51 protein-coding genes and 1 tRNA gene (1 of these 52 running past the window's edge) are annotated in these 56,035 nt (G+C 67.3%); 26 read left to right on the top strand and 26 right to left on the bottom strand.

From position 1 onward, the window contains the following. Window positions 1-373, top strand: the 3' portion of a protein-coding gene (locus GY40_RS18370; RefSeq protein WP_051988254.1) for a DUF3592 domain-containing protein. 89 nt of this gene lie to the left of the window's left edge; only the last 373 of its 462 coding nucleotides appear in the window; the start codon falls outside the window, past its left edge; it ends in the stop codon at window positions 371-373. A gap of 6 nt (window positions 374-379) precedes the next feature. Here GY40_RS18370 and hemA read toward each other — a convergent pair whose 3' ends face one another. The 3 genes from hemA to GY40_RS18355 form a co-directional block, all read right to left on the bottom strand. Further along, window positions 380-1,591 carry a 5-aminolevulinate synthase gene (hemA, locus tag GY40_RS18365; protein ID WP_038365075.1) on the bottom strand — a complete coding sequence of 404 codons (1,212 nt, stop codon included), beginning with the start codon at window positions 1,589-1,591 and terminating at the stop codon, window positions 380-382. Between the two features lie 81 nt (window positions 1,592-1,672). Beyond that, the gene (locus tag GY40_RS18360; RefSeq protein WP_038365072.1) at window positions 1,673-2,932 is read right to left on the bottom strand and encodes an allantoate amidohydrolase; all 1,260 of its coding nucleotides are present in this window, start codon (window positions 2,930-2,932) and stop codon (window positions 1,673-1,675) included. A 230-nt stretch (window positions 2,933-3,162) separates the two neighbouring features. Continuing rightward, complete coding sequence (locus GY40_RS18355; RefSeq protein ID WP_038365070.1) at window positions 3,163-3,909, bottom strand: SDR family NAD(P)-dependent oxidoreductase; 747 nt, start codon at window positions 3,907-3,909, stop codon at window positions 3,163-3,165. A gap of 442 nt (window positions 3,910-4,351) precedes the next feature. Here GY40_RS18355 and GY40_RS18350 point away from each other — a divergent pair, with 442 nt between their 5' ends. Continuing rightward, window positions 4,352-5,140 carry a WecB/TagA/CpsF family glycosyltransferase gene (locus GY40_RS18350; RefSeq protein ID WP_051988253.1) on the top strand — a complete coding sequence of 263 codons (789 nt, stop codon included), beginning with the start codon at window positions 4,352-4,354 and terminating at the stop codon, window positions 5,138-5,140. A 5-nt stretch (window positions 5,141-5,145) separates the two neighbouring features. After that, window positions 5,146-6,048 (top strand): DUF6492 family protein, encoded by a 903-nt coding sequence (locus GY40_RS18345; RefSeq protein WP_156115997.1) that lies wholly within the window; start codon window positions 5,146-5,148, stop codon window positions 6,046-6,048. A 3-nt stretch (window positions 6,049-6,051) separates the two neighbouring features. On the opposite strand, the gene GY40_RS18340 is transcribed toward GY40_RS18345, so the two are convergent. Beyond that, window positions 6,052-7,290, bottom strand: coding sequence for a lipopolysaccharide biosynthesis protein (locus tag GY40_RS18340; RefSeq protein WP_038365069.1), 1,239 nt, complete (start codon window positions 7,288-7,290; stop codon window positions 6,052-6,054). A 114-nt stretch (window positions 7,291-7,404) separates the two neighbouring features. Between GY40_RS18340 and GY40_RS18335 the strand changes: the two genes are divergently transcribed. Both GY40_RS18335 and GY40_RS28505 read left to right on the top strand, forming a co-directional pair. After that, a complete protein-coding gene (locus GY40_RS18335) occupies window positions 7,405-8,496 on the top strand; it encodes an endo-1,4-beta-xylanase (RefSeq protein ID WP_038365067.1) in 1,092 nt (363 codons plus the stop codon). A gap of 24 nt (window positions 8,497-8,520) precedes the next feature. Beyond that, complete coding sequence (locus GY40_RS28505; protein ID WP_051988251.1) at window positions 8,521-10,986, top strand: exopolysaccharide transport family protein; 2,466 nt, start codon at window positions 8,521-8,523, stop codon at window positions 10,984-10,986. 116 nt (window positions 10,987-11,102) lie between these two features. Here the strand turns inward: GY40_RS28505 and GY40_RS18325 are convergent, their stop codons facing one another. Beyond that, the gene (locus GY40_RS18325) at window positions 11,103-12,155 is read right to left on the bottom strand and encodes a glycosyltransferase family 2 protein (protein WP_081925503.1); all 1,053 of its coding nucleotides are present in this window, start codon (window positions 12,153-12,155) and stop codon (window positions 11,103-11,105) included. A gap of 160 nt (window positions 12,156-12,315) precedes the next feature. Between GY40_RS18325 and GY40_RS18320 the strand changes: the two genes are divergently transcribed. The 6 genes from GY40_RS18320 (at window position 12,316) to GY40_RS18300 (ending at window position 18,833) form a co-directional block, all read left to right on the top strand. Continuing rightward, on the top strand, window positions 12,316-13,485 hold the full coding sequence (locus GY40_RS18320; protein WP_038365064.1) for a glycosyltransferase: 1,170 nt from the start codon (window positions 12,316-12,318) through the stop codon (window positions 13,483-13,485). Window positions 13,486-13,583: 98 nt separating this feature from the next. Continuing rightward, complete coding sequence (locus GY40_RS18315; RefSeq protein ID WP_038365063.1) at window positions 13,584-14,627, top strand: GMP reductase; 1,044 nt, start codon at window positions 13,584-13,586, stop codon at window positions 14,625-14,627. 110 nt (window positions 14,628-14,737) lie between these two features. Beyond that, window positions 14,738-15,769 (top strand): amino acid ABC transporter substrate-binding protein, encoded by a 1,032-nt coding sequence (locus GY40_RS18310; protein WP_038365060.1) that lies wholly within the window; start codon window positions 14,738-14,740, stop codon window positions 15,767-15,769. Between the two features lie 171 nt (window positions 15,770-15,940). Further along, window positions 15,941-16,519 carry a YdcF family protein gene (locus GY40_RS27170; protein WP_081925502.1) on the top strand — a complete coding sequence of 193 codons (579 nt, stop codon included), beginning with the start codon at window positions 15,941-15,943 and terminating at the stop codon, window positions 16,517-16,519. Window positions 16,520-16,611: 92 nt separating this feature from the next. Next, window positions 16,612-17,775, top strand: coding sequence for an amino acid ABC transporter permease (locus tag GY40_RS18305; protein ID WP_038365059.1), 1,164 nt, complete (start codon window positions 16,612-16,614; stop codon window positions 17,773-17,775). Then, complete coding sequence (locus tag GY40_RS18300; protein ID WP_038365057.1) at window positions 17,772-18,833, top strand: amino acid ABC transporter permease; 1,062 nt, start codon at window positions 17,772-17,774, stop codon at window positions 18,831-18,833. The genes GY40_RS18305 and GY40_RS18300 overlap by 4 nt, the downstream gene beginning before the upstream one ends. A 186-nt stretch (window positions 18,834-19,019) precedes the next feature. On the opposite strand, the gene GY40_RS18295 is transcribed toward GY40_RS18300, so the two are convergent. Further along, window positions 19,020-19,571, bottom strand: coding sequence for a GcrA family cell cycle regulator (locus GY40_RS18295; RefSeq protein WP_038365055.1), 552 nt, complete (start codon window positions 19,569-19,571; stop codon window positions 19,020-19,022). Window positions 19,572-20,136: 565 nt separating this feature from the next. Here GY40_RS18295 and GY40_RS18290 point away from each other — a divergent pair. From GY40_RS18290 to GY40_RS18280, 3 genes are read left to right on the top strand one after another with little or no spacing between them, the layout of a single operon-like run. After that, the gene (locus GY40_RS18290; RefSeq protein WP_038365053.1) at window positions 20,137-21,357 is read left to right on the top strand and encodes an aspartate aminotransferase family protein; all 1,221 of its coding nucleotides are present in this window, start codon (window positions 20,137-20,139) and stop codon (window positions 21,355-21,357) included. A 39-nt stretch (window positions 21,358-21,396) separates the two neighbouring features. Then, window positions 21,397-22,317, top strand: a complete 921-nt coding sequence (gene argF, locus GY40_RS18285) for an ornithine carbamoyltransferase (RefSeq protein ID WP_038365051.1) — start codon at window positions 21,397-21,399, stop codon at window positions 22,315-22,317. After that, entirely contained in the window at window positions 22,317-23,312 is a 996-nt protein-coding gene (locus GY40_RS18280) for an Hsp33 family molecular chaperone (protein WP_038365049.1), read from the top strand. The genes argF and GY40_RS18280 overlap by 1 nt, the downstream gene beginning before the upstream one ends. Before the next feature lie 119 nt (window positions 23,313-23,431). Here GY40_RS18280 and argE read toward each other — a convergent pair whose 3' ends face one another. Both argE and apaG read right to left on the bottom strand, forming a co-directional pair. Next, window positions 23,432-24,565: an acetylornithine deacetylase gene (gene argE / locus GY40_RS18275; RefSeq protein WP_051988272.1), complete on the bottom strand. Its 1,134-nt coding sequence runs from the start codon at window positions 24,563-24,565 to the stop codon at window positions 23,432-23,434. A 41-nt stretch (window positions 24,566-24,606) separates the two neighbouring features. Further along, window positions 24,607-24,999 carry a Co2+/Mg2+ efflux protein ApaG gene (apaG, locus tag GY40_RS18270; protein ID WP_038365046.1) on the bottom strand — a complete coding sequence of 131 codons (393 nt, stop codon included), beginning with the start codon at window positions 24,997-24,999 and terminating at the stop codon, window positions 24,607-24,609. 234 nt (window positions 25,000-25,233) lie between these two features. On the opposite strand from apaG, the gene GY40_RS18265 reads away from it, so the two are divergent. Further along, window positions 25,234-26,322 carry a 2'-deoxycytidine 5'-triphosphate deaminase gene (locus tag GY40_RS18265; protein WP_038365045.1) on the top strand — a complete coding sequence of 363 codons (1,089 nt, stop codon included), beginning with the start codon at window positions 25,234-25,236 and terminating at the stop codon, window positions 26,320-26,322. A gap of 91 nt (window positions 26,323-26,413) precedes the next feature. Next, window positions 26,414-26,488, top strand: a tRNA-Gly gene (locus GY40_RS18260). Window positions 26,489-26,560: 72 nt separating this feature from the next. Here the strand turns inward: GY40_RS18260 and GY40_RS18255 are convergent. The 4 genes from GY40_RS18255 to GY40_RS18240 all read right to left on the bottom strand — a co-directional run bounded on the left by GY40_RS18255 (window position 26,561) and on the right by GY40_RS18240 (window position 30,668). Next, window positions 26,561-27,493 carry a glutaminase gene (locus tag GY40_RS18255; protein WP_038365043.1) on the bottom strand — a complete coding sequence of 311 codons (933 nt, stop codon included), beginning with the start codon at window positions 27,491-27,493 and terminating at the stop codon, window positions 26,561-26,563. Window positions 27,494-27,669: 176 nt separating this feature from the next. Then, window positions 27,670-28,860: a GGDEF domain-containing protein gene (locus GY40_RS18250; RefSeq protein ID WP_038365042.1), complete on the bottom strand. Its 1,191-nt coding sequence runs from the start codon at window positions 28,858-28,860 to the stop codon at window positions 27,670-27,672. A 136-nt stretch (window positions 28,861-28,996) separates the two neighbouring features. Beyond that, entirely contained in the window at window positions 28,997-29,791 is a 795-nt protein-coding gene (locus GY40_RS18245) for a class I SAM-dependent methyltransferase (RefSeq protein ID WP_113252820.1), read from the bottom strand. Between the two features lie 121 nt (window positions 29,792-29,912). Then, window positions 29,913-30,668, bottom strand: a complete 756-nt coding sequence (locus tag GY40_RS18240) for a Crp/Fnr family transcriptional regulator (protein ID WP_038365327.1) — start codon at window positions 30,666-30,668, stop codon at window positions 29,913-29,915. 203 nt (window positions 30,669-30,871) lie between these two features. Between GY40_RS18240 and GY40_RS18235 the strand changes: the two genes are divergently transcribed. Both GY40_RS18235 and GY40_RS18230 read left to right on the top strand, forming a co-directional pair. Next, window positions 30,872-31,150, top strand: a complete 279-nt coding sequence (locus GY40_RS18235) for a hypothetical protein (protein WP_038365041.1) — start codon at window positions 30,872-30,874, stop codon at window positions 31,148-31,150. Window positions 31,151-31,355: 205 nt separating this feature from the next. Beyond that, entirely contained in the window at window positions 31,356-32,246 is an 891-nt protein-coding gene (locus GY40_RS18230) for a transglutaminase family protein (protein WP_038365039.1), read from the top strand. A 33-nt stretch (window positions 32,247-32,279) separates the two neighbouring features. On the opposite strand, the gene GY40_RS18225 is transcribed toward GY40_RS18230, so the two are convergent. The 3 genes from GY40_RS18225 to GY40_RS18215 are packed head-to-tail and all read right to left on the bottom strand — an operon-like array spanning window position 32,280 to window position 34,734. Next, window positions 32,280-33,935, bottom strand: a complete 1,656-nt coding sequence (locus tag GY40_RS18225; protein ID WP_038365037.1) for a histidine kinase dimerization/phosphoacceptor domain -containing protein — start codon at window positions 33,933-33,935, stop codon at window positions 32,280-32,282. Continuing rightward, window positions 33,936-34,526, bottom strand: coding sequence for a sigma-70 family RNA polymerase sigma factor (locus tag GY40_RS18220; RefSeq protein WP_038365035.1), 591 nt, complete (start codon window positions 34,524-34,526; stop codon window positions 33,936-33,938). After that, window positions 34,513-34,734, bottom strand: coding sequence for a NepR family anti-sigma factor (locus tag GY40_RS18215; RefSeq protein WP_038365032.1), 222 nt, complete (start codon window positions 34,732-34,734; stop codon window positions 34,513-34,515). The genes GY40_RS18220 and GY40_RS18215 overlap by 14 nt, the downstream gene beginning before the upstream one ends. Window positions 34,735-34,947: 213 nt before the next feature. Between GY40_RS18215 and GY40_RS18210 the strand changes: the two genes are divergently transcribed. The 3 genes from GY40_RS18210 to GY40_RS28010 all read left to right on the top strand — a co-directional run bounded on the left by GY40_RS18210 (window position 34,948) and on the right by GY40_RS28010 (window position 36,870). Then, entirely contained in the window at window positions 34,948-35,742 is a 795-nt protein-coding gene (locus tag GY40_RS18210; protein WP_038365029.1) for a response regulator, read from the top strand. A gap of 133 nt (window positions 35,743-35,875) precedes the next feature. Then, window positions 35,876-36,040 carry a hypothetical protein gene (locus GY40_RS28015; RefSeq protein WP_162719994.1) on the top strand — a complete coding sequence of 55 codons (165 nt, stop codon included), beginning with the start codon at window positions 35,876-35,878 and terminating at the stop codon, window positions 36,038-36,040. Between the two features lie 170 nt (window positions 36,041-36,210). After that, complete coding sequence (locus GY40_RS28010) at window positions 36,211-36,870, top strand: extensin-like domain-containing protein (RefSeq protein WP_051988249.1); 660 nt, start codon at window positions 36,211-36,213, stop codon at window positions 36,868-36,870. A 19-nt stretch (window positions 36,871-36,889) separates the two neighbouring features. Here the strand turns inward: GY40_RS28010 and GY40_RS18195 are convergent, their stop codons facing one another. Continuing rightward, complete coding sequence (locus GY40_RS18195; protein ID WP_156115995.1) at window positions 36,890-37,129, bottom strand: hypothetical protein; 240 nt, start codon at window positions 37,127-37,129, stop codon at window positions 36,890-36,892. A 229-nt stretch (window positions 37,130-37,358) separates the two neighbouring features. Between GY40_RS18195 and GY40_RS18190 the strand changes: the two genes are divergently transcribed. Together GY40_RS18190 and GY40_RS18185 are read left to right on the top strand one after the other, a co-directional pair. Next, the gene (locus GY40_RS18190) at window positions 37,359-37,865 is read left to right on the top strand and encodes a DUF992 domain-containing protein (protein ID WP_051988248.1); all 507 of its coding nucleotides are present in this window, start codon (window positions 37,359-37,361) and stop codon (window positions 37,863-37,865) included. A 157-nt stretch (window positions 37,866-38,022) separates the two neighbouring features. Then, complete coding sequence (locus GY40_RS18185) at window positions 38,023-38,400, top strand: response regulator (protein WP_051988247.1); 378 nt, start codon at window positions 38,023-38,025, stop codon at window positions 38,398-38,400. Between the two features lie 18 nt (window positions 38,401-38,418). Here GY40_RS18185 and GY40_RS26660 read toward each other — a convergent pair whose 3' ends face one another. The 7 genes from GY40_RS26660 to GY40_RS18150 all read right to left on the bottom strand — a co-directional run bounded on the left by GY40_RS26660 (window position 38,419) and on the right by GY40_RS18150 (window position 48,563). Then, window positions 38,419-39,795, bottom strand: coding sequence for a sensor histidine kinase (locus GY40_RS26660; RefSeq protein ID WP_081925498.1), 1,377 nt, complete (start codon window positions 39,793-39,795; stop codon window positions 38,419-38,421). A 79-nt stretch (window positions 39,796-39,874) separates the two neighbouring features. Beyond that, window positions 39,875-40,306 (bottom strand): hypothetical protein, encoded by a 432-nt coding sequence (locus GY40_RS18175; RefSeq protein ID WP_038365022.1) that lies wholly within the window; start codon window positions 40,304-40,306, stop codon window positions 39,875-39,877. A 3-nt stretch (window positions 40,307-40,309) separates the two neighbouring features. Then, complete coding sequence (locus tag GY40_RS18170) at window positions 40,310-40,669, bottom strand: DUF883 C-terminal domain-containing protein (RefSeq protein WP_038365020.1); 360 nt, start codon at window positions 40,667-40,669, stop codon at window positions 40,310-40,312. A 150-nt stretch (window positions 40,670-40,819) separates the two neighbouring features. Next, window positions 40,820-43,861 carry a DNA polymerase I gene (gene polA / locus GY40_RS18165; protein WP_038365317.1) on the bottom strand — a complete coding sequence of 1,014 codons (3,042 nt, stop codon included), beginning with the start codon at window positions 43,859-43,861 and terminating at the stop codon, window positions 40,820-40,822. A gap of 271 nt (window positions 43,862-44,132) precedes the next feature. Continuing rightward, window positions 44,133-45,065 carry an aldo/keto reductase gene (locus tag GY40_RS18160; RefSeq protein WP_038365019.1) on the bottom strand — a complete coding sequence of 311 codons (933 nt, stop codon included), beginning with the start codon at window positions 45,063-45,065 and terminating at the stop codon, window positions 44,133-44,135. 249 nt (window positions 45,066-45,314) lie between these two features. Continuing rightward, window positions 45,315-47,138 (bottom strand): translational GTPase TypA, encoded by a 1,824-nt coding sequence (gene typA / locus GY40_RS18155; protein WP_038365017.1) that lies wholly within the window; start codon window positions 47,136-47,138, stop codon window positions 45,315-45,317. A 153-nt stretch (window positions 47,139-47,291) separates the two neighbouring features. Then, complete coding sequence (locus tag GY40_RS18150; protein ID WP_051988245.1) at window positions 47,292-48,563, bottom strand: TAXI family TRAP transporter solute-binding subunit; 1,272 nt, start codon at window positions 48,561-48,563, stop codon at window positions 47,292-47,294. Window positions 48,564-48,756: 193 nt separating this feature from the next. On the opposite strand from GY40_RS18150, the gene GY40_RS18145 reads away from it, so the two are divergent. The 3 genes from GY40_RS18145 to GY40_RS18135 all read left to right on the top strand — a co-directional run bounded on the left by GY40_RS18145 (window position 48,757) and on the right by GY40_RS18135 (window position 52,711). Beyond that, window positions 48,757-49,437 carry a phosphoribosylanthranilate isomerase gene (locus GY40_RS18145; protein ID WP_038365014.1) on the top strand — a complete coding sequence of 227 codons (681 nt, stop codon included), beginning with the start codon at window positions 48,757-48,759 and terminating at the stop codon, window positions 49,435-49,437. Beyond that, complete coding sequence (gene trpB, locus GY40_RS18140) at window positions 49,434-50,651, top strand: tryptophan synthase subunit beta (RefSeq protein WP_038365011.1); 1,218 nt, start codon at window positions 49,434-49,436, stop codon at window positions 50,649-50,651. The genes GY40_RS18145 and trpB overlap by 4 nt, the downstream gene beginning before the upstream one ends. Before the next feature lie 134 nt (window positions 50,652-50,785). After that, on the top strand, window positions 50,786-52,711 hold the full coding sequence (locus GY40_RS18135; RefSeq protein ID WP_051988244.1) for a glycosyltransferase: 1,926 nt from the start codon (window positions 50,786-50,788) through the stop codon (window positions 52,709-52,711). Here the strand turns inward: GY40_RS18135 and GY40_RS18130 are convergent. The 3 genes from GY40_RS18130 to gyrB all read right to left on the bottom strand — a co-directional run bounded on the left by GY40_RS18130 (window position 52,656) and on the right by gyrB (window position 55,965). Continuing rightward, complete coding sequence (locus GY40_RS18130) at window positions 52,656-53,252, bottom strand: SCO family protein (protein WP_038365314.1); 597 nt, start codon at window positions 53,250-53,252, stop codon at window positions 52,656-52,658. The genes GY40_RS18135 and GY40_RS18130 overlap by 56 nt on opposite strands. Window positions 53,253-53,282: 30 nt before the next feature. Then, the gene (locus tag GY40_RS27655) at window positions 53,283-53,459 is read right to left on the bottom strand and encodes a hypothetical protein (protein ID WP_156115994.1); all 177 of its coding nucleotides are present in this window, start codon (window positions 53,457-53,459) and stop codon (window positions 53,283-53,285) included. A gap of 67 nt (window positions 53,460-53,526) precedes the next feature. Then, window positions 53,527-55,965 (bottom strand): DNA topoisomerase (ATP-hydrolyzing) subunit B, encoded by a 2,439-nt coding sequence (gene gyrB, locus GY40_RS18125; protein WP_038365008.1) that lies wholly within the window; start codon window positions 55,963-55,965, stop codon window positions 53,527-53,529. Between the last annotated feature and the right edge of the window lie 70 nt (window positions 55,966-56,035).

The raw sequence follows: 56,035 nt of genomic DNA, 5'->3' as shown, positions 1-56,035 counted from the left end.
CGTTGCCGTCATTCTCGCGACGGCCTGCTATTTCACCTACAGCCATAACCAGAAGCTGCTAGCGCGTGCCGAGCGCGCCTCAGGAACCGTAGTCGAACTCCGGCACGGCGGTGGGAACTCGACCTACCGCCCGGTCGTGAGCTTTCAGACGGCGCAGGGACAGGCCGTCACCTTCGTGACCTCATGGGGCACGAGCCCACCGGCCTATCGCAGGGGCGATCAGGTGATCGTGCTCTACGACGCAGCAACGCCGGACAAGGCCGAGATCGAGGGTTTTCTGTCCCTGTGGCTGGGAACCCTGATCCTTGCTGGCCTCGCCACGGTCTTCGGGTTGCTCTCGGCGACCCTGATGATCGTGGCCAAGCGCGGCTGACCGGCCTCAGGCCGCCCGCTTCAGCCCGTCCCGCGCCCAGATCTGGCCGAGCGCCGCGACCAGACGGTCGATATCCGCATCCGAATGGAAGGGCGAAGGCGTGATCCTGAGCCGTTCCGTGCCGCGCGGCACGGTCGGATAGTTGATCGGCTGGACATAGATGTCGAAGCGCGCCAGCAATTCGTCGCTGATCGCCTTGCAGGCCTTCGCCTCGCCGACCATCACCGGGACGATATGGCTGGGGTTCTCCAGATGCGGAATGCCGACTGCGTCGAGCTTGCGCCGCAGCGCCTGCACCCGGTCCTGCTGGCGCTCGCGCTCGGCCGGGCTCTCCTTGAGATGCGCGATCGCGGCGATCGCGCCGGCCGCCACCGCCGGCGGCAGCGAGCTCGAGAAGATGAAGCCGGAGGCGAAGCTGCGGATGAAGTCGCACAGCGCCGCGGAGCCGGCGACATAGCCGCCGATCACGCCATAGGCTTTCGCCAGCGTGCCCTGGATCAGGGTGAGCCGGTCGGTCAGCCCCTCGCGCTCCGAGACGCCGCCGCCACGCGGCCCGTAGAGCCCGACAGCATGGACCTCGTCGCAATAGGTCATGGCGCCGAACTCCTCGGCGATGTCGCAGAACTCCGCGATCGGCGCGATGTCGCCATCCATCGAATAGACCGACTCGAAGGCGATCAGCTTCGGCCTGCTCGGATCGAGCGCGGCGAGCTTGCGGCGCAGATCGGTCGGGTCGTTATGGGCGAAGATGTGCTTCTCGACGCGCGAATGCCGGATGCCCTCGATCATCGAGGCATGGTTCAGCGCGTCGGTCAGGACGATGCAGCCGGGGATGCGCGCGGCCAGCGTCGAGAGCGCGGCCCAGTTCGCCATATAGCCGGAATTGAAGATCAGCGCCGCTTCCTTGCCGTGGAGATCGGCAAGCTCGCGCTCCAGCAGGACATGGTAGTGGTTGGTGCCGCCGATATTGCGCGTGCCGCCGGCGCCGGCGCCCGAACCGTCGAGCGCCTGATGCATCGCGGCGAGCACCTTCGGATGCTGACCCATGCCGAGATAGTCGTTCGAGCACCAGACGGTGACGTCGCGCGGGCCGCTCTCGCCGTGATAGGTCGCGGTCGGAAAACGTCCGACCTGACGCTCCAGATCGGCGAAGACCCGGTAGCGGCCCTCGCGTCGCAGCCCGTCGAGCTCGCTGCGGAAGAAACTCTCGAAATCCATGGCCAGCCTCCTGCGGCGCGCCTCTCCTAGGCCTTTTGGGGTCGCGGCGGAATGGCGCGCGGTGTCGCGGCTGGAATCCTTCTATTTCGAACGTTCGGCCAGTTCCAGCAGCGTTTCGAGCAGGACCTTGATGGCGGTGCCGGCATCGGCCTCGGTCATGTTCTCGCGCGGCGAGTGGCTGATGCCCTTCTCATTGCGCACGAACAGCATGGCGACCGGAGCGATCGCCGCCATCGCCATCGCGTCATGTCCCGCGCCGGAGGGCAGTCGCCGGGCGGAGAGGTTGCTGCCGGCCCGCGCCATGCCGGCGGCGAAAGCGTCCTGCAGCTGCGGGTCCATCGGGACGGCCTCGGCTTTCGCATAGGGCACGATCTCCAGCCCGACGCCGCGCCGCGCCGCGATGGCGCCGAAGCGGTTGCGGATCGCCGCCTCCATCGCGGCCAGCGTCTCGTTCCGGGGCGCACGGTAGTCGATGGTGAATTCGGCGGCGCCGGGCACGACATTGGTCGCGCCGGGCTCGGGGCTGAGCACGCCGACCGTGCCGACGGCGAGCTCATGCGCCGCGGCGATCTCTTCCAGCGCCAGCGCCATCTCGGCGGCGGCGGTCAGGGCATCCTTGCGCAGGGCCATCGGCACGGTGCCGGCATGCCCTGCCTCGCCGGTGACGCGCACGCGCGCCCGGCTCTGGGCGTTGATGGCGGTGACGATGCCGACGGGCTCGTTCTCGGCCTCCAGCACCGGCCCCTGCTCGATATGCACTTCGAGATAGGCCTGTACCGTGCCAGGCTTGCGCGCGAGCGCGGCGATGCCGGCCGGATTGCCGCCGAAGGCGACGAGCGCGTCGGAGAGCCTCACGCCCTCGCTGTCGCGCGCCTCGAGCCAGGCCGGATCGTAATGACCGGCCAGCGCCTCGGAGGTGGAGAGATGCGTCGGAAAGCGGACATTCTCCTCATCGCCGAAGGCGACGACCTCGATCGGGAAGGGCAGGCCGATCCCGGCATCGCGCAGCGCCTGCGCCGCGAGGATGCCGGCGACGACGCCGAGATTGCCGTCGAAGCGCCCGCCATCCTTCACCGTATCGATATGGGAGCCGATCAGCACGGCGGGCGCGCCCGGCACCGTGCCCTCGCGCCGGCCCTGCACCGAGCCGGCCGCGTCGATGAAGGCGGAAAGCCCCGCCACCTCCATCGCGCCCTTGACCCATTCGGCCGCCTGCCTGTGCGCCGGCGAGAGATAGAGCCGCGTCAGCTTGCCCGGCTCGTCGGAGAAGCGGTTCAGGCCGGAAAGCGCGGCGAAGGCACGGGCGCCGAGGACGGCGGCGGAGGGAAGCGTCTGCGTCATGGGCGCCAGGTCATAAGTCCGTCGATCGTGAGCCCAGACCCTAGAGCAGGAGGCCGGAAAGCGGGAACCGCTTTTTGGCAAAGCTGCTTCTCCGGTATGTCGATGCCGTGCAGAGCGTCATTCTCGGGCTTGCCCCGAGAATCGCGAGCCGCATAGGACGCTCTTCGGTCCTGAGATGCTCGGGTCAAGCCCGAGCATGACGGCGTGGTTCTCGCGAAGCGAAGCGAGCTTCAATACGTCGCCCGTCCGCCGGAGAGGTCGAAGACGCCGGCCGTGGTGAAGCTGTTCTCGGCCGAGGCGAGGAAGGCGACCATGGAGGCGACCTCCTCCGGCAGCAGGAAGCGCCCGCGTGGAATCTTCGCGAGCATGTAGCCGATATGCTCGTCGCTCATCTGGTCGAAGATGCGCGTGCGCGCCGCCGCAGGCGTGATGCAGTTCACGGCGATGTCCTTGTCGGCGAGTTCCTTGCCGAGCGACTTGGTCAGCGCGATCACCGCCGCCTTCGATGCCGAATAGGCCGAGGCGTTGGGGTTGCCTTCCTTGCCTGCGATCGAGGCGACGAGGACGATGCGCCCATAATTGCGCTTGATCATGCCCGGGATCACGGAACGGCAGCAATGCAGCGTGCCGTCGAGGTTGAGCCGCATCACCCGCGCCCAGTCCTCGAGCGGATAATCCCAGGTCTTGTGGTTCGGCCCGGCGATCCCGGCGCTGGTGACGAGGATGTCGACGCTGCCATGTCTGGCTTCGAGCGCATCGCTCGCGGCCTGGACGGCGTCGGCGTCGGTGACATCGACCGCGCTGCCCGTCGCGCCATGGCCGATTTCGGCGGCGGTCTTCGCGGCGAGGCCGCCATCGACATCCCAGATCGCGACGGTCGCACCGCTTGCGGCGAAACGCTCGGCCACGGCGCGGCCGATCCCCTGCGCGCCTCCCGTCACGATGGCGACGCGCTTCCTTAAATCGATTTGGTTCATTCGCTCAGCCTCCCCGGATTCGTTGCCAGCCAGCCTAGCGAGCGAGGGAGCGGCGAGCCAGAGCCAAGCTGCAGGCTTGCAGCCGTCGCGTGGCCGCTATGCAATCTGTTAATCATTCACCTCGTTTTGCCGCAGTTGAAACTGCCCGTCCGACGTTCCGAAACGGTACGACAGAGGTCTGTTCGTCCCACCCTGCAACAGATGCGGCCGGCGCCGACGCAACGGAAGCGACAGTCTTGTAGGCTTTCGTCTCGGTTCGGAACAAGTCATTGGTTTTGCTGCGGGATCGCCGTTAGTTCTTTCTCCGGGATTGCGTGAAGGCGGCGTTCACCTTTCGCTTGACTTCGCCTTGACCTGAGTGCTGGTTCCGCCTTCACATCCCGTCATCATGAGCCTGCCTCAGTTCTCAGGATCGAAAACGACCGTGCCTGCAGCGCTTTCTATGCCCCTCGCGAACGAGGCCGAGCCCCGCCGGCGCCAAGGCTATGGCAAGCGCGATATCGGCGGCATCGGCATCGCCGTGGTGACCCGCGATACCGCGATCGCCGAGCTGCGCGAGGCCATCGTCGAAGGCGGCCATGTCAAGCTCGCCTTCTGCAACGCCAATCTCGTCAATGTCGCCGCCGGCGACCTGGCTCTGCAGCGCAGCCTTTCGACCTTTCTCGTCCTCGCGGACGGCATCGGCGTCGATCTCGGGAGCTCGCTGCTCTACGGCAAGCCTTTCCCGGCCAATCTGAACGGCACGGATTTCCTCCCGGCCTTCTTCGGTGCGCAGTTGCGGCCGCTTCGCGTGTCCTTGCTCGGCGGCCGCCCCGGCGTGGCCGACCGCGCGGTCGAGAATCTGGCCCGGCGCTATCCGCAGCATCGCTTCAAGGTGGTCTCGCATGGCTACTACGCCCCGGAGGAGGAAGCGCGGCTGCTCGACGGGCTCAAGGCCGAGCGGCCAGATCTGCTGCTGGTCGCGATGGGCAACCCGATGCAGGAGCGCTTCATCGCCGAGAAGCTGAGCACCCAGCATTGCGCGGTCGCCGCCGGCGTGGGGGCTCTGTTCGATTTCTTCGCGGGCGAGGTGCAGCGTGCCCCGGAGGCGATCCGCAAGGCGCGCCTCGAATGGATCTACCGGCTCTGGCTCGAGCCGAGCCGGCTCTGGCGCCGCTATGTGCTCGGCAATCCGGCCTTCCTGATGCGGGTGGCGCGGCAATATCTCGCTAGCGGCCGGCAGGCCGGCTGACGCCCGTGACCTTCAGCTATGCCCTGGCGACGCCGAGCTACAGGGGCGACGTCGATCGTTGCCGCCTGCTCTGCGCCAGCATCGATCGCTTCGTCACCGGTCATGGCGTCCACTACCTCCTGGTCGAGGATCGCGACGTTCCGCTGTTTCGCGACCTCGAAGGACCGAAGCGGCGCATCCTCCCTGAATCGCAGCTCCTGCCGTCCTGGCTGAAGCCCAGGCCGGACCCGCTGAGCCTCGGCCGGCGTCGGGTCTGGACCGGCATGCGCGCGCTGGCGCGGGGCCTCCCGCCGCTGCGCGGCTGGCACGCCCAGCAACTGCGCAAATTCGCGGTCGCCACGGTCGCCGGGGAGGACGTCATCCTCTTCGCCGATTCCGACATGCTGTTCCTGCGGCCCTTCGATCTCGCCGATCTCGAGCGGGACGGCGCCGTCAGGCTCTATCGCAAGCCCGCGGCGATCGCGGCCGATATGGCGCGCCATCGGCCCTGGTGCGAGAACGCCTCGTCTCTGCTCGGGCTCGGCGCGCCGTCCTATCCGGGGCCGGACTACATCAACAACATGGTGAGCTGGCGCCGCGACCACGTACTCGGACTGCTCGCGCATATTGAGAAGATGAGCGGCCGCGACTGGGTCTCCGCCATCGCGCGGGACCGGCAATTCTCCGAATACATGATCTACGGCTACTACGTCGAACGCGTCCTCGGGCTCGAGGCCGCGCGGCACTGGCCCGATCCGCGCGAGCTCTGCAAGGTCTACTGGTTCCCCGAGGATGTCGCCGGTCTCGACCTGCTGAAGACCTTCGAGGAGGTGCTGGAGCCCTGGCAGGTCGCGGTCGGCGTGCAGTCCTTCATCGGCCAGCCGCTCGACAAGGTCCGGGCGCTGTTCGAGAGGCAGGCCTCGCCCTGAGGCTCAACGCTGCTTGTAGCCGCCGCGCGCCAGCAGCCGGTAGGTGAAGCTCGCGGAGACCAGATAGACCAGCCCGAAGACGAGGTTCATCCAGCTCGCCCAGGCCTCGCCTGCGGCGAAGCGGGTCATCACCAGCGAGATCAGCCCTGCCTTCAGCGCGGTCAGCAGGCACAGCAGCACAATGCGCGAGCCGGTGCGCTCGCGCGCATAGAGCAGCTCGGCATGGTATTCGACGAGGTTGCGGAAGGCCGGCACCAGCAGCATCGGCGCGAAGAGATAAGCGGCTTCCGAGACATTGCGGCCGAGCAGCCCCGGAAAAGGCTTCAGTGCGACGATGACGGCGACGAGGCCGGCGATCGAGACCAGCGCGATGCCGGTCTCGAAGGCGGCGAGGCGCCGCCCTCCGCCGAGCCCGCGATCCTGCATGATCTTCTGCACCAGCATCTGGTTGAAGCTGCGCACCGGCATGGCGGTGAGGTCGATCACCCGGAGCGCGATGGCGTAGAGCCCCGCGGTCCGCTCGCCCGCCAGGCCGAGCACCAGGAGCTTGTCCAGCTCCGACTGGACGTAGAAGACGATGTCGGCCGCCCCGGCGAAGACGGCATCCGCCATGCGCCGCGGATAGAGCGCCCGCACGAAGCGCCAGCGCGCCGGCGGCAGGAAGGCGGCGAGCGCGACGACGAGGCTCAGGAAGGTGGCGGCCAGATAAGCGCCGGCCCAGATCTCGAGGCTGCGATGGCCGAAGGCGATGAAGAGCAGCGCGGCCAGCGTCCGCAGCGACGAGCCGATGATCACGAGCAGCGCCGCCTGCCGGAAGCGCCTGAGCCCGTTATTGACGATGGCGACGACCTCGACCGGCCGCCAGCACAGCACCTCCGCCACGATGATCAGGGCGAAGGGCAGCCCAGCCAGCCGGTCGGCGAAGAGCAGCCAGTAGGCGCCGGCCGAGATGGCGGCGATCAGCGGCAGCGAGGCGAGGCTCAAGCCCGCGAAGCCCGCCAGATAGGCGCCGAGCAGGCGCGGCTTGACGGTCGCCACCCGGTAGAGCGGCGAGACGAAACCGAAGGCGAGCAGGCGCGAGAGGATGAGCCCGGTCGAGGAGGCTGTGGCGAAAAGGCCGAACTCGCCCAAGGTCAACGTATTCGCAACGATAAGGAAGTAGACAAGGGAGATGACGAGCCGGCCGGCCGAGCCGCTCAGGATGGTGAGATAGGAGAGGGTGGTGGCACGGCTCGGTAACATGGACGGTACTCGGGGACGCTGGCCCGGCCGATGCCTGCCATCGCGCGGATGATGGAATTCACTTAGCCGAGAGGCGTTGAGCGACCCTAAACGAAACGGAAGCGCACCAACTTCATGCAGGAAGCCGAACCGGACCGGGACGATCTCGCGCTCACGCGCCGCGCTGCGCTGCGTGCGGGCGCCGTTTCCGCGGCCGTCGCCATGCTCGGCTCCGCCCCGGGGCAGGCGGCCGCGCGCCCGATTGCCATGGGTTCGGCCGCGGAGATCGGCGCTTTCCGAAGCGATCCGCGCTATCGCGAGGCGCTGAAGCGCTATTGCGACGTCGTCGTGCCCATGAACGACCTGAAATGGGAGGCGCTGCGCCATGACCGCGCGCGCTTCGATTTTTCCGGTGCCGACGAGCTCGTCGCCTTCGCCGAGGCCAACCGCAAGGCGCTGCGCGGCCACACCCTGCTCTGGGGCGAGGCCCTGCCCCCCTGGGTCAAGGAGATGAAGACCCGCGCCGAGGCCGAGCGCGAGCTCGTCAACCACATCGAGGTGGTGGTCGACCACTACAAGGGCCGCATCGCAACCTGGGACGTGGTGAACGAGGTCATCAAATACGATCCCACCTCCGGCGGCCCCTGGCGCGACACGGTCTGGCAGCGCCTGCTCGGGCCGGAGCATGTCGAGATCGCCTTCCGCACGGCCGCCCGCACCGATCCGAAGGCGCGCCTCGTGCTCAACGATTTCCATTTCGAGGAGCGGGACCCCGGCGCCGCCGCCCGCCGCAAGGTCGCGCTCGACATCTGCCGACGCCTCAAGGACAAGGGCATCCCGATCCATGGCGTCGGCATGCAGGCGCATCTCTATGCCGAGAAGCAGATCGATACCGACGGGTTGCAGCGCTTCATGCGCGATCTCGACGGGCTCGGCCTCGATGTCGAGATCACCGAACTCGACGTGATCGACTGGAAGATGCCGGCCGATGCCGCGCTCCGCGACAAGCATTCCGCGGCGCTGGTCTCGACCTTCCTGAATGCCGTCGTTTCCGCGAAGCGGCCGAAGGCGATCGTCACCTGGGGGTTGACCGATCGCTATTCCTGGGTGGGCGAGACCTTCCCGCGCAAGGACGACGCCAAGGCGAGGCCCCTGCCGCTCGATGCGGATTACCGGCCGAAGCCAATGATGGCAGTGCTCGAGCGCTATCGGCGCGGCACGGGGTGAGTTCGGAAAGTGAAGCGTAGCGTCATGTTCACCACCGAAACGGCCGACAAGGATCGACTGGAAGGAGCCGATCGCGACGCTCCGCCGGAAACGGCGCGCCCGGTCGAGATCGGCCGCCTCGCCGATCCGCTCTGGATCGTCGCGACGCTCTGGCGCCGCAAGGGGCTGATCCTGATCTGCGCGCTCGTCGGCTTCGGCCTTGCCGTCCTGGCGAGCCTGCTGATCGCGCCGAAATACACCTCGACGGCGCAGCTCTTCATCGACCCGCGCGATCTGCGCGTGCTCCAGAACGACGTCTCCCCGAACACCGTCGGCAGCGACCCGACCTCGATTCTCAGCTATCTCGAAAGCCAGGCACGCGTCATCGCGTCGGACAGCATCAAGTCGCGGGTGATCGAGAAGCTCGGGCTCGACAAGGATCCCGATTATGGCGGCCCGGCCCGTGGTGGCCTCCTCTCCGGCCTGTTCGGCCCCGACAAGGCGACGACCGATCGCAACGCCATGCTCTATGCGCTGGCCGCGCTCGACAAGAGCGTCGCCGTGCGTCGCGGCGAGCGCACCTTCGTCATCGACATCTCCGCCACGGCCGGCGACCCGGACAAGGCCGCGCAGATCGCCAATGCCCTCGCCGAAGCCTATCTGGAGGACCAGGCGCAGGTCCGCGTCGATGCAGCCCGGCGCGCCACGTCTGCCCTGACCGCGCGGCTCGAGGAATTGCGCGGCCGCCTGCGCGTCGCCGAGGACAAGGCCGAGGCCTACAAGGAAGCCCACAACATCGTCGGGCTCGGCAGCAACAAGTCGCTGAGCGAGGAACAGCTCTCGCTCAACGCCACCCAGCTCGTCGCCGCCCGCCAGCGCACCACCGAGGCCAAGGCGAAATACGACCAGATCACCGCGACCCGCGCCTCCAACGTCGAGGCTGGCGCGATCCCGGAGGCCGTCGCCTCCAACACGATGACGGCGCTGCGCGCCCAGCTCGGCGCGGCACTCAGCAAGGAGGCCGATCTCGTCGCCTCGCTCGGCGCGCGCCATCCGGCCCTGACGGCCGCCCGCGCCCAGGTGACCGATTCCCGCCGCCAGATCGCCGACGAGCTCAGCCGCATCGCCCGCGCTGCCAAGGCGGAATATGACCGCGCCGCCGAGGCCGAGCGCCAGCTCTCGCGCCGCGTCGACCAGCTCACCACGGCGCAATACGCCGCCGGCCGCGCCTCGGTCGAATTGCGCGAGCTCGAACGCGAGGTCGAATCCTCCCGCGCGATCTACGACGCCTTCCTGAAGCGAGCCCGCGAAACCGGGGAGCTCGGCGGCATCGACACGACCAATGCCCGCGTCATCAGCCCGGCCATGCCGCCGCTGGAGAAGAGCGGCGTCAGCCGCCGCAGCATTGCGCTACTCGGCGCTTTCGGCGGCGGCGGCGCGGGAGCGTTGCTGGCGCTGGCTCTCGCATTGTTCGCGGTGCCCCGCCCGGTGCCGGAGGAGAAGGCCCCGTCGGCCCGCAGACCCCTCTGGCGGCGCAAGCCGCGCCCGGTCGAGCCTGAAGCCGAGGAGCCGGCACCGCCTGCCACGGCCCAACCGGCACCGCCGTCCGAAGCCGTGATTCTGGCACCTCCTCCGCCTCCGCAGCCGCAGCCGGTCGCGGCACCCGTGCCCGAGCCGCCCGAACCCGCTTCGCCGCCGGTGAGCACCGCCGCTGTCCAGACGCCTCCCCCGGCCGGCGACAAGGCGGGCTGGCGCCGCCTCATCGCGATTCCGGGCGGTCAGCCGGACCGGAAGCCGGAAAAGCCGTCGCCGCCGCTGGTCCTGACGCCGCTCGGCAAGATTCCGGCGGTGCGTAACCGGCGCTGGCGCCGCGAGCTCGAGGCCGCGCGCTCGGTCTTCCAGGCCAAGGCGCATCTCGTCGATGTCATCGACAAGCCGCAGGCGAGCTTTGCCATGGCCGTCGCCGCTGTCAGGGCCGAACTGGTTCATGGCGCCGGCGACAATCCGCGCCGGCGCATCCTGGTGCTCGGCCTGCAGCCGCAGGTGGGCGCGACGACGCTCGCCCTCAATCTCGCGCTCGATGCCGCTCTGGCCGGCCAGCCGGCGCTGCTCGTCGATGCCGCCGACGGCGCTCTCGCCCTGACGCGGATCTTCGCGCCCGATGCGTCGGCCGGTCTGGAAGAGGTGATCGGCGGCAGCCGCACGCTTGCCCGCGCGATCCTGAAGGATGAAGGCAGCGATCTCGCCTTCCTGCCGCGCTCGAACCGGCCGGGCCTGCCCGCGACGGGCTCGCTGGAAAACGGCCTATTCGGCGCAGCGCAGCGTTTCGGACCGGTCATCGTCGATGCCACGGCCGGCAGCGCGCTGGCGCGGCGCTTTGCCGAGGTGGTGGACGACATCCTCGTAGTCTCACGCCAGGCCAAGCTGTCGGATGCCGATATCGAGCGCCTGAAGGCGCAGCTCGGCGTCAACGCCAACAAGCTGCGCGGCCTCGTCGTGAACGAGAGCTGAGGCGGCACCTGCTGGCGGCCCGGAGCCGGTTCGGACTCCCCAGGCCCTCATCCAGAGCATGCTGATTTTGTACGGAACCACGCGGTCATCCCGGGCTTGACCCCGCTCGACCGGCCTCAGTTCTTCTCCGGCTTGCGATACTGCTCGTTGGCGACGCCGAATTCCGACATCAGCCGGCCGAGCGCGACCTGGGTGTGGTAGAGCCCGATCGTTCCCGAGCGGCTCTTCAAGCCGAGTGCGATGCCGCGCGGCACGGAAGCGGCGAGCAGCGCGAGCGATTTCGCCAGCACCTTGAGCCGGCCCGCGGGGCCTGGATTCTGCCGCCGCGCGATCGTGGCCGAGATCGCGCCGTTGCGCAGGCCGCGCGCGGCGATCCAGCCGAATTCGGTGCGGCGCTGCGGCATCGTCTCGCGCTGCGCCGCCTCCTGCACCCACCAGAAGCGGAATCCGGCAGCCCTGGCGCGGGTGAAGAAATCCGTGTCGCCGCCGCCGGTGAAGTCGAAGCTCTCGTCGAGGAAGGGGAAGCCCAGCCGTTCCAGCACCTCCCGCCGGATCAGGTAGTTCGCGCTCGAATAGAGCATCGGCACCGGGCCGGAGGCCGCATAATGCGAGCGGAAGACCGGATGCGCCGCGAGCCAGGCCCGCGAGCGGTCGGCGAAGACCGGTGCCACCGAGCCGCCGAAGAGCTCGGCCGGGGTGGTCGCCGCCGCCTTGAGGAAGGCGTCGAGCCAGCCGGGCTCGGCCTCCTCGTCGTCGTCGATCCCCAGCACCTGCTGCAGGGCCGGAAAGCGTGTCAGCGCGCAGCGCCAGGCGGCGTTATAGGCCTTGCAGTTGCCCTGGCGCGGCTCGACGATGACGAGGCCCTTGAACAGCCTGGCTTCGAGCAGGGTCTTCGCGCGCTGCGCGCCGGCCTGTTCCTGGCCCTCGTTCTCGACGACGATCACCGCGAAATCATGCCCGCCGGTCTGCGCCGCCAGCGAGCGCAAGGTCGCCTCCAGCATGTCGGGGCGCCTGAAGGTCGGCACGCAGACGACGCTCGCAACGCCGGCCAGCATCTCGGGCGGCGATTGCGCCACCACGCCGAAGCTCTCGGGCGTCGCGAAGCGCAGCGGCGAGGCATCGCCCCGCGCGCCGGCATCGGTCTGTTTTGTCGATTCAGCCGCAACCATGGCGAACCTCATAGATCCGACCGGCTTAAGGTTCGGTGTTCGCAAAGCGCGATCCACCGGCCTTTTCCGGCAAAGCCTCGTTGAGCATAGCAGACGGGGCGGCTTGACCTGCCGCGGCAATCGGCCGACTGAAAGACATCTTGCCGCGGACCCGCTTTCCTTGCGCCTCGCCTTTCTGACTTCGCTCATTCCGGTTGCCCGGCCGGATACGGGTTTTGAGATCGCCAATGCCGCGATCCTCTCGGCGCTGCGCGCCGCCGGCCATGACGTGACGGCCATCGGCTTCACGCGCCATGGCGAAACGCCGGCCGATCCCGAGCAGGCCGTTGTCGTGGCCGAGATCGACATCGAGAATGCGGTCGCCTCGACCGGGCGGCAACTGCGCTGGATCGCGGCCGCTTTTCGCTTCGGCCTGCCGGTCGCCTGCGCCAAGCTGAGGCTCGCGGGCGCCGGCCGGCTGGTCGAGGCGGTGCGGGCGCAGGGACCCTTCGATGCGCTCATCCTCAACTCGGTGATGCTGCCCGGCGCTTTCCCGGAACTGCTGGAGATCGCGCCCTGCGTGCTGGTCGAGCACAATATCGAGCACGCCTCGGCCCGGCAGAATGCCGAAAACGCCGGCAATGTCCTGCTCCGCCGGCTCTTCGCCCGCGAGGCCCGGCTGCTGGAGGCCATCGAACGCCGGCTCTGGCGGCAGTCGCGCTTCGTCTGGACCCTTGCCGAGGAGGATCGGCGGGCGATGGGCGCGGAGGCCCGGGACAAGTCCGCCGTGTTGCCTCTGGTCTCCGGCACGGCGCCGCCCGCGATCGTGGCGGGGCAGGACGCGCCTGCGAGCTTCGATATCGGGCTGATCGGCACCTGGACCTGGCTGCCGAACCGGGTCGGCCTCGAATGGTTCCTGCAGGAGGTCTGCCCGCTGCTGCCGGACGATCTGCGGATCGCTGTCGCCGGCCGCGTCCCCTCCGAGCTGCGCATGCCGCTCAATGTCACGCTGGTCGGCCGCGTCCCGGCCGCCGACGCGTTCCTGCGCTCCTGCCGCATCGTGGCGCTGTCGAGCCGGGCCGGCACGGGCGTGCAGCTCAAGACCATCGAGGCGATGCAGCTCGGCCTGCCGGCCGTCGCCACCACCTTGTCCGGTCGCGGCTTCACCGAATTGCCGGCTAACTTCACGCTGGCCGACGGCGCGCCGGACTTCGCCCGCGCGCTCGCGGAGCGGCTGGCCGTGATCAGGGCCGGCGACGCGCAGCGCATCGATGGCGAGGCTTTCCTGACGCGCCAGCGGGCGGCGCTCGCCGCCGGCCTCGCGCAAGGCCTCGCCGCCGCGGCGCGTTGAGGTCCATCCGCCGATTTGCCTCCAGCGACCGTCCGGGGCTATGAATCGGCGCACGCCTGCCAGCGTGCGCGGACCATCGCCCAGCCCGAGGCCGGCCCATGCGCATCGAAAACGATCCCAAGCTCGACTTCCGCGACGTGCTGATCCGTCCCAAGCGCTCGACGCTGGGCAGCCGCGCCCATGTCGATGTCGAACGCAGTTTCCGCTTCCCGCACACAGGCGCGGAATGGAAGGGCTTCCCGCTGATCGCGGCCAATATGGATGTGGTCGGCACCATGGCAATGGCGCGGGCGCTGCGGAAGCACGGCGCCATGGTCGCCCTGCACAAACACTACGATGCCGAGGCCCTGATCGCCTTCTTCCGCGAACCTGAATCGGCCAATGCCTTCTATTCGCTCGGCACCACCGAGGCCGATCACGACAAGCTCAAGGCCGTCCACGCCCAGTCGCCGATCTCCAAGATCTGCCTGGACGTCGCCAATGGCTATACGGAGAAATTCGTCGATACGGTCAAGGCGACGCGCGCTGCCTTCCCTGACGCGGCGATCATGGCCGGCAACGTCGTCACCGGCGACATGACCGAGGCGCTGATCCTGGCCGGCGCCGACATCGTCAAGGTCGGCATCGGGCCGGGCTCGGTCTGCACCACCCGCAAGATGACCGGCGTCGGCTATCCGCAGCTCTCGGCCATCATCGAATGCGCCGATGCGGCCCATGGGCTGAAAGGCCTGGTCTGCGGCGATGGCGGCCTGACCGTGCCGGGCGATGTCGCCAAGGCTTATGGCGGCGGCGCCGATTTCGTGATGATGGGCGGCATGCTCGCCGGCCATGACGAATGCGAGGGCGAGATCCGCTACGAGGAGCGCGACGGCGAGAAGGTGCCGGTCGCGATGGTCTTCTACGGCATGTCCTCCGACACGGCGATGCACAAATATTCCGGCGGCGTCGCCAAATACCGGGCGTCCGAGGGCAAGACCGTCGAGGTGCCCTATCGTGGCCCGGTCGAGGGCACGATGCAGGAGATCATGGGCGGGGTGCGCTCGGCGATGACCTATATCGGGGCGGTCTATCTGAAGGAGATGTCGAAGCGCACCACCTTCATCATGGTCGGCGCCCAGCTCAACACGGTGTTCGGCAACTGACTGACGCCTCCCGGCAGGAATGCTCACTTCGTCGGGTACCGCTTGCGGTCCATCTGTTGCATAGTCCCGGCCTCAATGCAGAAAGCCGCTCACGGCTTCGGGGAGACGATATGACGATCAGGATTTTGGGTGCGGCTGCCTTTCTCGCCGCCGGGGTTTCGCTGGCGAGCGCTCAGCAGCTGGCGCCGAGCCCCACACTCGATGCCGTGAAGGCGCGCGGCAATCTCGAATGCGGCGTGCATCTCGGCCTGCCGGGCTTCTCCTTCGCCAATGACAAGGGCGAGTGGACCGGCCTCGACGTGGATTATTGCCGCTCGCTCGCGGCCGCCATCCTGGGCGACGCGACCAAGGTCAAGTTCACGCCGACCTCGGTGCAGCAGCGCTGGCCGATCCTGCAATCGGGCCAGGTCGACGTGCTCGCGCGCAACTCGACCATCACCTTCTCGCGCAACGCCACGCTCGGCCTGAATTTCCAGGGCATCAATTTCTATGAGGGCCAGACCTTCATCGTCCGCAAATCGGCGAATGTGAAGGAGGCCGAGGGCCTCGACGGCGCCTCGGTCTGCGTCGCCGCCGGCTCGACCGAGGAGAAGAACGCCGCCGATTGGTTCCGCGAGCGCAACCTCAAGGTCACCATCACCAATTTCCAGAAGAACGACGACGCCATCGCCGCCTATGACGCCGGGCGCTGCGACGCCTACACCGCCGGTGTCGGCGCGCTCGCCGGCCAGCGCATCAAGCTCAAGGTCCCCGACGATCACATCATCCTGACCAAGCCGATCTCGAACGACCCGCAGGGGCCGGTGACGCGCTGGGGCGACGAGCGCTGGCAGCTCATCGTGCGCTGGGTGCTGAACGGCACCATCGCGGCCGAAGCGCTCGGCGTCACCTCCAAGAACGTCGACGAGATGAAGGCGAGCTCGAAGAATTCCGAGGTCCGCCGCCTGCTCGGCGCCGAGGGCGGCTTCGGCGAGATGATGGGGCTCCCGAACGACTGGATGTACAACGCCATCAAGCAGGTCGGGAATTACGGCGAGAGCTATGAGCGCACCGTCGGCATGGGGTCGCCGCTGAAGCTCGAGCGCGGCCAGAACCAGCTCTGGACCAAGGGCGGCCTGCTGTTCACCCCGCCCTTCCAGTGAGAGCGGACGCCTAGCGACCCCGCCAGCGCGTCATCCCGGACAAGCGGCGTCAGCCGCGCCGATCCGGGACCCATGCCAGAGCGCCAAGCACCACAGAGGTGCTTGGCGCTCGACGTTCAACTGAATGGCGTGTTTGGGACAGCAAAACCTATGTGATTTGGATATTTGGGCATGATCAGCCGAATACCGAATTCAACTGAAATCGCACGGATCAACAGTGAGCATCTCCTAACCACGGGGCTCAAACCGGCCGACCTGTTGTTCGTGTTTGGAACGCGCGACGGCGTTAAAGAGCGCATCGATGCTGCTTATCATCTTTGGCGTGATGGATATTGCCGTTGGCTCATCGTCAGTGGCGGCCTTACGCCAGGCTCCGACATGACCGAGTGTCAAATTATCAAGGCGGGGCTTGTGTCGCTCGGGGTGCCTGCTGCTTCGATCCTTGAGGAGCACAAGGCGACAAACACTGGTGAGAACGTCATATTCTCATTGCCGATCATTGCCGAACACCTCGGCCTCGACAATATCCGCACTGTAATTTGCCTTGGCAATCTCTGGACTTCGCGCCGATATCCGATGACACTTCATCGCCACTGGCGGGAGCCTGAAAAAATGCTCGTTGTCGTAAATCACTACGAAACACCCAATGCGCTCTGGCATACTGACCCGGAACTTTGTGCGCGGGTGCTCAGCGAATGGGATAAAATACAACCCTACCTAGCTAAGGATTTTATTGCCGAATGGCCGTGATAAGAGGTTAGTTTTTGTATTTATAAGTATTCCTGTCGGATAAATTTTCGAGTTTAACCCCGGCTATTGTTAAATATCAGGATCTAGACTTCTTGACCAAAGCCCTCTCCCTCATCAACGACAAGCGCGTCCGCGACTGGCTCTATCAGATCGTCGTCGTGGTCCTGCTCGTCGGCCTGACCATCTTCTTCGTGCGCAACGCCTCGGAGAACATGGTCAAGGCCGGCATCGCCTCGGGCTTCGGCTTCCTCTGGCGCACCTCTGGCATCGAGGTGCCCTTCGTCCTCACCGGCTACACCCAAGCCGACAACATCCTCGGCCTGTTCTGGGTCGGCGTCGCCAACACCATGCTGGTGACGGTGATCGCGATCATTCTCGCCACCGCGCTCGGCTTCGTCGTCGGCATCGCCCGGCTCTCCTCGCACTGGCTGCTCTCGACCATCGCCGGCGCCTATATCGAGTTCGTCCGCAACATCCCGCTGCTGTTCTTCGTGCTGTTCTGGTATTTCGGCGTCATCGCCGCCTTGCCGGCGCCGCGCCAGAGCATCGGACTGTTCGGCGTCGCCTTCCTCAACAATCGCGGCCTCACCATCCCCCTGCCGGATGCCATGGGCAACCTGCGCATCGCCGGCCTGATCATCCTCGCCAGCGTCCTGGCTTACGCCGCTTTCCATGTCTGGGCCCGCAAGCGCCAGGAGCGGACCGGGCTCCACGCGCCGACGCTACGCGTCGGGCTCGCCCTGCTGCTCGCGGTGCCGGTGCTGGCCTTGACCTGGGCCGTGCTGGCGACGCGTTGGGACGTGCCGGTGCTGCGCGGCTTCAATTATCGCGGTGGCTTCGCAGTCATCCCTGAATTCGTCGCGCTGCTGGCGGCGCTCGTCACCTATACCGCCGGCTTCATCGCCGAGATCGTGCGCGGCGGCATCCAGTCGGTCTCGCATGGCCAGACCGAGGCGGGTTCGGCGCTCGGCCTGCGCTCCGGCCAGATCCTGCGGCTCGTGACCATCCCGCAGGCGCTGCGGGTGATGATCCCGCCCTTGACCAACCAGTATCTCAACGTGCTGAAGAACTCCTCCTTCGGCGCGGCCATCGCCTATCCCGATCTGGTCAGCCTGTTCATGGGCTCGGCGCTGAACAACACCGGCCAGGCGATCGAGATCATCGCCATGACGCTCGCGGTCTATCTCGTCATCGGGCTTGCGGTTTCGGCGATCATGAACTGGTACAACGCCCGCATCGCTCTGGTGACGCGATGAGCGGCCTGGCTTCCCCCCGGAGCGCCTCGTCGCTCTCGCTCTGGCGCGAGCGCCTGTTCGGCACGCCCTTCACCGCCTTCGTCACGGTGGTGCTGGCGCTCGCCATCGCCTGGGTCGCGGTGCCGCTGATCCGCTGGGCGCTGATCGATGCGAGCTGGCGCGGCACGACCCGCGCCGACTGCACCGCGGGCGGGGCCTGCTGGGTCTTCATCCGCGCCCGCTTCGGCCAGTTCATGTATGGGCTCTATCCCGCCGACCAGCGCTGGCGCGTCGATATCGCCGGCATCGCCTTCGTGCTCGGCGTCGCGGGGGTCGTCTTCGCGCCGCAGCGGCTGAAGTTGAAGCTCGGCGTCGCCATGCTCGTCCTGCTGCCGCCGCTCGGCATCTGGCTGCTCTCCGGCGGCTTCGGCCTGCGCCATGTCGAGACGCGCGACTGGGGCGGGCTGATGCTCACCCTGTTCATCTCGGTCTATGCGAGTCTGATCGCGATCCCGCTCGGCATCCTCTTCGCGCTCGGGCGGCAATCGGGGCTGCGCGTCATCCGGTTGATCAGCGTCATCTTCATCGAGTTCTGGCGCGGGGTGCCGATCATCGCGGTGATCTTCCTGGCTTCGCTGCTGCTGCCGCTGATCATGCCGGGCGGCATCGATATCGACCGGCTGGCGCGCGCCGTGATCGGGCTCGGCTTCGTCATTGCCGCCTATATGGCCGAGGCCGTGCGTGGTGGCCTGCAGGCGCTGCCCAAGGGCCAACGCGAGGCGGCGACGGCGCTCGGACTGACCTATTGGAAGGCGACGGGGCTGATCGTCCTGCCGCAGGCGCTGCGTATCTCGCTGCCGGCGATGACCAACGAGTTCATCGCCCTGATCAAGAACACGACGCTGGTGCTGGTCGTCTCGATCCTCGACCTGCTCGGCATCGCCCAGGCCTCGCTCGCCGATCCCAACTGGGTCGGCATGAACATGGAGGCCTATGCCTTCTCGGGCGCGATCTACTGGCTGATCTGCTTCGCCCTCTCGCGCTGGAGCCGCTCGCTGGAGAAGCGGCGCAGGTTGTAAGGAGGCCGCTTGCCGTCATTCTCGGGCGGAGCGAAGCGCAGGCCCGGGATCTCGTTCAAGAGAAGGCTCTGGAGCTTCCTCGTCATGAGATGCTCGGGTCAAGCCCGAGCATGACGCAAGCTTTCGACCAGCCAACAAAAAACCGGCCTTTCGGCCGGTTTTCTTATTTCAAAGCCATCAGCCTGATCAGGCTCGCACCTTGCTCCGGTCGCGCCGGCGGTCGGCAGCGGGCTGGTAGGCAATGCGGGCGTGGTGGCTGCAATAGGGCATGCCGGTCTGCGAGCGCGCGCCGCAGAAGCGGAATTCCGGCGTTGTCGGGTCGCCCATCGGCCAGCGGCACATATATTCGCGCAGTTCCATGATGGTGACCCGCTCCGAGAACGGGATCACCACGTCCTCGGACGGCCGCGGCGCCTGCTCGGCCTCGATATCGGCCTCTGGCTGCGTCGCGAAATGCGGAGCGAGCGCATGGGTGCCGCGGGTGGCGCCGGCGGCGTTGTTCATCGGATGGCTCGGCGCCCGTGCCGGGGCCTTGCGCGGGGCGGCATTGCGCGGCGTGGCCGGCGCAGCGGCGCTCTTGGCACGGCCCGACAGGCCGAGCCGGTGCACCTTGCCGATCACCGCGTTGCGCGTGACGTTTCCGAGCTCGGCGGCGATCTGGCTTGCGCTCAGACCGTCGCTCCAGAGCTTCTTGAGCAGTTCGACCCGCTCGTCGGTCCATGCTCCGGCTTCGTTCATCCGCATCACCTGTCTTGTCCGGCCGGCCCCTCGCGGTGCCGCCCTTAAGGGTGCTTCGTGGCGGAATCCGGAACCGGCGGCTTCTGTCGCTGAGACAAAAACCGTTGCTTCCGCAACAGACGGGACTGGGGACGCCGCACGAAATGTCGTATCTGACGAATGAGACCATACAAGGGGCGGTGACTCGCGGACAAGAGTCGCCGAATCCGAATTGGGCTTTTCCCCAGGCGATTCGCGATTGGCGGGTCAAGCGAATCTTTTCGGCAACACTGCCGTCACGGCAGAGCCGGCAAGGGAATCGGCGGCATGGAATTGACAGTGCCGGCTGCCTTAAGCATATTTATCCACAAGGTGACGCCGCCCGCTCGGGCGGCGCTTATGTTTTGCGGATCAAGGCCCCGAACGATGCGGATGACGGCGCGACGAGAGGTCAGGAACTGGCTGCGACGATAACGTCGTCGCCGGGTCGCAACTTGGCCGCATGCTGCGGCATCTCACCCGGATCGCGTTCTCGACCCCAGCGCCAATCCGTTCTCATCCGTCCCCCTCGCGAGGATTTTGCCTCATGGCTCCCGCCCCCGTTTCCGCCAGCCAGTCCGTGCTCGTGCCGACCTATGCCCGCGCTCCCGTCGCCTTCGAGCGCGGTGAGGGGCCCTGGGCGATCACCGCCGACGGCACGCGCTATCTCGATTTCGGCGCCGGCATCGCCGTCAATGCGCTCGGCCACGCCCATCCGCATCTGGTCAAGACTTTGACCGAGCAGGCCGGCAAGATCTGGCACACCTCGAACCTCTATGCGGCGCCGGAAGGCGAGCGCCTCGCCCGCCGGCTCTGCGAGGCAACCTTCGCCGAGCGGGTGTTCTTCACCAATTCGGGGGCCGAGGCCAATGAGTGCGCCATCAAGATGGCGCGGAAATACCATGCCGCGAAGGGCCATCCCGAGCGCTACCACATCGTCACCTTCGAGGGCGCCTTCCATGGCCGCACGCTGGCGACCATCGCCGCCGGCGGCCAGCAGAAATACATTGACGGCTTCGGCCCCAAGGTCGACGGCTTCGACCAGGTGCCCTTCGACGACGAGAAGGCGCTGCGCGCCGCGATCACGTCCGAGACCGCCGCGCTGATGATCGAGCCGATCCAGGGCGAAGGCGGCCTGCGCTCGGTGCCCTCGCGCTTCCTCAAGCTGCTGCGCCAGATCTGCGACGAACAGGGCCTGCTGCTGATCTTCGACGAGATCCAGACCGGCGTCGGCCGCACCGGCAAGTTCTTCGCCCATGAGCATTACGGCGTGACGCCGGACATCATGTCGATCGCCAAGGGCATCGGCGGCGGCTTCCCGATGGGCGCCTGCCTCGCGACCGAGGAAGCGGCCTCGGGCATGACGCTCGGCACGCACGGCACCACCTTCGGCGGCAATCCGCTCGCCATGGCGGTCGGCAATGCCGTGCTCGACGTGGTGCTGGCGCCGGGCTTCATCGAGAATGTCGGCCAGATCGCGCTTCGGCTGAAGCAGTCGCTGGCCGAGCTCAAGGACAGGCATCCCGACATCATCGCCGAGATCCGCGGCGAGGGGCTGATGCTCGGCCTCAAGCTCCACACGCTCAACACCGACTTCGTCAACGAGGCCCGTGCCCAGGGTCTCCTTGTCGTCGGCGCCGGTGACAATGTCGTGCGCCTGCTGCCGCCGCTGATCATCACCGAGGCGGATGTCGCCGAGGCGGTCTCGCGGCTCGACAAGGCGGCGAGCGCCGTCGAGGCGACGCTGAAGCGCCCTGCGGCAGAGTAAGTTCAACCGATCCCATCCAGCGAAGCGAAGGAAGCGCCCGTGACGCGCCATTTCCTCGACCTTTCCGATTTCTCCGGCAGCGAGCTGCGCTCGATCCTGCGCGCCGGCGAGGAGATCAAGGCGCGACGCCGCACCCCTGCCGCCGCGGGGGACCGCCTGCTCGAAGGCAAGGTCATCGCCATGATCTTCGAGCAGCCCTCGCTGCGGACCCGCGTCTCCTTCGATGTCGGCATCCGGGAACTCGGCGGCTCGCCGATGATGGTGACCGGCCGGGAGATCGAACTCGGAGAGCGCGAGACCATCGCCGACACCGCCCGCGTGCTGTCGCGCTATGTCGATGCGATCATGATCCGCATGCTCGACCATGATGCCGTGGTCGAGATGGCGAAATACGCCTCGGTCCCGGTCATCAACGGCCTGACCAAGCGCCAGCATCCCTGCCAGGTCATGGCCGATGTCATGACCTTCGAGGAGCGCAAGGGCTCGATCAAGGGGAAGCGCATCGCCTGGACCGGCGACACCAACAACGTGCTGACCTCCTGGATCCATGCCGCCGGCCGGCTCGATTTCGAGCTCGCCATCGCCACGCCCGAGGAGCTGGCGCCCCCACCGGCCCTGGTCGCCTGGGCGAAGAAGCAGGGTGCGAAGCTCTCGCTGACCACCCATCCCGAGGCGGCGGTCGAGGGCGCCGATTGCGTCATTACCGATTGCTGGGTCTCGATGGGCGACGAGGAAGGCACCCGCCACAACCTTCTGCGGCCCTACCAGGTCGATGACAGGCTGATGGAGCGCGCCGAGAAGGAGGCGATCTTCATGCATTGCCTGCCGGCCTCGCGCGGCGAGGAGGTCACCGACCAGATCATGGACGGCCCGCAATCGGCCGTCTTCGACGAGGCCGAGAACCGGCTGCATGCGCAGAAAGGCATCCTCGCCTGGTGCTTCGGCGGGGTCGCGGCCTGATGGCCGCCGACGTCACGGCCGGGTTCGACGACAGCGTCCTGCCCTTCGCCGTCCCCGATCTCGACGTGCGCGGCCGCGTCGTGCGGCTGGGCGCGTCGATCGACACCGTCCTCGCGCGCCATGACTATCCCGAGCCCGTCTCCCGCGTGCTCGGCGAGGCGGCGGCGCTCACCGTGCTGCTGGGCACGGCGCTGAAGTTCGAGGGGCGCTTCCAGCTCCAGACCAAGAGCGATGGCGCCATCCCGATGATGGTGGTCGACTTCACTGCCCCTGACAATTTCCGCGCCGTCGCCCATATCGACGAGGCGAAGCTCGTCGAGGCGGTCGCGCTGGACAAGCTCTCGACCGGCGATCTGCTCGGCGAAGGTCATCTTGCGATGACCATCGACCAGGGCTCGGCGACGACGCGTTATCAGGGCATCGTGCCCCTGACGCGGCAGAGCCTGGAAGAGGCGGCGCACCAGTACTTCCGCCAGTCGGAGCAGATCCCGACGCGAGTTCGGCTCGCCGTCGGCACCGTCACGACCGGAGGGCGGTCGCATTGGCGCGCCGGCGGCATCCTCGTCCAGTTCATGCCGCATTCGCCCGAACGCCTGCGCGCGGCCGACATCCATCCCGGCGACGTGCCCGAGGGCCACGAGATCCTGGCCGGCAACGACCCCGACGGCGTCAGTGACGATGCCTGGATGGAGGCGCGCTCGCTGGTCGAGACGGTCGAGGACCACGAACTGCTGGACCCAACGCTGGCGAGCGAGCGCCTGCTCTATCGCCTGTTCCATGAGCGCGGCGCCCGCGTCTTCGAGCCGGTTGTCGTGCACGAGGCCTGCCGCTGCTCGCGCGAGCGCGTGCTCTCGATGCTGCGCGGCTTCTCGCCCGAGGATCGCCGCGCCATGATCGCCGATGACGGCAAGCTCGGCGTCACCTGCGAGTTCTGCTCGCGGCGTTATTCCTTCGAGCCGTCGGAGGTCGAGCAGGGGGTGACGTCGGGACTTTGAAGGCTGTCGTCATTCCCGGGTGCCGCGAGGCGGCGACCCGGGAATCTCATTGCCGAATGAGACGGCAAAGCCCTCGCGTCACGAGATGCTCGGGGCAAGCCCGAGCATGACGCCCGCGATTACCCCGCTTTGCACTCCGCCATCAGCTTGCGCATGAAGGCCTCGCCGGCCTGGAGCTGCTCCAGCGTGATGTACTCGTCCGGCTGATGCGCCTGGTCGATCGAGCCGGGACCGCAGACCACGGTCGGCAGGCCAGCGCGCTGGAAATGCCCCGCTTCGGTCGCATAGGCGACGGCGATGGTGTGGTTGCGGCCGGAGAGGCGCATGGCGAGCCGCTCCGCTTCCGAGCCGGGATCGGGCGCGAGGCCCGGCACATCCGAGGTCATCACCGTCTCGATGGTCGAGGACGGCGCCGTCTTCCGCATCCGCGCCAGCACCGTTTCCGACAGGCGGCCGAAGCGCGCCGGTCCGGCCTCCGGGTCGGAGCCCGGCAGGGTGCGGATTTCCCAGGACAGCTCCGCCTTGTCGGCGAGGATGTTGCGGGCGATGCCGCCATGGAACTTGCCGACATGGACGGTGTCATAGGGCGGGTCGAAGCGGCCGCTCCCGTCGGGCCGCTCCTTGGCCTCCTCCTGCATCCGGTCGAGCTCGGCTGCCAGCAAGGCGCCGGCATGGACGGCGCTGGCGCCGAGCTGCGGCTTGGAGGAATGCGCCGCGAAGCCCGTGATCGACGTCAGGAAGGTGCGGATGCCCTTATGCGCGTCGGCGATGTCGAGCGATGTCGGCTCGCCGACGATGACCGCGAGCGGCCGGGGCAGCGTCCTGCCCATCGCGGCGATGCCGTCGATGACGCCGAGGCAGGTCACCTCCTCGTCGTAGGAGAAGAACAGGTGGATCGGCGTCCTGAGCCCGGCCGCCAGAAAATCCGGCACCAGCGCCAGCGCGAGCGCGACGAAACCCTTCATGTCGACGGCGCCGCGCCCATAGGCGCGCGCGCCCTCCACATGCAGCGTGAAGGGATCGCGGCTCCAGGCCTGCCCCTCGACCGGCACGACATCGGTATGGCCCGAGAGTACGATGCCGCCCCGGTCCTGCGGCCCGAGCGTGGCGAAGAGCGCCGCCTTGTCGCCGGCGGCGTTGGGGAAGCGTGTGGAGGCGACGCCCCAGCCGGCGAGATAGTCCTCGACGAAATCGATCAGCGGCAGATTGGATTTATGGCTCACCGTATCGAAGGCGACGAGGCGGGCGAGCATCTCGAGCGGCGTGTAGCGCTGCCCGGCGGGCGGATGGGCGGTCAATGCAGAACCTTCTTCACATGGGGGGAATCGAGCGGAAACAGCGGCACCTCGACATCGAAGATCTCGCCGTTCTCGCCGAGCATGGCGTAGAAACCGTGCATCGAGCCGTCCGGCGTCGCCAAGGGGCAGCCCGAGGTATAGCTGAAGCTTTCGCCCGGCCCCAGCACCGGCTGCCGGCCGACGACGCCGTCGCCGCGCACCTCATGGACTTCGCCATGCCCGTCGGTGATGAGCCAGTGGCGCGTCAGCAATTGCACGGTCTGTGTCGAGAGATTGGCGATCTCGATCGAATAGGCCCAGAAATAGCGGCCTTGCGGCGGCGATGATTCCGCCTCCATGAATTTCGGCACCGCGGTCACACGCACGCCATGCGTCTGCGCCTGATACATTGCCAGGACTCCGAACCAAAATGACTCCGAACTTCAAAGACGCCGGACTTCGAGAACGCCGCGCCTCCAGGGCCGCGGGCCTAGCTGCCGCCGTGCTGTTATGAACCGGCTGGCGGCAGCGTCAATGCCGCCGGCATGCATGCAGGCGTGGACAACGCGGCGAAAGCTGCGCATTCGGCTTGGCCTGCGCCCGCGCCTTCGCTAGCCCTAACCGATTATCCTCGCGGACCTCGCATGCTGCCCTTCAAGCCCGGAATCCAGCCCGACAGCTCCATCCGCGCCTTCATCGAGCAGGGCGTGATCCGGCTCGCCCATCCGCCGGCCGAAGGGCAGGTGCAGCCGGCAAGCCTCGACCTGCGCCTGGGCGAGCGCGCCTATCGCGTGCGCGCCAGCTTCCTGCCCGGCCCGGACCGCACGGTGCGTGGCCGCATCGACGAGCTCTCTCTGCACGAGATCGACCTGACGCGCGGCGCTGTGCTGGAGACCGACTGTGTCTACATCGCCGAGCTGATGGAGGGTTTGCGGCTGCCGAAGGGCCTGCGCGCCGCGGCCAACCCCAAGAGCTCGACCGGCCGGCTCGACGTCTTCACCCGCGTCATCACCGACAGGGCCCGCGAGTTCGACCTCGTCGAGGACGGCTATGAGGGCCCGCTCTTCATCGAGATCTCGCCGCGCACCTTCCCGGTGCTGGTGCGCTCGGGCTCGCGGCTCTCGCAGATCCGCTTCCGGACCGGCGAGGCCCGCCTCGACGACCGGGCGCTGCAGGAGGTCCATGCCCGCGAGACGCTGGTCAGCGCCGCCGAGCCGTCCTTCCAGGGCGGCGTCGCCGTCAGCGTCGACCTCTCCGGCTTCGATGGCCTGCTCGGCTATCGCGGCAAGCACTACACCGCGTTGATCGATGTCGACCGGGTAGGGGCCTATCGCGCCGCCGATTTCTGGGAGCCGATCCCCGATGACGGTTCGCGCAGCCTGATCCTCGATCCCGGCCAGTTCTATATCCTCGCCTCGAAGGAGGCGGTGCATGTCCCGCCGGATTACGCGGCCGAGATGACCCCCTTCGACGCGCTGGTGGGCGAGTTTCGCGTCCACTATGCGGGCTTCTTCGACCCCGGCTTCGGCCACAGCGCTGCTGGCGGCCAAGGCGCGCGAGCCGTGCTCGAGGTGCGCTCCCGCGACGTGCCTTTCATCATCGAGGACGGCCAGATCGTCGGCCGGCTGGTCTACGAGACGATGGCGGCCCGACCGGCCGCGCTTTACGGCGCCGGGTTGAGCTCGAACTATCAGGGCCAGGCCCTCAAGCTCTCGAAGCATTTCAAGGGCTGAGCTTCTCCCGGAAATTCCCGGATGACACCTGCTCGCGGAGCCGCTATGAAACTGCGCCTGCCACGGCGCTGCTTTGCAGTCCGCGCGGCATGCGGGCGTAGTTCAGTGGTAGAACGTCAGCTTCCCAAGCTGAATGTCGTCGGTTCGATCCCGATCGCCCGCTCCAATGTCCCTCGAAGCTTCAGCATGTTGTGGCGGCCTGCCGCGAGACCTGCGCTTGCCGGCGTGGCCTTCGCCCTCAGCCCGGGTTGAAGACCGACCAGCCGGTCGCCTCGGCGAGCCGCTCCAGCGCGAGCGTTCCCAGCATGGAATTGCCGTTGGCGTTGAGGCCCGGCGACCAGGCCGCGATCGCGGCCTTGCCTGGAGCGATGGCGAGGATGCCGCCGCCGACGCCGGATTTTCCGGGCAATCCGACGCGAAAGGCGAAATCGCCCGAGGCATCGTAATGGCCGCAGGTCAGCATCAGCGCGTTGATGCGCCGTGCCCGTTGGGCCGAGACGACCCGCGGCCCGCCCGGCAGATGCAGCCCGCCATGCATCAGGAAGCGCCCGGCCATGGCGAGCTGGCGGCAGCTCATGGCGATGGCGCATTGGTGGAAATAGACGCCGAGCGTCAGCTCCGGCGCATGGTGGATGTTGCCGAACGCCTTCATGTAGTTGGCGAGTGCGATGTTGCGGAAGCCGGTCGCCTGTTCGGCCCGCGCCACCGCCTCGTCGATGATGATGCCGTCGTCATCGGCAAGATAGCGCGTGAAGCGCAGCAATTCGCCGATCGCCTCGCGCGGTGCGTGCCCGGCGAGATTGATGTCGGAGACCACCAGCGCGCCGGCATTGATGAAGGGGTTGCGCGGGATGCCCTGCTCGCGCTCGAGCTGCACGATCGAGTTGAACGGCGTGCCCGAGGGTTCGCGCCCGACACGGCGCCAGAGCGTGTCGCCGACCTTGCCCAGCGCCTGTGTCAGCGCGAACACCTTGGAGATGCTCTGGATCGAGAAGGGCTCCTCGCTTTCGCCGGCGCTGTGGACGGCACCCTCGGCGGTCACGACGCAGAGTCCGAACTGGCGGGGATCGACGCGGGCGAGCGGCGGGATATAGCTCGCGACCTCGCCGCGGTCGCTCGCGTCGCGCATCTCCGTCGCGATGTCCTGCACGAGGCGCGCGAGATCGGCCAAGCTTCCCCTCCTGCCCTTCTGTCGCAATGAGGCAAGCCCGATGCACGCGCTCAGGTCAAGCGAGGCGGGGGCGATGCCGCCTCTTCGCCCTTGGAGCCGGATGATGCCATCTGAAATCTGAATCCGTCTCTCGCCGAGGAGTCGCAGCAGGATTCCTGCGAAAAACCGGTTCTCCCTTAGTGCAGGAGAGGGCGGTTGCCGGCGCCCTGCCCGTCGATGACGGCGCGCTGGCTGGCGATGACGCAAAGCGATTTTCCGCGCGACTTCGCCTGGTAGAGCGCTGCGTCGGCCGCCACCATCAGGGCGTTCATGTCGGTTCCGTGCTCAGGGGCCAGCGCAATGCCGACCGAGGCGCCGATATGCAGCCGGTGGCCGCTGTCGAGCTCGTAGGGCTCGGAGATCTCCGCGACGAGGCGCTCGCCGATGCGCTGCAGCTGCACCCGTTCGGTCTGCTCGGACAGGACGACGAATTCGTCGCCGCCGATCCGCGCGGCAAGGTCGGAGCTGCGCACGAGGCCGCGCAATCGCTCGGCGACGAGCTGCAGCAGCGCGTCGCCGGCCGGGTGGCCGTGGGTATCGTTCACGGATTTGAAGCCGTCGAGATCGAGATAGATCAACGCCAGGCCGTGCGGGGCGGAGGCGCTGCCGAAGCGGGTCTCGAAGGCACGTGTCAGCCCGGCCCGGTTCGACAGGCCGGTCAGCATGTCGTGACGGGCGTGGAAGGCGTTCTCGCGCTCGGCCCGCATCGTCGAGATCAGCATCCCGTTCAGCTTGTAGGCCGCGACCGTCATGCTGAAGAGATAGAGCGGGATCTGCATGAAGGTGATGAGCATGATCGGCTCGCCGGCGAACAGCGTCGCGAAGCAGCATGGTCCCAGCGTCAGCCCGATCATCACGCCCGCCATGCGCGGCGCTCCGAAATTCCGGAAGCAGATGCCGCCGACCATGGCGGCCGCCGACAGGCAGGCGAGTGTGGCGACGACCCAGTCGCCGCTCGTCAGGCTCAGAAAGGTGCCGGCCCCGATGCCGGCCGCCCAGGCCACGCCGAGCAGGAGATAGGTGTCCGTCCAGGTCGGCTCGCCGCGTTCCGCCCTGCGGCGGGCGTTGATGAGCACGAAGAGCCGGGCGAGGCAGCACAGCACCTCGAAGACGCACCAGAGCTGGAACGGCAGGGTCGGGATGCGCCAGGCGATCAGGAAGGAAACAGCGAGCGAGTTGATGACGCCGCCGACGAAGATCGGCAGCGTGCCGAACAGGCTGGCGATCAGTGCGGTCCTGATCTCGGCAGGAACGTCCGGGCCGGCATCGGCGAGCCAGCGCGTCACGCGCCAGCGCGGCAGAGTGTAACGCAGGGCTGCACCGCTCATGGGGCCGGTCGAAGTCCTCGCTGCGAACAGGTCCGATGCAACGCCCGTTCCAACAGGCTGTCTAACGTCGAGCGGTTACGATTCGGTTCGGCTGGCCCGCATTATTTGCATGGCCCGCAACCGGATCCGACGGGGCTCAGCTCGCTTCGCGGTAGACCCAGACCCGCGCCGGCGGAATGTTGCGCAGGACCCAATCGGAGACGAAGGCCTTCAGGCCGGAGCCCTTGCGCGGGATCGGCGAGATCACCGAATAGGTGAACTGGATGAAGGGCGCGCCTTCGACCATCAACGGGAACGCCTCCTTCGCCAGCGCCGTCCGGCTCGGGGGCGGGCGGTTGAACAGGGGCAGGCTCGAGACCAGGGCGGCGGCCTTCTCGGTCAGGTGCCCCGCCAGCGTTGTCGAGAGGGCGTAGGCATCGCCCTGGACGACGGTGGCCCGCGGGAAGCGCTTGCGCAGCAATTCGCAGAATTCGGGGCTGTATTCCACGAGGATGAGACGCTCCTCGTCGACGCCGCGCTCGATCAGGGCTTCGGTCACGGGACCGGTACCAGGGCCGATCTCGATGACGGGGCCGGGCTGCTCCGGATCGACATAGGACGCCATGCGCCGCGCCAGGGCCGGGCTCGAGGGGGTTACCGAGCCGGTCCGCAGCGGATCGTCGATCCAGGATTTGATGAAGCGCGCCTCGTCGCCCAGCTTCTCCGCGGCCACGCTGACGCGGCTCTTGAGCTTCTCCGCCTTGTTGCGGACCTCGCCTTCGACCTTGTAGCGGACGGCCGCGACCTTGAGCCTGGCCTCGGCCACGCAATCGACCAGATCGGCCGCGGTGACGCGCACCTCGCCTTCGAGCCGGCTGGCGACGCGCGACTGGCCGAGCCGGGCCGCGATCGAGCCCGCGCGCGGCGGACGATGTCTGATCGTCGAAGACATGATACCCCTTGCGCGCCCCGAACTTCGCCTTCAAGCGCTGCGGAACGTTACCCACCCGGCATATGGGGTCAAGTCTGGCCTCTCGCCAAGCCCCATCTCGGCCGTTGGCCACGAAATGGCGTCAGATCAGCGGCCGCGGCGCTTTGCTCTGCTCGTAGACAGCGGCCATGCGGGCGGTGAGGCGCGGATTCAGCAGGGTCAGCCGTCCGCCGGAAATGGTGAACAGCCCCGCCTTGCGCAGTTTCGACCATGTCTTGCTGGTATGGACCAGGGAGAGGCCAAGCGCATCGGCAAGCTGTTGCTGCGACAGGGGAAAGTCGAAGCTGCTGTCGCTGACCAGCCCGAGCGCATCGGCGCGGCGATAGAGCGTGATGACGAGGGCCGCGATACGCTCGCTGGCATTGCGCTGGCCCACCGAGGTCAGGTTGTCGTCGATCATGGACTCCTCGCGGGAGCCGAGCCAGGCGAGCTCATAGGCGAGATTGGGCATCCGCACGAACAGGTCCCAGATCCGTTTGCGCGGGAAAACGCAGAGTTCGACATCGGTGAGCGCTTCGATGCCGTGCTGGGCCGCGGCGAGCAGGGAGGCCTGCAGGCCGACGATGTCGCCGGGCAGGAGAAAGTTGAGGATCTGGCGGCGCCCGTCCGGCAGGGATTTGTAGCGGAAGGCCCAGCCCGAGAAGAGCGTGTAGAGCTCGGCGCTTTCCTGGTCCGGGCTAATGATGTCGCTCCCCGCCTTCAGGCTGCGGTGATCGGTCTTCATCGCCTGGATGAAACGGATCTCGTCATCGGTCTTGTCCTCGAAGGCGGGCTTCATGCGCAAAGGACAGGCAAGGCAGGGCGTGCCGATGCGGCCCGGCCTCGAATTGAGGTTCATCATTGAATCTGTTCCCCCCTCGCGGCGGAAGATTGCGCCGGCGGCCGAATAACGCCGGGAAGCCGTTCGGCGTTCCACGAGGGCCGGTTTCGACCAGCTTTTGCCTTCGTCGTCCCGTCCCGGGGAACCGGAAACCGTCCGGCCGCGTTTCTATCTCGTAACAGCCGGCCCATCCGGGCTGGCGCAGGCGTTGGGAGACGAAGATGCTGAACGACAGCCTGGCCCCCGCCAAGCGCGCCTTGTTCTTTTTCGGCTGCATGGCGGCCGTGGTGACCGGCCTGAGCTTCGGCGCCGGCTTGCAGATGCCGACCGACCAGAGCTCGACCACCGTTGCCGCCTTGCGTGGTCATGCGCAGCCGGGTGAAGCCCGCTTCGCCGCCGTCGATCGGGCGGACCGCAGCGAGAGCGCCGCCCGCCGCAGCATCCCGGCGCCGTCGAAGCAGGCGATGGCGGATGGCGTCCGCGCCCTGATCCTGCGCTAGAGCATTTCCGCGCTTCTCCGATCTCCTTGTTTTATCGCATTTTCTTCACGCAAACCGGTGTCCACTTCGCTCGAAAATGCTCCAGGAGCAGCGGAACCAATCACGCTTTTCCGCGTTGAGCCCGCAGCGCATCCTCGCGCCGCACTTCAAAGCCGCCCTGGGGCGGCTTGTTTTTTGCGGGTGAAGGGCGCCGACAGGGGAACCGATGCATCTGCGTGTCCGCCATGCAACGACCTACCGCTATGCCGAGCCGGTCAGCTTCGGCCCGCATCGGCTGATGCTCAGGCCGCGCGACAGCTTTGATCTGCGGCTGGTCGATACCGCCCTGGCGATCTCGCCTCCTGCGATGCTGCGCTGGATGCACGATGCCTATGGCAACCCGGTCGCCGTCGCGACATTCGCGGAACCCCACGACACGCTCGAGATCGTCAGCGAATTGATGCTCGAGCGCTTCGGTTCGGCGCTGCCGCGCAGCAGGCTCGCACCGGGCGCGGCCTTGACCGGTGTCGTCTACAGCGACGGCGAACGCATGGTCCTGCAGCCCTATCTCCACCTCGCCGCGGCCGATCCCGACGGCGTGATCGAGCGCTGGCTCGCCGATTTCCGTGCCGGGTTCGGCCCGGGTTCGGGCCATCTCCTGCGTGATCTCGCCCATGCGATCCATGCCGGGCTGAGCTACGCCGTCCGCTACGACGAGGGTACCCAGCATCCGGCCGACACGCTGCTGCTCGGCAGCGGCTCCTGCCGCGACTACGCCTGGCTGTTCATCGAGCTGGCGCGCCGCATGGGTTTCGCGGCGCGCTTCGTCACCGGTTATATCCAGGATCAGACGCCGGACGCGGCCGGGCTCATCTCGCCTGTCGGCTTGACGCATGCCTGGGCGGATGTCTTCATCCCCGGCGATGGCTGGGTCGAGTTCGATCCGACCAATGATCTCGTCGCCGATCGGCAGCTTCTGCGCATCGCGGTGGCGCGTGTCCCCGAGGACGCATCGCCGATCGCCGGCAGCTTCACGGGGCCGCCGGGCGCCTTCCTGGGGTTGAGCGTCGGCGTCCTGATCGAGCCGGTTGAGGCTCCGCTGGAAAAGCCCTGCTGACCGACGCGCTGGAGACCCGCCCGCGCAGCGATCTCAGCCCTTATGGCTGACTCGCCAACGCCCGAGATTGCGCCCCTCCGGCGGTCCGGACTGAACCGCCTCGATCTGCGCGAGCAGGCCGGCGAACAGGCGCGGTGGCTCCTGATGCACGATCTCGCGGTCGGCCTCGATCGCGACCTCGATCGTCGTGTCGTCGAGATCGTGGACCGTCAGCGTGATCCGCACCCCGGGCGTGCTGCGCAGCACGCGTGAGGCGACGTCGGCGACGAGAAAGCCGAGAGGGATGATGCGATCGACCGACAAGGTCGCGGCTGTCTCGATCCGGCCCGAGATCCACTGATCGCGCCGGCGGATCAGGTTCGAGATCATCGTGACGACGTCCTCGAGGAACAGGTCGACCCGGACCGGTTGCATCTCGCCATCCGCGAGGGTGAAGCGATAGGCTGCGGACAGGACGTGGACGCGGCATTCCGCGTCGGCCAAGGCGAGCCTGGCCTCGTCGCGATAGTCGCGCTTGGTCAGCCCGATATAGCTCTGCACCACCTGGAGGCTGTTCTTCACCCGATGGTGCAGTTCGCGCACCAGGAAGCGGTTGTCGTCGAGGGCGGTCTGCAGGCGCCGCTGCCGCACCTCCTGCTCGTCCACCATCATGTTGAAGGCTTCGGCGACGCTGCGGATGTCGCTCGGCATGTCGTCGGCGACGGCCGCACGCGCCGCCCGTCGCGCGGTCGCACGGGAGCGGGCCGCCGCCTCGATGCTGCGCAGCCAGCGCACGCAGTGCCGGTCGATGGCGCGCAGATAGACGATGCACAGCAAGGTCAATGTCAGCAACGGCGCGAGCAGGAGCACCGCGAACTGGATGCGCGCGCCCTGCTCGCGCGAATCGTCGAAGGAGGCGACGACGTAGAAATCGGGTTCGGCGACCATGCGCGCGACATAGACGCGTTCGTCGCCCTGGCGGCTCGGCGCGCGCCAGCGCTCAAGCGCCTGCGGGAGACGGGCGTCGCGCGGCAGCCAGCCCAGAGCCTCGCCGTCGCCGCGGCTGGCGACCACGCCGCTGCCTTGCGAGACGAGCGCGACATCCATGTCCGTGCCGCCCTCGCCGAGGTCGAAGACGTTCTCCAGCACCTCGGGCTCGATCAGCAGCAGAGCCTCGCGCAGACCCGCTCCGGATGCCGTCGGATTTTCGGTATGCACGGTGAGATAGCGCCGGTTGCCGATCGTGGCCTGGTCGTAATGCGACTTGCCGAGATCGATGCCGCTCCAGGGCGCCACGGCGGGAAGGTCGCGCAGGCGCGTCGCCGTTCGATCCAGCGTTTGCGCATCGATGCCGGCATCGAGCGCTGCGGTGCAAAGCTGCCCGTCGGCGCCGCGCACCAGCACGGCGGAGAAGCCGCGGACCTGGGCGAGCATCTTGAGGCCGGCCTCCCTGCAAAGCTCGGGCGAAAGCCCGGCTTCGGCCGTGGCCGTGCCGAAGGACAGGAGCGAGCGCAGGGCGCCGCGATACCAGATCCGCGTGCGAATGGCGAACTCGTCGGCCGCCCGGACCTGCGCGGTCTCGATGGCGCCGGTGATGGTGCGATAGGCCGTGGCGGCAGCCAGGGCGGTAACGCAGCCGATCGGAAGCGCGATCGCGATCAGCAGCGCCAGCAAGCGCCCCCGGACAGTGCTGAATCGCGTCAGGCGCATTCAGGAGCCGACTGGTTCGGAGCCCGCCCTTTGCATGGCGGCCGCGCTGGTCCGATCCGGTCCGAGATCGTCGACGCTGCCAATGGAGAGGAGTTCGGCGAGCTTGGTGCGGGCACGATTGACGCGGCTCTTGATGGTTCCGATCGCGACGCCGCAGATCTCCGCCGCCTCCTCATAGGAGAGCCCGGTCGCGCCGACCATGATCAGCACCTCGCGCTGCTCCTCGGGCAACTTGGCCAGCGCCTTGCGGAAGTCGGCGAGATCGAGATGGCTTTCCTGGTTGCCATGCGTCGCCAGACGCTCGGCATAGGTGCCTTCGCTGTCCTGCACCTCGCGGCCGCGCTTGCGGTAGAGCGAATAATAGGTGTTGCGCAGGATGGTGAAGAGCCAGGCGCGCAGGCTCGTTCCCGGCTCGAACTTCTCGGAATTGCCCCAGGCCTTGAGCAGCGTGTCCTGAACCAGATCGTCGGCGAGCTGCATCGAGCCGGAGAGAGAGGCGGCGAAGGCGCGGAGATTCGGAATCTCCTTGATCAGGCCGTCCTTGAACTCATTGGCCTTGAAGTCGCTCGCCTTGCAGTCATTGGCACTCATGGGACGACGCTCCGCCTGCGCGCTGCTCCGTCGCCTCCAGCTGCGCCAGCAGCACGAGAAACTTGTCGGGTATCGGCGCGTTCACGATGTCGTCGTAATGCGCCTTCAGCGAGCGGCCGATGGATTCCTGGACCCTGGGATCGAGAACCATGTCGAGATCGTCGTTGTCGCCTCCGGGATCAGGCATTGCAGCATCCAGATTCGTCATATCAGCCCTCGCGCCGAGACCAGGCCTGCTTTTCCAGCAGGTCCCGCATGTAACTTCCGATCATGGCGGAACCAGCCTCGGGCGGCGACGGCGACACCAATGCGCCCTAATAACAGCCTCCCTCTTGAAAGGTTCCCACTTTCCAAAAAAATAAATTGCTTGTCTCCTGCGGTACCTAAGTCATTATCCGCGCACAATAAAAAGGACGGTTTGATGACGATAGCCAAGGAAATTGCGCCTTATCTTCCTTACCTGCGCCGCTTCGCTCGCGCGTTGAGCGGCACGCAGACCAGCGGCGACGCGCATGTCGTCGCCATGCTGGAAGCGCTCATCGCCGACCCCTCCAGCTTTCCCCGTGACCTGGACCCGCGCATCGGGCTCTACCGGACCTTCCTCAAGCTCTGGTCCTCGGTCGGAATCGACACGCGCGAGACGGTTGTCGAGCTCGGTAATTCGCCGGCCGAGCGCAATCTCGAGGCACTGACGCCGCGTCCGCGCCAGGCCTTCCTGCTGCGGACCGTGGAGGGCTTCTCGATCGAGGAGGTTGCGGCGATCATGGAGATCTCGTCCCCGGACGCCGCCGCGCTGGTTCAGATCGCGGGCCAGGAAATCGCCGAGCAGGTCGCGACCGATGTCCTGATCATCGAGGACGAGCCGATCATCGCGCTCGACATCGAGACGATGGTCGAGGAGCTCGGCCACAGCGTCACCGGCATTGCGCGCACCCAGCGCGAGGCGATCGCTCTGGTCGCCAAGAAGCGCCCCGGGCTCGTGCTCGCCGATATTCAGCTGGCCGATGGCAGCTCCGGTCTCGACGCCGTTAACGAGATCTTGACCTCGATTGACGTGCCGGTGATCTTCATCACCGCCTATCCGGAGCGGCTTTTGACGGGCGACAGGCCGGAGCCGGCCTTCCTCATCACCAAGCCGTTCCAGCCCGAGGCGGTGAAGGCTGCGATCAGCCAGGCGCTGTTCTTCGATCGCCGGGCCGGCCGGAAGGCGGCGTGAAGGATCTGTGAAGGATAATCGGGCTCGCCTTCGCTGCGGGCCTTGCTTTTGGCGCACGCTGCGGAACAAGCCTCGTCACGCTGCGTTCGCGACTTGATGTCGGGTTGGTTTGCAGTTGGGGAGGGTGTGGGCCATGGCAACGACCTTCGTGGTTGCAGCAGGGGGCGCGGCGACGGTCGCGGCTGCGTTGTTTTCCGGAACGGTGCAGCCCGGAGCGATCAGCAACGAGATTCTCTCGCTGGCGCTCGCGGCATTGACCAGCATTGCGGTGGCCAGCGCTTCGGCCCTCGACGGCTGATCCGGCCCGCTCGCAGCCTCGCTGTGGCATTGGCTCTCTGTTGCGGCTTGCCGCTTCTTTCCGACGCCCCTGCCGCCGCGCAGGCGTCGCGGAAGGACGGCGGGGCGTTTTCGCGCGCGCTTCCGCCGGTCCGGCCGGCCGAGCTTGGCCCTTCGACTGAACAGCTCGGGATGCGGCCTGCCGCGGCGCCGGTGGGCGCAGCCCCGCCTGCCAGCGAGCAGGCGAAAACGTTACCCGCAGGCGGGGAAGCGTCCTGCCTGGCGGCTCTCAAGGCAATCCCGGGCAACAGCGTCGAGGCCGCCGATCCGAAGCTCGCGCAAGGCGATCCCGCCTGCCGCGTCGACGAGCCCGTCATCGTGAAGGCACTTGCCCTCCGCGCAACCGGGACGGCGGGCGCGGGCACCGTCACCTTCGCGCCGCCGGTGACGCTGAGCTGCGTCATGGCGAAGACCGTCGCGGGCTGGCTCGACGATAGCGTCCGGCCGCTGGCACGGGGACATTTCGACAGCGATCTCACCGAATTGCGCGTCGGCGGCGGGCATGAATGCCGGCGACGCAACCGCGCCTCGGCCGGGCCCGTCAGCGAGCATGCCACGGGCAAGGCGCTCGACATCTTCGCGTTCCACCTCGGCGAGGGGAAAGCCGCGACGCAGGTTTCGGTGGAGAAGCCGGCCGGCCTGGCTCAGAACCGGTTCCTGACGGCCGTGCGCCAATCGGCCTGCGGCGCGTTCATGACGGCGCTGGGGCCCGGCGCGGATGCCGCCCACGCCGACCATCTGCACATCGACATTCAGGAGCGCCGCACGCATGCCTCGCGCTTCTGCCAATAGGTTCGCGGTCGTCTTGCGCTCAGAAGATCAGCTTGAAGCGGCGGGCGGCGAGCTCACTGGCCGGGTCGGCCTCAGGCTCCGAGCCGTCGACCAGCCTCAGCGCGGCGCGGCGGGCGGCCATCACCTGAAGGGCCGCCTCGCATGCGAGCCCGTCGGCGAGCAGATCCTCGAGCTCCCAGAACGGCGGCACGAGCAGATCCGCTCCGGCGGTCGGCTCCGGGGGTGTCGGGGTTTTCCCACGCAGGCGACTCACGGACATCGACATTCCCATGCCAGGATGAAGCCGCAACGCAACAGGCTCTCGGTGGTTCCATTATGCCGGAACTGTGGGCATCTTGAGGCGTTTCGTTGGGTCACCCGAAGCCGGACCCGATCGTGTCGAAATCGACCCGAACGGTGCATCCGTCTTCGCATATTGATAGGGAATGCATGATCACCCAGATTGCAGTGCGATCCGGGCGGTGAGTCCTCTGGCGGGAGCTTTCAAGATGAGCATTCGGCACTACACGTCATGCTTCGGCGCCGCGGCCGCGCTCGCCTGCCTGTTCGGCCCGGTCCCGGCGCGGGCGCAGTCGGGGCCTCCGACCGGGCGGCTGTCCTGTACGGTCGGGGCGAGCTTCGGGGCGGCCGTGAAGACGCAAAAGCCGCTCGAATGCCGTTTCAGGCCGAGGCGAGGGCCGATGCAGTACTATACCGGCATCGTCCGCCAGTTCGGCCTCGATCTCGGCTCGATCCGCCCCACGACGATGTCCTGGCATGTCTACGGCCCTTATGCGCGCGCTCCGCTCGGCGCGCTGAACGGCCGCTACACGGCGCAGACGGCCGCCGCCGCGCCCGCAAGCGGTGCCGCCTCATCGCCCTTGATCGGCGGCGAGGATGACAAGGTCAGCTTGCAGCCGCGTGCGATTCAGACGACGCGCGGCTTCAATGCCGCCGGTGGCGTCACGCAATTCGAGTTGACGCTCGCGAGCTCCGGTACCGGGCGCCGGCGCTGATCGCGTGGGAGGGGGGCGCTTACCCTTTGCTAACCGTGATCCGACAGAATTGAGTCAAAACGGATGTAATCCTGGCCGCGGCGCGTTGGAGGCAGGAACATCGTGACCCCTGTTACGTTGGGGGTAACAGGTTGAAGTGAGTGAGAAAGCCGTTTCAATGGCTGCTGTTCGCGTTCTGATTGTCGAAGACGACCCGTTCATCGCCATGGACATCGAAATGGCGGTGGCGGAGCAGCTCGGCGAGGCGGCCGAGCTCATCGTCGTCGAATCCGTCGCTCAGGCCTGGCGGGCTGCAGCCGGGCAGCTCTCCTGCGCCCTGCTCGACATCGACGTCGTCGACGGCAAGACCTTCGAAGTCGCGGACACGCTGCGCAAGACCGGCATTCCCTTCGCCTTCGTGTCCGGCTCGGCGCCGCAGGAGGTGCCCAAGCCGCTGCGGCAGGCTCGCTTCCTGCGCAAGCCCTTCTCGACGCGCGAGGTCGTGGCTTTCGTCATGGCGGCGATCGGGGGCATCGTTCCCGAAAGCATCGCCTGATCCGCCTGCCCCCAGAGGTCAGGCGCCGTCGCGCTTCGGGAAAATCACGGTGACACGAGTTCCCGGGCGGTCGGCGCCGGGGTGAAGCGGCAGCGTCGTCATCGTCGCCCGCATGCTGCGCAGCAGGCTCGCGATCACGGTCTGGCCGAGCCCCTTGCTGTGGTTCTCCGCCGGCATGCCGATGCCGTCATCCTCGATCGACAGTGACAGGGCGGGCTCGCCGTCCTGCTCGGCGCGTTCGAGGCGGATCGCGATCCGCCCGGCCATGTTGTCCGGAAAGGCGTGCTTGATCGCGTTGGTGACGAGCTCATTGACGATGACGACATAGGACACCGCATCGCGGCCAGGCAGCCGAATCGAATCCATGTCGAGCTCGATCGTGATCGGCCGTCCCTCGGCCGATTTGCCGATCTCGGCGAGCAGGTCCTCCATGTAAGGACGCGCCTCGATGGCATCGGTCTCGATGTCCAAGCGCAGCCGCCTTTGCCCGGCGGCGATCGCCTGGATGCGGGACTGCGCCTGCCCCAGCGCCGCCTTGACCGCAGGCTCGCGCGTCTGCCGGCTTTGCACGTTCAGCAATGCGGAGACCATGGCGAGGTTGTTGCCGACGCGGTGATTGACGTCACGCAGCAGCGCCTCGATGCGCAGGCGCTCGCCTTCGAGCTCACGGGTCCGATCGTTGACCATCTGCTCGAGCTCGGCATTGCTGACCGCCAGCTCCGTGCTGCGACGCTGGCGCCTGCGCAGGAGTTGCCAGGCGGCGAAGGCCAGCCCGGCAAGGGCGACGACGATGCCGGTGCTTCCCCAAAGGCGTCGCCGTTCCTCGCTGCGGTAGAGCGAGCGCAGGCGGATGTTCTCCGTCTGCTGGATTTCCTGGACCGCGTCGCGCAGCTTGTCCATCGTGGCGATGCCGGGCCCGTCGCGCATCATGGCGACGGCCTCCTCGCGGCGCCCGTTGCGCGTGAGTTCGATCGTCCTGTTCAGCTCGGTGAGCTTGAGCCGCATGGTCTCGCGCAGGCTGGCCACGCGCTGCTTCTGGGCAGGGTCGGCATCGACCAGCGCCTCGAGCACGTCGAGCTCCGGACCGGCCGTCGCACTGCCTTCGGTGAAGGGTTCGAGATAGGCGGCCTGACCGGTCAGCAGATAGCCGCGCTGGCCGGTTTCGGCATCGCGGAGCCGGCCGAGGAAGCGTTCCGCCCGTTCCCGGATCTCGATCGCGTGCGAAACCTGGTCCGCGGCGTGGCGCGCCTGCAGATTGATCCAGGCCGCCAGAACGATCGCGATGGCGACGACGCCGATCGCGCCGATCGTGATCGTTGCTGAGCGCAGCCGCGCGCCGAGCAGGGGAAAGGCGGGGAGCGGCAAGCGGTTCCGGGGCCTCACGAGATCAGACATGCCTGTCCTGTTACAGGACGCATACCCGTATCCCTATGTAAAAAGACAGCCTCCGTCCACCCGCGCGGGGTGAGGCGCTTCAGGCCTCATCCGTGTCCTCGCCGTCACCGCCCGAAAAAAGCTGCCGGCCGAGGACGGTGCCCAGCACCGCGATTCCAGCCAGGGCCGCGATGCGCCATCCGGTCCGCGAGGTCAGCATCTTGGCGGCCAGCGGAGCGGCGGCGAAGGCCGCGGTGGCGGCGATCGGGCGCTGCGGGCGCGGGCGGTTCCTGACGAAGAGCGCGATGCCGAAGGCGATCAGCGCCGAGATCGCGAGGCCGCCCGCGATCCACAGGCTTGCCGCGACCGCGCCATAGCGCTCCGTCAGAACGATGTGCAGCGCATTGAGCGCGTAGCCTCCGGCGCAGAGCAGCAACAGGGCCGCGAAGGCGAACAGGCCGAAGACCGTGGCGTTGCGTTTCACCGTTCCGGAGACTTCCGAAGCGATGAAGGAACCGAGCCCCCCGAACATCGGCTATCGCGCCGAAAGGTAGCCGACGAAGAGGCCGACGGCGGCCGCCAGCCCGAGCGCCCGCAGGGGCCGCTCGCGAATCTCGTCCTCGACCAGCTTCTGCAATTCTGTCGCCTGTTCCTTGGCGACGTCGACCATCCGGTCGGTATCGACGCCGACGGAGCGCAGCCGGTCGCTGACGGTTGCGGCGATATCCTCGGCGCTGCGGGTCAGGGTCTCCTCGAGCGCGCTCGCCTGACGCTTGGCACGGGCACCGGCGCGGCGCGCTTTCTGCGCGACATCCTCGGTGCCGGCTTCGATCCCGGCCTTGGCGTCCTTGACGGCCGCGGCCGCCGAACGTTTCGGAGATGTCGTTCTTGCCATGACGCTGGTTTCCTGTCGCTCGATGCCGTGAAGACCAATGGTGTCCGGACTGGACGTTGGCCGCAAGAGACCCGCCTGATGCGGGTCTCTCTCAGGGCGCCAACGCGGGCGGACCTGCTTCTGTTCCGCAGCCGGCGACGGGGCGAGGCTTCAGTGCGCCTCGTCCCAGTTGCCGGCGGCGCGGGCCTCGACGGCGAGCGGCACCCTGAGCTGTACGGCCGGATGCGGAGCCTCGATCATCACCCTCTCGATCACCGGCAGCGTCTTCTCGACCTCCTCGTCGGGAACCTCGAAGACGAGCTCGTCATGGACCTGCAACAGCATGCGGGCATTGAGCCGCTGGGCGGCGAGCGCCGCGTCCATGCGGGTCATGGCCCGGCGGATGATGTCGGCGGCCGAGCCCTGGATCGGGGCGTTGATCGCCTGGCGCTCGACGAAGGCGCGCTCGGACGGGTTCTTCGAGGCCACCGCCGGGAAATGGCAGACGCGGCCGAAGATCGTGGTGACCTGGCCATGGGCACGCACATGGGTCTTGGTCTGGTCCATATAGTCGCGGATGCCGGGGAAGCGCTCGAAATACTTGCGGATATATGCGCTGGCCTCCTCGCGGCCGATGCCGAGCTGGTTGGCCAGCCCGAAGGCCGAGATGCCGTAGATGATGCCGAAATTGATCGCCTTGGCGCGGCGGCGCACCTCGCTCGGCATGCCCTGGACGGGAACGCCGAACATCTCGGAGGCCGTCATCGCATGGATGTCGATGCCATCCGCGAAAGCCTGCCGGAGCTGCGGAATTTCGGCGATATGGGCGAGCAGGCGTAGTTCGATCTGGCTGTAATCGGCCGAGACCAGCTTGAAGCCCTTTTCCGGAATGAAGGCCGTCCTGATCTTGCGCCCGGCCTCGGTGCGGATCGGGATGTTCTGCAGATTGGGCTCGGAGGAGGAGAGCCGACCCGTCGTCGTCGCCGCCAGCGCATAGGAGGTGTGGACCCGGTTGGTCTGAGGGTTCACATAGGCGGGTAGCGAGTCCGTATAGGTCGATTTCAGCTTGGCAAGCTGGCGCCACTCCAGAATCTTGGAGGGCAGCGGATGGCCCTGCTCCGCGAGGTCTTCGAGCACGCCGGCGCCCGTCGCCCATTGGCCGGTCGCGGTCTTCTTGGCTCCTGCCAGCCCCATCTTGCCGAACAGGATGTCGCCGAGCTGCTTCGGGCTGCCGATGGTGAACTTCTCGCCGGCGAGCTCGTAGATCTCGTCCTCCAGCCGCGCCAGCCCCTGCGCGAAATCGCCGGAGAGGCGGGAGAGGATCTGCCGGTCGATGGCGATGCCGCGCGTCTCCATCGCGGCGAGCACGGCGACCATCGGCCGTTCCAGAACCTCATAGACGGCGGTCTTCTTCTCGGCGGCAAGCCGTGGCTTCAGCGCGAGCCAGAGCCTGAGCGTGACGTCGGCATCCTCGGCGGCGTAGTCGGTCGCCTTGTCGAGCGGCACCTTGTCGAAGGTGATCTGCGACTTGCCGCTGCCGGCGACCTGCGCATACGGAATCGTCTCATGGCCGAGATGGAGCTCGGAGAGCCGGTCCATGCCGTGGCTGTTGCTGCCGGCATCGAGCGCATAGGAGATCAGCATCGTGTCCTCGATCGCGGACACGGTGAGGCCGTGGCGTTCCAGAACCAGCAGGTCGTATTTGAGGTTCTGGCCGATCTTGAGCACGCTTTTGTCGGCCAGCAGGGGCTTCAGCGCCGCCACGGCCTGCGCCAGCGGAATCTGCTCGGGCAGCAGACCTTCATCGAAGAGCCCGCCATCGCCGGCACGATGCTGCAGCGGGATATAGCAGGCGCGGCCGGGCGCGACCGCGAGCGAGATGCCGACGAGATCGGCCTGCATCGCATCGAGCGAGTTCGTCTCGGTGTCGAGAGCGACATGGCCGGCCTCATAAGCCCAGCCGATCCAGCGTTCGAGATCGGCGAGTGTGCGCACGCATTCATATGTGGAGCGGTCGATCTTGCCCGCGATCGCCTCGTTCTTGCGAGATGCAGCGAGATCGGCGGGCTTCATCCAGCCGGCTTCGCCGCCGGTCGCTTCGGGCAGAGTGGCCGAGGCTGACGGGGCGGCCAGCGTCACGTCGGAAACCGCGTCCTCGATGACATCGGCGCCGGCATAGAGCGCCTTGAGCTCGGCCGCGCGCGAACCGCCGGGAGCGAGCGCCGGATCGGCATCGACGGCGCCGACATCCGCCTCATAGGCCTCGGCGACGCGCTTGGTGATGGTGGTGAATTCCATCGCCTTGAGGAAGGCGATGAGCTTGGCCGGGTCCGGCTGATCGAGCGTCAGGGTCTCCAGCGGCGTCTCGACCTTCACGTCGTCCACGAGCGTGACGAGCTTGTGCGAGATCCGGACCTTCTCGACGACCTCGGGATTGGTCAGCGTCTCCCGGCGCTTCGGCTGCTTGATCTCGCCGGCGCGCGCCAGCAGGGTTTCGAGATCGCCATATTCGCCGATGAGTTGGGCCGCCGTCTTGATGCCGATGCCGGGCGCGCCCGGCACGTTGTCGGTGGCATCGCCCGCGAGCGCCTGCACATCGGTGACCTTGTCGGGCGTGACGCCGAAATACTCGACGACCTCCGGCTCGCTGATGCGACGCTCGGCGCGGAAGCCCGCGCCCTTCTTCTGGTCGCCCGAGGCGGGGTCGTACATGGCGACACCCGGCCGCACGAGCTGCATCAGGTCCTTGTCGGCGGAGACGATCAGCACATCGGCGCCGGCCTCGCGCGCCTGCTTCGCATAGGTCGCGATCAGGTCGTCGGCCTCGTAGACATCCTGCTCGACCGGGATCAGTCCGAAGGCGCGCACCGCCTCGCGCATCAGCGGGAACTGGGGAATGAGATCGGCCGGCGGCTCCGAGCGGTTGCCCTTGTAGGCCGGGTAGATCGCCTTGCGGAACGAGTTCTCCGACTTGTCGAAGACGATGGCGAGATGGGTCGGCCTGACGCCGAGCACGCCCTCGCGCACGAACTGAAAGAGCTTGGTGGCGAAGAGCCGGACCGCTCCGGACGGCAAGCCGTCAGAACGGGCATTGTATTTCCGGTCCTGGTTGATCGACTGGAAATAGGCCCGGAAAATGAAGTTCGAGCCGTCGACCAGGAAGAGGTGGTCGCCGGGCTTCAGGGCGGGGGCGGTCGTGGCTTTATCGCTCATGGCGCGGACCATAAGCGGGCGCGCGCGGGCGGTCCATGGCGATGGCGCGACGGGATGCACGAAGCTGTCAGGAATGGCGCCTGCGCTTCCCGAAGAAGGCGCGGGCCCCTCTCCCCGAGGGAGAGGGCAGGGTGAGGGGAAGGCCGTTGGACGGGCTTCCGTAAGGTGGCCGCTGCTGCGGGGAAGGCTGGGCGCCCCACTGGTCAAACGGCCTACACCTCACCCCTGCCCCTCTCCTTACAGGAGAGCGGTTCGCGTTGCGTTTCCGGGCCTACTTCACGATCTCATCGATCTCAGCCAGCTCTCCCGCCGTCAGGGCCCAGTCGGCCGCCTTCACATTGGCCGCGATCTGCTCCGGCTTGGTCGCGCCGGCGATGACGCTGGAGACGACCGGTTGCGCCGCCAGCCAGGAGAAGGCGAGCTCGACGAGGCTGTGGCCGCGCTGCTCGGCGAAGGCGGTCAACCCCTCGATCTTGCGCCAGTTCTCCTCGCTGAAGATCTGGCCGGCGCGCTCCGGCAGCTTGGTCAGCCGCGCGCCTTCCGGCATCGCCGCGCCGCGTTTGTACTTGCCGGTGAGCGCGCCATTGGCGAGCGGGAAATAGGGCAGCAGACCCATGCCGTAATGGGCGATCGCCGGGATCAGATCCTGCTCGGCGCCGCGCTTCAGCAGGCTGTACTCGTCCTGCGCCGAGGCGAAGCCGGTGAGGCCGAGATCGCGCGCCGTCCATTGCGCATCGGCCACCTGCCAGGCGACCATGTTGGAGCAGCCGATATAGCGGACCTTACCCTGGGTCACGAGGTCTTCCAGCGCGCGCAGCGTCTCGTCGATCGGCGTCAGCGGGTCGGGCTTGTGGAACTGGTAGAGATCGATCCAGTCGGTCTTCAGCCGCTGCAGCGACTCTTCGACGGCGGTCATGATGTAGCGGCGAGAGCCGCCCTCGCCGCCATGGAACATCTTCATGCCGAATTTGGAGGCGAGCACGATGTCCTTGCGGCGCGCGCCCAGCACCTGGCCGAGCGCGGTCTCCGAACCGCCCTTCTCGCCATAGATGTCGGCCGTGTCGAACAGCGTGATGCCGTGCTCGATGGCGGCATCGACGACCTTGCGCGTCGCCTCGAGATCGATGCGGCCGCCGAAATTGTTGCAGCCGAGGCCGACGAGCGAGACGCGCAGGCCCGAGCGGCCGAGATTGCGGAACTGCATGGCGATGGTCCTTCCCCTTTCGCATCGGACCGAAAAGCGGGCTCCACTTTTCGGAAAAATCCGATGCGATAACACCGTGATAGATCACCGTGACCGCGTCCGGTCGGACGCGCGATGATCTAGAGGCGCGCAGAGGACCAGAGCGCGTGCGCGAGGGCAATCGCCCGGTGCGTCATCTTCGGGCTGCGCTGAGCGCAGACCCGGCTTCAGATCAAAAAAATGCCCGGGTCAGGACCCGGGCATTGCCGATCAGGCCACTTCGGCCTTCATCTTCTGCGAGCGCTTGCGCTCGTTGGGGTCGAGGATGGCCTTGCGCAGGCGGATCGACTTCGGCGTGACCTCGACGAGCTCGTCGTCGTCGATCCAGGCCAGCGAGCGCTCCAGCGTCATGCGGATCGGCGGCGTCAGGCGCACGGCCTCGTCCTTCGACGTCGTGCGGATGTTGGTGAGCTTCTTGCCCTTGAGCACGTTCACCTCGAGGTCGTTCTCGCGGGTGTGCTCGCCGACGATCATGCCCTGATAGACCTTCCAGCCGGGCTCGATCATCATCGGGCCGCGATCTTCGAGGTTCCACAGCGCGTAGGCGACGGCCTCGCCGGTCTCCATCGCGATCAGCACGCCGTTGCGGCGCCCGCCGATCTCGCCCTTGTAGGGCAGGTAGTCATGGAACAGGCGGTTCATGATCGCCGTGCCACGCGTGTCGGTCAGGAGCTCGCCCTGATAGCCGATCAGGCCGCGCGTCGGGGCATGGAACATCAGGCGCAGGCGATTGCCGCCGGAGGGACGCATCTCCAGCATGTCGGCCTTGCGCTCCGACATCTTCTGTACGACGACGCCGGAATGCTCCTCGTCGACGTCGATGATGACCTCCTCGATCGGCTCCAGGAGCTGGCCGCTCTCGTCGCGCTTGAGCACGACGCGGGGACGCGAGACGCCGAGCTCGAAGCCCTCGCGGCGCATCGTCTCGATCAGGATCGCGAGCTGCAATTCACCGCGGCCGGAGACGATGTAGCTGTCCTTGTCGGAGGCTTCCTCGATCTTCAGCGCGACATTGCCCTCGGCCTCCTTGAGCAGGCGGTCGCGGATGACGCGGGTGGTGACCTTGTCGCCCTCGGTGCCGGCGAGCGGCGAGTCGTTGACCATGAAGGTCATCGACACCGTCGGCGGGTCGATCGGCTGGGCCTCGATCGGCTCGGTGACGGAGGGGTCGCAGAAGGTGTCGGCGACCGAGCCCTTCACCAGGCCCGCGATCGAGACGATGTCGCCCGGAATCGCTTCCTCGATCGGCGTGCGCTCGAGGCCGCGGAAGGCGAGGATCTTGGTGATGCGGCCGGTCTCGACGGTGGAGCCGTCGCCCGAGAGCACCTTGATCTGCTGGTTCGGCTTGGCCGTGCCGGAGACCACGCGGCCGGTGATGATGCGGCCGAGATAGGGGTTGGCCTCCAGCAGCGTGCCGATCATCCGGAACGGGCCTTCCTCGACGCGCGGCTCGGGCACATGCGAGAGGATCAGGTCGTACATCGGGGCCAGGCCCTGGTCCTGCGGGCCGGCCGGATCATGCGCCATCCAGCCCTGCTTGCCCGAACCGTAGAGGATCGGGAAGTCGAGCTGCTCGTCGGTCGCGTCGAGCGCGGCGAAGAGATCGAAGACCTCATTGATGACTTCGGTGGTGCGGGCGTCGGGCTTGTCGACCTTGTTGATCGCCACGATGGGCTTGAGGCCGAGCTTCAGCGCCTTGGAGACCACGAACTTGGTCTGCGGCATCGGGCCCTCGGCCGCGTCGACCAGCACGATGGCCGAATCGACCATGTTCAGGATGCGCTCGACCTCGCCGCCGAAATCGGCGTGGCCGGGGGTGTCGACAATGTTGATGCGCGTGTCCTTCCAGACGACCGAGGTCGCCTTGGCCAGGATGGTGATGCCGCGCTCCTTCTCGAGGTCGTTGGAATCCATCACGCGCTCGATGACGCGCTGGTTGTCGCGGTAGGTGCCGGACTGCTGCAGCAGCTTGTCGACGAGCGTGGTCTTGCCATGGTCGACGTGCGCGATGATGGCGATGTTGCGCATGGACATGCGGATAGGGCCTTGCTTTCAAGGCCACGAGCCGGTCAGGTTCAAAGCCCTGCCGGCGCAGCCCGTTTCACGTGAATCTGGAATTCGTTGCGCTGCACATAAACGTTGGCGGCCGTTTCGGCAACCGCAGCCGGTGCCGAAAGGTGAACGGGCTCAACCTTCGGCCAGTGCCCGCTGCCGCTCGGCGACGGCCCGGCCGACCTGATCGATGGCGAGGCGGTAGGCCGCGAGCGCGGCCGCATCGAGATCGCCCTTGGCATAATCGGCGAGCACGCGGGTCAGGACCATGTCCGCCTCGCGGCCGAGCCGGGCCAGTTCCGCCTCGTCCTCGCAGGAGCGGATGGTGCCGAGCAGCTCCAGCAATGTGTCGAGGCCGGCCATGGCGCGGCGGCGGCGGGTGGCGCCCTCGCGGCCGAGGATCGTGGCCGCGCCGGTGCCGAGCGCCGACAGCGCCATCGCGCCGATATAGAACCAGTCGCCATAGCGGTCGAAGAAGCTCTCCTGCTCGCCATCGATATAGGCGGCGGCGCCGGTATGGACCGGCAGCGGCGCATCCTTGTCGGTCGAGGGCGTCTCCAGCGCCTGGATCGCGGGCAGCTCGCTCGCCAGCGTGAGCCTGAGCGCGAGGATATCCTTGGTCAGGTTGCCGACGAGCGTGTCGTCGAGGCTCTGGGCGGCGACGAGGCGCGAGGTGATTGCGATGGTCTGCAGGCTCTCGGCCGGGCGCGGCGGGTCGCCGCCCAGCGCGCCGCGCACGATCTCGCCGGTCTCGATCGCGCGGTAATGAGCCGCGAGCGCATCGGCTTCGCGGATCGGGATCAGCACCGGATCCTCGCCCCAGGCCTCGCGCAGCCGGCGCAAGCCGTCATTGTTGGTGTGGGAGCCGACCGCATTGATCGAGAAGAAGGCGTCGATGCGCCTGTCCTTCGCCGCGGTGACGATCTCGTCCTGTGTCAGCCCGACGATCTCGACCTCTTCCGGCCTCACCTCGTACTGCGCCAGCACCCGCTTCAGCAGCACGATATTGCCGGCCGGATTGCGTCCGACACCGATCCTGCGGCCGCGCAGATCGGCGATGCGGCCGATCGCGGTCTCCTTCGTCGTGATGATGAAGGGAAAGGTCCGGCGGGTGATGAGCACGGTGTCGGCCGTCGAGGGCATGGCGATATCGGCCCGAAGCAAGGCGAGGTCGGCTTCGCCGGCATCGATCCGCTTCGCGCTGTCCTCGGCCCCCTCGGTCAGGAGGAGGCGGATGCGGACATCGGCCTTATCCCGGTTGAGCCCCTGCACGAAGGCGGCGGCCATGCGCGCATCCTCCGAGCCGAGCGGCCCCACTGCGAGGCGCAGCGTGCGCGGTTGGCTATAGATATAGAGGGCTGCGGCGGTGACGCCGAGGATGGCGAGCAGGGCCGCCGCAATGGTCAATACGCTCCACCGCATCGCGAAACCGGCTACGCCCCTTGTCTTCGCCCCGTTACAGCATCGCTTCCTTCGCCACCATGTCGCAAGTGTGGCATGGAATCGGCCCACTGCGCAGATGACGCGACTATGCTAGATGCCCGTCCGGCAATCGAAGCCCTCAGCGTGAAGGCTTTCAAACCGGCGCTAAGACGGAACGATGGTAAACGCAGCCTTAACGATCAAGATCTGCGGCCTCTCGACTCCCGAGACGCTGGACGCGGCGCTCAGCGGCGGCGCCGACATGATCGGCTTCGTCTTCCATCCGAAGAGCCCGCGCTTCGTCACGCCGGAACGCGCTGCGGAACTCGCCGCACAGGCGCGCGGCAAGGCGGAAATCGTCGCGCTGATCGTCGATTGGGACGAAAAGCGCGCGGCCGATCTGGTGGAATTGCTGAAGCCGGACCGGCTGCAATTGCATGGCTCGGAATCGCCGGAGCTCGCCGCGGCCATCGCCTCGGCGAGCGGCAGGCCGGTGATGAAGGCGCTCGGCGTCGCGACGGCGGCCGATCTGGATCGCGTCCCGCGCTATGCGGCCGTGGTCGATCGCATCCTGCTCGATGCCAAGCCGCCGAAGGACGCCGCCTTCCCCGGCGGGCATGGCCGCGCCTTCGACTGGACATTGCTGACCGGCCTCGACCCTGCGCTGCGCTTCATGCTATCGGGCGGGCTCGATCCGGCGAATGTCGCGGAGGCGATCCGGGTGACCCGGCCGGCCGGCGTTGACGTATCAAGCGGCGTCGAGCGCGCGCCGGGCGTCAAGGATCCGGCCCGGATCGCGGAATTCATCGCATCGGCCCGCAAGGCCGCGGCGGCAATGCAGGAAGGTTTGACGGCATGAACGCCCCCTCCAGCCCGAACAGCTACCGCAACGGCCCGGACGAGAACGGCCGCTTCGGGATGTTCGGCGGCCGCTTCGTCGCCGAGACGCTGATGCCGCTGATCCTCGAGCTGGAGGAAGCCTACAACGCCGCCAAGGCCGATCCCGCCTATCATGCCGAGATGGCCTATGGGTTGAAGCACTATGTCGGCCGGCCCTCGCCGCTCTATTTCGCCGAGCGCCTGACCGAGCATTTCGATGGCGCCAAGATCTATCTGAAGCGCGAGGAGCTGAACCATACCGGCTCCCACAAGGTGAACAACGTGCTCGGCCAGATCCTGCTGGCGCGGCGCATGGGCAAGAAGCGCATCATCGCCGAGACCGGCGCCGGCCAGCACGGCGTCGCGACCGCGACGCTCTGCGCCCGCTACGGGCTCGAATGCATCGTCTATATGGGCGCGGTCGACGTCGCCCGTCAGGCGCCGAACGTCTTCCGCATGCAGATGCTCGGTGCCACCGTCGTGCCGGTCGAATCCGGCACGAAGACGCTGAAGGACGCCATGAACGAGGCGCTGCGCGACTGGGTGACCAATGTCGCGACGACCTTCTACTGCATCGGCACGGTGGCCGGGCCCCATCCCTATCCGGCGATGGTGCGCGATTTCCAGTCGATCATCGGCAAGGAGACCCGCGAGCAGATGCAGGAAGCCGAAGGCCGCCTGCCGGATTCGCTGATCGCCTGCATCGGCGGCGGCTCGAACGCGATGGGGCTGTTCCACCCCTTCCTCGACGATTCCAGCGTCGAGATCTACGGCGTCGAGGCCGCTGGCCACGGCATCCCGAGCGGCCTGCATGCCGCCTCGCTCACCGGCGGACGCCCCGGCGTGCTGCACGGCAACCGCACCTTCCTGCTGATGGACGACGACGGGCAGATCAAGGACGCCCATTCGATCTCGGCCGGGCTCGACTATCCCGGCATCGGGCCGGAGCATTCCTGGCTGCACGATGTCGGCCGGGTGAAATACCTCTCGGCCACCGACGAAGAGGCACTGGAAGCCTTCCAGCTTCTCTCGCGGCTGGAAGGCATCATTCCCGCGCTCGAAAGCGCGCATGCGCTGGCGCGCGTCGCTGAACTCGCCCCGCAGAAGCCGAAGGACCATCTGATGGTGGTCAGCCTCTCCGGCCGCGGCGACAAGGACATCCCGCAGGTCGCGGAGATCCTGGCGGGGCGCTGACGGCACGCCCGTCGGCCCGGAAATTCCGAAAGTCGTACGACTTCGCGACTCGACTCGCGCGCCTGAAACCGCAACCATAGGTTTGCCGGGCGTGCTGGGCGCCCGGCTGGCGTGGCGTCGGACGGGATTGGACCGTGGGGGGCGACGGTCGGGGCGATGTTGTCGATCCGCAGGGGCGCGGCTTCGCCGATTTGCCCGTCGAGATCGCTTTTCTCCCCCGCCACGGCGTCGTGCCGGCCGGCCTTGCCCTTGCCGCGCGTCGCGCGCGGCGCTACGGCACCGACGCGGTGCGCGAGGTTTTCGCGCTCGGGTTGATCGATCAGGAGAGCTATTATCGGGCGCTCGCTGCCGAGCTCGGCCTGCCTTTCCATACCGACGCCTTCGATCTCCCGTCCGGTGGCCGGCATGAGGCGATCCTGCGCGGCGGCATCGCTCCTTTGGCGGGACGGGTGAACCCGCGCTTGCGCTTCCTGCTCGCGCCCGAAGGCGCCGCCCTGCGCCATATGATCTCGGCCGGGCCGCGCCACCGCGACGATGTCGCGGTCACCACGCCCCGTCGCTTCGCGGACCGCCTGCGGGAGGCCAATGGCGAAGGGCTGGCCCGATCTGCTGCCGGGCTCGACGAGCCGGGCCTTGCGCGTGACAGCGCCCGCACCGGCGCCAGCCGCGGCCAGGTCGCCGCGACCGGCATCGGCCTCGCGACGGCAACGCTCGGGGGCATCTTCGCGCCGCTGGAGAGCTTCTTCGCGCTTGCCCTGCTGCTCGGGCCGCTGTTTCTGGGGCTCATCCTGCTCAGGCTTGCGGCCTCGATCGAGCGCACCTCCCCCGATCTCTGGCGCACCCAGCGCTGGCGCCTCGATGACAGCCGTTTGCCGGTCTACACCGTCGCCGTGCCGATGTACCGGGAGGAGGCGGTGCTGCGGCAGATGCTCCGGGCGCTGTCGGAGCTGGACTACCCACCGGCCAAGCTGGACATTCGCCTGCTGGTCGAAGCTGAAGATGCCGGCATGCGGGCGGCGCTCGCGCCGATGTCCCTGCCGGCGCATGTCACCGTCACGATCGTGCCGCCCGGCCAGCCCCGGACGAAGCCGCGGGCGCTGAACCTCGCATTGCTCGAGGCGCGCGGGAGCCTCTTCACCATCTTCGACGCCGAGGACATTCCCGATCCCCAGCAATTGCGGCTGGCGGCAGCACGCTTCCATCGCGCTTCCGACGATCTCGCCTGCCTCCAGGCACGGCTGGTGATCGACCATGCCGAGGAGGGCCTGCTGCCGGCCTTGTTCGCGTTGGAATATGCAGGGCTTTTCGAGGTGCTCAATCCCGGGCTGCTGCGCGCCCGGTTGCCGATCATGCTGGGCGGCACCTCCAATCATTTCCGGACTGATGTGCTTCGGGCGCTGGGCGGCTGGGACGCCTGGAACGTCACCGAGGATGCCGATCTCGCGGTTCGGCTGGCCAGGGCCGGCTACCGTATCGGCGATCTGCCGTCGGATACGCGCGAGGAGGCCCCGGTCACGGTCAAGGCCTGGCTCAGCCAGCGTTCACGCTGGATCAAGGGCTACATGCAGACGGCGGTGACGCATTCGCGCGCGCCGTTGAAACTGCTGCGCGAGGCCGGCTTCGCCGCGACCTTCGCCTTCGCGTCGCTGGCGCTGGGCACGATCGTGACGGCGCTCGGCTATCCCGTTTTCGCGGTCGCGACGCTCATCGCCTATTGGGAGGGCTCGCTCTTCGACCCGGCGAGCGCGCTGACCACCGTGACATCGGCCTTTGCGCTGTCGATCTGGCTCTTCGGCACGCTCTCGCTGTTCCTGCCACCGGCCATCGGCGCGCTGCGCCGGCGCGACCCGAGCCTGTTATGGCTGCTGCCGTTGCTGCCGCTCTATTACGGGCTGGTCTCGGTCGCGGCCTGGATGGCCTTTTACGAATACTTCGCCCGGCGCTTCGCCTGGAACAAGACGGAGCACGGGCTGGCGCGCCGGCGGACGCCGCCGGCCGAGGCCGTCAGCTCTGGCGAAGCCACTCCGTCGCCGCCTGCGCCGGTGCCTGTTCGATATTGAAGGCGCCGACGAAGCTGCCATCCTTGCCCATCAGATAGACCAGCGCGGTATGGTCCATCGTGTAGTCGCCATCCTTGAGCGGCGTCTTCTTCGCATAAGCGCGATAAGCCTTGATCGTCGCATCGATCGCCGCGCGATCGCCGGTGAGGCCGATGATGCGCGGATCGAAGGAGCTGAGATAGCTCTTCATCACCTCCGGCGTGTCGCGCTCGGGATCGACGGTCACGAACAGCGCCTTCAGGTTCTTGGCCTTGTCGCTTTCGCCGGCGGCGCGCAGCGCTTCGGAGATCTCGAAGAGCTTGGTCGGGCAGACATCGGGGCAATGGGTGAAGCCGAAGAAGACCAGGAAGGGCGAGCCGCGCAGATCCGTATCGGAGAGCGGCTTGCCGTCCTGCGTGGTCAGGGTGAAGGGGCCGCCGACGCTGGCCGTCCCGCTCCCCGTCGTCCGGCCACCGGGGGAGAAGGTGAGGATCGCCGCTGCGGCGAGCGCGAGCGCGCCGGCGAGGAAGACGACGAGGGGCAGGATGAGGCGGCGATTCACGGTGATGTCCCGAAGAGAAGCTGGAGACCGCTAGAAGCAGGCGACGATGGCGGCGATCAGACCGTCGGTGAACAGCCGGCTGCCCTCGCGCCACCACAGCAGCAGGCCGGTCAGAACCAGAGCGAGAGCCCCGCCGGCGAGCAGCAGGATGCCAGCCCGGCCGGGCGGGCCGCTCTCGACACCGGGTTGTTGCTCCGTCTGGGCCATGACCGGACCATAACGCCGAAGCCGGAGCGCCGAAAGCGCTCCGGTGACGCAGGCCGTTGCTGTGGGATCAGATGTCGACGGTTGCGTTCAGCGCGTTGGTCTGGATGAATTCGCGCCGCGGCTCGACGACGTCGCCCATCAGCTTGACGAAGAGGTCGTCGGCCTCGTCGTTCTGGTCGTTCTTGACGCGCAGCAGCGTGCGCACGTCGCGATCGAGCGTCGTCTCCCAGAGCTGGTCGGGGTTCATCTCGCCCAGTCCTTTGTAGCGCTGCAGCGCGACGCCCTTCTTGCCGATGGTCGAGACCGCATCGAACAGGTCGGTGGGGCCGTTGATCGGGAAGGAATCGCCCTTGCGGGTGAGCATTGCCGGCTTGGCATAGGCTTCCTGCAGGGAACCCGCCGCGGCATCGAGCTTGCGGGCTTCCGCACTGGCGAGGAGGCCTGCGTCAATGGTCGCCGCCTGCTTCACGCCGCGGATCATGCGCGAGAACACGAAGCCGCCTTCGCTCACCTTGCCTTCCCAGCCGCGCTCCAGCTCGTCCGAGATCGCATCGAGGCGGCGCGCGACAGAGGCTGCCGCCTCGTTCGCCTGAGCCTCGTTCTCCTCGCTCACCGGATGCAGCACGCCGGCGATCGCCATCTGCTCGACGATGCGCCGGTCATAGCGGGAATGAAGCTGGCCCAGCGCGTTGCGGACGTTGCGGGCTTCCTCGATCAGCACCCTGAGATCGGCGCCGGCCCGTTCCACGCCCTCGCTGGTGCGGAAGGTCGCGCCGTCCAGCGTCGAATCGATCAGGTACTCCTCCAGCGCCCGCTCGTCCTTGAGATAGACATGGCTCTTGCCGCGCGCCGCCTTGTAGAGCGGCGGTTGGGCGATGAAGAGATGGCCGGCATCGATCAGTTCCGGCATCTGCCGGTAGAAGAAGGTCAAGAGCAGCGTACGGATATGGGCGCCGTCGACGTCGGCGTCGGTCATGATGATGATCTTGTGGTAGCGCAGCTTCGCCAGGTTGAAGCCGCCCTGCTCGGCATCGGCGCGGCCGATGCCGGCGCCCAGCGCCGTGATCAGCGTGCCGACCTGATCCGACGAGAGCATCTTGTCGAAGCGCGCGCGCTCGACGTTCAGGATCTTGCCGCGCAGCGGCAGCACGGCCTGGTATTCGCGGGCGCGGCCCTGCTTGGCGGAGCCGCCGGCCGAGTCACCCTCGACGATGAAGAGTTCGGATTTGGCGGGATCCCTCTCCTGGCAATCAGCCAATTTGCCCGGGAGCGAGGCGATATCGAGCGCGCCCTTGCGGCGGGTGAGGTCGCGCGCCTTGCGGGCGGCCTCGCGGGCGGCAGCGGCTTCCGCCACCTTGCCGACGATGGTCTTGGCCTCGCCCGGATGCTCTTCGAGCCACTCCGAGAGAGCCTGATTGACCACATTCTCGACGACCGGGCGGACTTCCGAGGAAACCAGCTTGTCCTTGGTCTGCGAGGAGAATTTCGGGTCGGGAACCTTGACCGAGACGATCGCGGTCAGGCCCTCGCGGCAATCGTCGCCGGTGAGCGAGACCTTCTCCTTCTTGGAGATGCCGGAGCTTTCGGCATAGCCGGTGATCTGGCGCGTCAGCGCGGCGCGAAAGCCGGCAAGATGGGTGCCGCCGTCGCGCTGCGGGATGTTGTTGGTGAAGCAGAGCACGTTCTCGTGGTAGCTGTCGTTCCACCACAGCGCGACGTCGACGGTGATGCCGTCCTTCTCCGAGGTCAGCATGATCGGCTTGTCGATCACCGACGACTTGGCGCGGTCGAGATAGCGCACGAAGGCCTCGACGCCGCCGTCGTACATCAGCTCCTCGCGCACGATCTCGGCATGGCGCGCATCGGTCAGGACGATGCGCACGCCCGAGTTCAGGAAGGCGAGCTCGCGCAGGCGGTGTTCCAGCGTCTTGTAGTCGAACTCCACCATGGTGAAGGTCTCTTGCGACGGCAGGAAGGTCACCTCGGTGCCGCGCTTGTCGCCCTGCGGGCCAACGACCGCAAGCGGCGCCACTGCGTCGCCATGGCGGAACTCCATGTAGTGCTCGTGCCCGCCGCGCCAGATGCGCAGCTTGAGCGAAACCGAGAGCGCGTTGACGACGGAGACGCCGACGCCGTGCAGGCCGCCCGAGACCTTGTAGGAGTTCTGGTCGAACTTACCGCCGGCATGGAGCTGGGTCATGATGACCTCGGCGGCCGAAATGCCTTCCTCGCTGTGGATATCGGTGGGGATGCCGCGCCCATTGTCGCTGACCGTGACCGAGCCGTCGGCATTCAGCGTCACCGTGACGAGGTTAGCATGACCCGCCAGCGCCTCGTCGATGGCGTTGTCGACGACCTCGTAGACCATGTGATGCAGGCCCGAGCCGTCATCGGTGTCGCCGATATACATGCCAGGCCGCTTGCGAACGGCATCCAAGCCCTTGAGAACCTTGATGGAATCGGCGCCGTAGTCGTCGGGCTGGGCGCTGAGCGCGGCATCGGTCATGAAATGGTCCCTGAGCGGGCGAGCGAGCGCCCGCGATGATCCTGATTCGAAACGACAATATAGGGGCAGA

It is taken from the genome of Allobosea sp. UNC402CLCol, from assembly GCF_000745475.1.
GTDB classification, from domain to species: Bacteria; Pseudomonadota; Alphaproteobacteria; order Rhizobiales; family Beijerinckiaceae; genus Allobosea; species Allobosea spartocytisi.
The sequence above is the reverse complement of the archived record's forward strand: the minus strand, read 5'-3'. Positions and strand labels throughout refer to the sequence as shown.

Excerpts from the sequence above, each read along its gene's own strand:
- hemA (WP_038365075.1), bottom strand. The coding sequence starts at position 1,591 with ATGGATTTCGAGAGTTTCTTCCGCAGCGAGCTCGACGGGCTGCGACGC.
- GY40_RS18360 (WP_038365072.1), bottom strand. The coding sequence starts at position 2,932 with ATGACGCAGACGCTTCCCTCCGCCGCCGTCCTCGGCGCCCGTGCCTTC.
- GY40_RS18355 (WP_038365070.1), bottom strand. The coding sequence starts at position 3,909 with ATGAACCAAATCGATTTAAGGAAGCGCGTCGCCATCGTGACGGGAGGC.
- GY40_RS18350 (WP_051988253.1), top strand. The coding sequence starts at position 4,352 with ATGCCCCTCGCGAACGAGGCCGAGCCCCGCCGGCGCCAAGGCTATGGC.
- GY40_RS18340 (WP_038365069.1), bottom strand. The coding sequence starts at position 7,290 with ATGTTACCGAGCCGTGCCACCACCCTCTCCTATCTCACCATCCTGAGC.
- GY40_RS18335 (WP_038365067.1), top strand. The coding sequence starts at position 7,405 with ATGCAGGAAGCCGAACCGGACCGGGACGATCTCGCGCTCACGCGCCGC.
- GY40_RS28505 (WP_051988251.1), top strand. The coding sequence starts at position 8,521 with ATGTTCACCACCGAAACGGCCGACAAGGATCGACTGGAAGGAGCCGAT.
- GY40_RS18325 (WP_081925503.1), bottom strand. The coding sequence starts at position 12,155 with ATGGTTGCGGCTGAATCGACAAAACAGACCGATGCCGGCGCGCGGGGC.
- GY40_RS18315 (WP_038365063.1), top strand. The coding sequence starts at position 13,584 with ATGCGCATCGAAAACGATCCCAAGCTCGACTTCCGCGACGTGCTGATC.
- GY40_RS18310 (WP_038365060.1), top strand. The coding sequence starts at position 14,738 with ATGACGATCAGGATTTTGGGTGCGGCTGCCTTTCTCGCCGCCGGGGTT.
- GY40_RS27170 (WP_081925502.1), top strand. The coding sequence starts at position 15,941 with ATGATCAGCCGAATACCGAATTCAACTGAAATCGCACGGATCAACAGT.
- GY40_RS18300 (WP_038365057.1), top strand. The coding sequence starts at position 17,772 with ATGAGCGGCCTGGCTTCCCCCCGGAGCGCCTCGTCGCTCTCGCTCTGG.
- GY40_RS18295 (WP_038365055.1), bottom strand. The coding sequence starts at position 19,571 with ATGAACGAAGCCGGAGCATGGACCGACGAGCGGGTCGAACTGCTCAAG.
- GY40_RS18290 (WP_038365053.1), top strand. The coding sequence starts at position 20,137 with ATGGCTCCCGCCCCCGTTTCCGCCAGCCAGTCCGTGCTCGTGCCGACC.
- GY40_RS18280 (WP_038365049.1), top strand. The coding sequence starts at position 22,317 with ATGGCCGCCGACGTCACGGCCGGGTTCGACGACAGCGTCCTGCCCTTC.
- argE (WP_051988272.1), bottom strand. The coding sequence starts at position 24,565 with ATGCTCGCCCGCCTCGTCGCCTTCGATACGGTGAGCCATAAATCCAAT.
- apaG (WP_038365046.1), bottom strand. The coding sequence starts at position 24,999 with ATGTATCAGGCGCAGACGCATGGCGTGCGTGTGACCGCGGTGCCGAAA.
- GY40_RS18265 (WP_038365045.1), top strand. The coding sequence starts at position 25,234 with ATGCTGCCCTTCAAGCCCGGAATCCAGCCCGACAGCTCCATCCGCGCC.
- GY40_RS18250 (WP_038365042.1), bottom strand. The coding sequence starts at position 28,860 with ATGAGCGGTGCAGCCCTGCGTTACACTCTGCCGCGCTGGCGCGTGACG.
- GY40_RS18245 (WP_113252820.1), bottom strand. The coding sequence starts at position 29,791 with ATGTCTTCGACGATCAGACATCGTCCGCCGCGCGCGGGCTCGATCGCG.
- GY40_RS18240 (WP_038365327.1), bottom strand. The coding sequence starts at position 30,668 with ATGAACCTCAATTCGAGGCCGGGCCGCATCGGCACGCCCTGCCTTGCC.
- GY40_RS18235 (WP_038365041.1), top strand. The coding sequence starts at position 30,872 with ATGCTGAACGACAGCCTGGCCCCCGCCAAGCGCGCCTTGTTCTTTTTC.
- GY40_RS18230 (WP_038365039.1), top strand. The coding sequence starts at position 31,356 with ATGCATCTGCGTGTCCGCCATGCAACGACCTACCGCTATGCCGAGCCG.
- GY40_RS18225 (WP_038365037.1), bottom strand. The coding sequence starts at position 33,935 with ATGCGCCTGACGCGATTCAGCACTGTCCGGGGGCGCTTGCTGGCGCTG.
- GY40_RS18220 (WP_038365035.1), bottom strand. The coding sequence starts at position 34,526 with ATGAGTGCCAATGACTGCAAGGCGAGCGACTTCAAGGCCAATGAGTTC.
- GY40_RS18215 (WP_038365032.1), bottom strand. The coding sequence starts at position 34,734 with ATGACGAATCTGGATGCTGCAATGCCTGATCCCGGAGGCGACAACGAC.
- GY40_RS18210 (WP_038365029.1), top strand. The coding sequence starts at position 34,948 with ATGACGATAGCCAAGGAAATTGCGCCTTATCTTCCTTACCTGCGCCGC.
- GY40_RS28015 (WP_162719994.1), top strand. The coding sequence starts at position 35,876 with ATGGCAACGACCTTCGTGGTTGCAGCAGGGGGCGCGGCGACGGTCGCG.
- GY40_RS28010 (WP_051988249.1), top strand. The coding sequence starts at position 36,211 with ATGCGGCCTGCCGCGGCGCCGGTGGGCGCAGCCCCGCCTGCCAGCGAG.
- GY40_RS18195 (WP_156115995.1), bottom strand. The coding sequence starts at position 37,129 with ATGTCCGTGAGTCGCCTGCGTGGGAAAACCCCGACACCCCCGGAGCCG.
- GY40_RS18190 (WP_051988248.1), top strand. The coding sequence starts at position 37,359 with ATGAGCATTCGGCACTACACGTCATGCTTCGGCGCCGCGGCCGCGCTC.
- GY40_RS18185 (WP_051988247.1), top strand. The coding sequence starts at position 38,023 with ATGGCTGCTGTTCGCGTTCTGATTGTCGAAGACGACCCGTTCATCGCC.
- GY40_RS26660 (WP_081925498.1), bottom strand. The coding sequence starts at position 39,795 with ATGTCTGATCTCGTGAGGCCCCGGAACCGCTTGCCGCTCCCCGCCTTT.
- GY40_RS18175 (WP_038365022.1), bottom strand. The coding sequence starts at position 40,306 with ATGTTCGGGGGGCTCGGTTCCTTCATCGCTTCGGAAGTCTCCGGAACG.
- GY40_RS18170 (WP_038365020.1), bottom strand. The coding sequence starts at position 40,669 with ATGGCAAGAACGACATCTCCGAAACGTTCGGCGGCCGCGGCCGTCAAG.
- polA (WP_038365317.1), bottom strand. The coding sequence starts at position 43,861 with ATGAGCGATAAAGCCACGACCGCCCCCGCCCTGAAGCCCGGCGACCAC.
- GY40_RS18160 (WP_038365019.1), bottom strand. The coding sequence starts at position 45,065 with ATGCAGTTCCGCAATCTCGGCCGCTCGGGCCTGCGCGTCTCGCTCGTC.
- typA (WP_038365017.1), bottom strand. The coding sequence starts at position 47,138 with ATGTCCATGCGCAACATCGCCATCATCGCGCACGTCGACCATGGCAAG.
- GY40_RS18145 (WP_038365014.1), top strand. The coding sequence starts at position 48,757 with ATGGTAAACGCAGCCTTAACGATCAAGATCTGCGGCCTCTCGACTCCC.
- trpB (WP_038365011.1), top strand. The coding sequence starts at position 49,434 with ATGAACGCCCCCTCCAGCCCGAACAGCTACCGCAACGGCCCGGACGAG.
- GY40_RS27655 (WP_156115994.1), bottom strand. The coding sequence starts at position 53,459 with ATGGCCCAGACGGAGCAACAACCCGGTGTCGAGAGCGGCCCGCCCGGC.
- gyrB (WP_038365008.1), bottom strand. The coding sequence starts at position 55,965 with ATGACCGATGCCGCGCTCAGCGCCCAGCCCGACGACTACGGCGCCGAT.